This window comes from Mesorhizobium sp. WSM4823, from assembly GCF_055811195.1.
In genome coordinates this window covers 222,971-279,533 of record NZ_JBVVQL010000006.1, presented here as the reverse complement: position 1 = coordinate 279,533, position 56,563 = coordinate 222,971, and the positions used below count along the sequence as shown (strand labels likewise).

Genomic DNA, 56,563 nt, shown 5'->3' with positions numbered 1-56,563 from the left:
ATCTGCAAAAGTCGGCGCAACCCTTCGGTTTAGAACGCTTTATCGCGGCTACGCCTGGCTGGCCGTGGTCGGGCAGCGCAGCTAGTCAGGATGTGTTGAAATTCAGATCAGGCCGAGCCGGAGTCGAAGACGGGCAGCTTCGCGCGTCAGGAGCGGACATTGCCATCCACCTCGCCACGCTCTTCACGAGAACGAACTTTGAATCGGATTAGACTAGACCTGGCGAACGCCTCTTGTGTCTTCCGGGCGCGAGAGGCCAACGCAAACCCCTCTTGACTCGTCCGGGCTCCCGGTGCGGTCGCGCCATTTGCAAACATCGGCTCTCCAACAGCGCCGGGGATTCTTGGCGATTGCAATGCAACTCAACCAGATGTTGCGACTTGCCAGACGGAGCAGCTGGAAATTTCTCCTGCCCTCCTTCTACAAAACGCGAGAGCAAGCCATGATGGGCTGGTCGTATTCATCGCGAGACCGCTATCCCCAGGAGAAGCGAAGCGGCCAAATGCGTAACCGGGTGACAAAGTTCTGGCGCTCGCTTTCTGCCGGCGGCCTCGTCGTCGGCACGCTATTCTTCGTAGCTTCTCTTACGCCGACCCTTGTTCCTCGAACCTATCTGGCCCAGGGCCTGCTCTCCGGGGCATGTTTCGCGGCCGGATACGGCATCGGAGTCGCGTGGCGCTGGCTGTGGGCCTATATGGAGCTTCCGGAACCGCGTGAGCGGTTCCTGCTTGCTCTCAAGATCGCCGTCGCGGCCATTTGCGCAGCAATCGCCATCTTGTTTTTATGGTGGGCAGCGGAATGGCAAAATTCAATCCGTCAACTGATGCTCCTCGAACCCGTGACGAGCGCGCATCCGCTTGAAGTCTGCGTCATCGCGATCGTCACGTTCCTGATGCTCATCGCGCTGGCCCGGCTCTTCAAACGCATCTCCCGTTTGATTTCAGAAAGGTCGGGCCGCTTCGTCCCCGCAGGGTTTCGAACGTGATCGGTTTCACTGTCGCGATACTATTGTTCTGGGCGGTCGCAAATGGCGTGCTCGTCCGCTACGCGCTCTACGTCGCCGATTCGTCCTTCGCAACGTTTGATGCCCTCGTCGAACCGGATCGAGCGCAGCCAACACCTCCGCTCAAGACCGGCAGTGCCGCCTCCCTCGTCAGCTGGAAAGAACTTGGACGGGCAGGACGAGAGTTCATCGCGACGGGACCTACCGCTAGCGAGATAAGCACGTTCACGCAAAAGGATGCGCGCGAACCTCTCCGGGTCTATGTGGGGCTTCGGGCGGCCGACACTGCCGAAGAGAGGGCGCAACTTGCCCTTGAGGAATCAAAGCGCGTCGGGGCCTTCGAACGCTCCGTACTGGTCGTCATCACGCCTACCGGAAGTGGCTGGATCGATCCCGCCTCGATGGATACGGTTGAATACCTCCATAATGGCGACGTGGCGAGTGTTGCCCAGCAGTACTCCTATCTGTCGAGCCCGCTATCGTTGCTGGTCGAGCCGGAATACGGCTCGGAAGCAGCAAGGGCTTTGTTTGCCGCAGTTTATGAATACTGGACGACGCTTCCCCACGACAGGCGGCCCAAACTCTATCTGCATGGCCTGAGCCTCGGAGCGATGAACTCCGAGAGATCGGTGGAGCTTTTCGAGATCCTTGGTGACCCTGTCCAAGGCGCGCTGTGGAGCGGTCCGCCCTTTGAGAGCAGAATTTGGCGCCGCATGACGGAGCATCGCAATGCCGGTACGCCCGCTTGGTTGCCGCGGTTCCGGAACGGTTCGTTCGTCCGCTTCATGAACCAGAATGGCGAGACCGGTCTGGCGGACGCGCCTTGGGGTCCCATGCGCATTGTCTACCTCCAATATGCCAGCGATGCGATTACGTTTTTCGATTATCGCGACTTCTATCGTCGTCCCGAGTGGATGGACGCTCCACGCGGCCCAGACGTCTCGCCGGAACTGCGGTGGTATCCGGTGGTATCGATGCTACAGTTGGCCTTTGACATGGCCGTCGCGACCAATGCGCCGATGGGCTATGGTCATGTCTTTGCGCCCGAACACTACGTCGACGCGTGGCTCGCGGTGACCGATCCGCAGGGCTGGTCTGCCGACCAGATCGCGCGATTGAAGCAGTATCTTGCCGCTCGCGGCAGGATGTGATCGCTGCCTGCCACGACTGCGTTATGCGAGCGGGTTGCTTACGAAAGTCTACACATTGGCATTCGACTTTGGCTTTCCACACGACATAGGAGATCCTCATCATGTCGGACAAACCTAAAAAGGGCCTCGATCGCCGGGATGTAATTGTAGCATCTATTGCCTCTGTAGGCGCGGCGGCCGTCTTCGCGGCCAATGCTGGTTCTGCGAACGCCCAGGACTCATCTGCTTCATCTGTTAGCCCGATACCGGGTGCGTCATCAGCAACGGTCTATACCGGCGATGTGATCCAGGGGAAAAAAGTCGTCAGCGTGCTCGACGTCAAGGACCTGGAGCCCGGCAAGAAGCATTTTTTGTATTTTCAGGGCGCGCAGATGCCCACCGGACAGCACTGGCATGTGTCTGTGACGGTCGCTAGCGGGGCAAAGCCGGGCAAGCGCGCCGTCCTGGTCAGTGGTGTGCATGGTGACGAGATGAGTTCTGTGCATACGGTCCAGACCGTGATGAACCAACTTGATCCGGCGGAGATGTCGGGCACGGTGATGGCGGTCACGGACGTGTCCCGTCCAGCCATGGAAAGCATGCAGCGCAGATGGCCCAATTCTGGCAGGGGCATTGACCTGATCGACATGAACAGGGAATGGCCCGGCAACGAGAACGGTGCCAGTGCGGCCAGCCGCCACGCCGGTCTCCTGTTCAACCGGCTCCTCCGGCCGAACGCTGACGTGGCAATCGACTTCCATACCGGGACGACCGGATTCGATGCCTCCGCATTCAACATTGGCGACATGGATGTGCCCGAGATCAAGGCGATGCTGGAACTTTATCCAGTGGGCCAGATCTTCGACAATCCTGTGTACCCAAGTGTCCTTCATAACGCGTTTGTCGCCGCGGGTATCCCATCCTTTTGTCCGGAGGTTGGTGCTGCGCGTATCCTCGACCTTGAGATGATTCCCCTGTTCGTTGAAGGCACGATGAACGTCCTCAAGCATCATGGCATCCTTGCCGGGCCAATGGGGCGCACAGGCAAGGATGTGAATGTTTTCGTCGGCAACAGCGCGTTCCCGATCCTGGCAACCCAGGCCGGGTTCGTCGAGCATCTGGTCAAGCTGAACGACAAGGTCGGAGCCGGACAGAAAGTGGCCATTCAGCGTAACAGCTTCGGCGAGGTGGTTGCGGAGTACACCAGCAGCGTAGCTGGAGAGGTGGCGGGTCTGCGCAGCGATACGACGGCCGAGGCCGGCAATACCTTGGTATTTGTCCTTTTCCACAGGGCGGCCGAGGGCGTCGAGACTTATCCCGAGTAGTTCACACCCTGCCGAGGGGCTTAGGTGACCCTAATGCAGCGCCTTCACCAGCGCAGCCACCATGACCTGCGGCCGGTAGCCGAGCTTGGCTGGCGTCAGGCCGAGCCGCACCACCACCAACTGCTCGGAGGGGACGATGGCGACCGTCTGCCCGTCATGCCCTTCCATCCAATAGGTATCTCCAGGCAGACCCGCAGCAATGCCGGTGCCGGGGCTCTCCTCGTCGCCCGGCCCCTCGATCCACAACTGGCCCCTGCTGTAGACTTTTGAGGCCGGTGCTGCTTCCCGCATCCAGCCGACGAAACCGGCAGGCAGGATCTCCTGGCCTTTCCAGACACCATCCTGCAGCAGAAACTGGCCGAAACGCGCCCAGTCGCGAGCCGTGGCATAGAGATAGGACGAGCCGACGAACGTCCCGTTTTCGTCGACCTCGAACACCGCGCTCTGCATGCCGAGCGGCTCGAACAGTGCAACCCTTGGCCACGCCAGCGCCTTGTTATTGTCGCCGATTGCATCCTGCCACAGCCGCGACAACATCACCGCCGTGCCGCTCGAATAGGAGAACATTTTGCCGACCTCGCCGGTCAGCGGCTTGGCTGCGGCAAAGCGCGCCATATCAGGCTCGAGATAGAGCATCCGCGTCACGTCGGCGACGTCGCCATAGTCCTCGTTGAACTCCAGCCCGCTCGACATCGCCATCATGTCGGCGAGACTGATGGCGGTGCGGCCATCTGCTTTCCAGGGTCCGAACAGCCCCTGGTTCGTCATCGCCATCTTGCCGGCTTTCACCACGGTGCCGACGATCGCAGCGTTCACCGACTTGGTCATCGACCAGCCGAGCAAGGGTGTCTTTTCGGAAAAGCCGCTGCCATAACGCTCGGCGACGATGCGCCCGTTCTTGACCACCACCACCGCGCGCATGCCGGTGCCTGCCAGCGCCGGATCGTCGAGGATATCAGCGATTTCAGGATCCTGCGAGGCATCGACCCTGTCACCGTCCGGCCAGAGCGCGTCCAGCGGCGGTGCCGGCGTCCACGCCGGCCGGGCGACTGCTTCGGCCGCAGCGGTGTCGCCATCCGGAACCAAGGTGCAGCCGAGACCGTCGCGAGCGACCGCGACGCTCTTGCCGAACACGCCGAACAGCCCAGCCGAGACCGTGCCCTGCTCCTTCTCGACGGAGATCCTCATCAGCCGCAGCAGCGGATGGCCGGGCGCCTGCACGTCGACGGCGAGCACCTCATTGGCATCGCGTCCGGCGATAAAGACATTCGAGCAGACGATCTTGGCCGTGTAGCCCGAGCCGACGCGGATCAGTTCCGGCGGGGCCAAATACAGCCAGGCGGCCAGTGCTGTGACTGCCAGCACAGCCAGCCCGAGCAGCCATTTCACCAGCCTTAGAACAATCTGCATTTTTCCGACTCCCCCGGAAGCTCATCTATGTCATTGATTTGCCGCCATTGCTTCGGCAAAATCGCGGCTCCTGTCGTGCGCCGTGAACGGAATATCAACCATGATCGGCGATCACTGATGCTTGTCGCCCAAAAGTGCTCAGCGGTTTTGGGATAACGACATGCAGGAAACAAAGATTAAAAAGCGCGTCGAAGAGGCGCGCTTTAAAAATAGAAGCGGTCCTGTGGGGAGATCGCTTGGGGGTATGGTCGAGGGGGCCACCTGCAGCAACAACCCATCAGCGGCCGGCTGGAACCGGTTCAGGAGTAGCGATGCGCCGTTTCGCGGCTTTCATCATGCTGACGTTGCTGGGCGCCTGTTCGACCGTCGACGATCTTGCGCCGTCATTGCCGAGCGCCCCGACCGTTGCGGTGCGTGCACCCCGTTTTGATGACTCCGACCCGCATGAGTGGGAAAGCGGCGCGCCGTGGAGTTATGCCGTTCACGGCACCGACGTCTCCAAATACCAGACCTCGGTCAATTGGCCGATGGCCAAGGCCAGCGGCATTTCCTTCGTTTTCATCAAGGCGACGGAAGGCGGCGATCGCTTCGACGAGTATTTCGACGAGCATTGGAGCCGCACGAAAGCCGCTGAAATTCCGCGCGCAGCCTATCATTTCTACTATTTTTGCACGTCGGCCGCCACGCAGGCGCGCTGGTTCATCAAGAACGTGCCCAAAGATCGCTCGGCTATGCCGCCGGTTCTCGACATGGAATGGAACCCGCAATCACCGACCTGCAAGCTGCGGCCCGATGCCGCCACGGTGCGCAGTGAGATGAGCACGTTCCTCGAAATCGTCGAAAAACATTATGGCAAGAAGCCGATCATCTACACCTCGATCGATTTCTTCGACGACAACGGCCTGTCGGCTTTCCGCAGCTACCCCTATTGGCTGCGTTCGGTGGCAGGCCATCCGCGCGAGAGATACGGCAGCCACCCCTTCACTTTCTGGCAGTACACCGGAACCGGCGTTGTGCCGGGCATAAGGGGCAAGGCCGATATCAATGTCTTCAACGGCTCGGAAGCCGCCTGGAACAAGTGGCTACGGCAGAACACCCGTTGACAGCAGGCCTGCCGCCTGCTTTTCGACACAGCCAATGAGGGACGCCTGCAACCGCCGGTAATCTTCTCGGAAGGATGGCGATGCGATTGCGTTTGAAAATTCTCGCGGCGCTGCTTCTGGCTGCCACGGCGGCGCCAGCAGCGGCACAGCAATGCGGCGGCGATTTCGAGGCATGGAAGCAGGGCGTGACGGCGGAGGCCAAGGCCGCCGGCGTCGGCGCTGCCGGCCTTGAGGCACTGGAGAAGGCCACTGCCGATGACAAGGTGCTGGCGCGCGACCGCTCCCAGGGCGTGTTCACCCAGACGTTCGTCGAGTTCTCGAATCGCATGATCTCGCCTCATCGGCTTAAGCAAGGCGCGGCCAATCTGCAGAAATATGCCGATGTTTTTGCCCGCGCCGACCGGGAATTCGGCGTCCAGCCGGCGGTCATCGCCGCCTTCTGGGCACTTGAGACCGATTTCGGCGCAGTGCAGGGGGATTTCCACACACTGAACGCACTGGTGACGCTCTCGCATGACTGCCGCCGCCCGCAACTCTTTCGCCCGCAAATCGTGCCGCTGCTGACACTGATCGATCGTGGCGTCGTGCCGGCGGATGTCACCGGCGCCTGGGCCGGTGAAATCGGTCAGACGCAGATGCTGCCTTCCGACTATCTCAACCGGGGCGTCGACGGCGACGGCGACGAAGTCATCGACCTGCGCGGCAGCGCGCCTGACGTGATCATGACCACGGCCAACAAGATCATGTCGCGCGGCTGGAAACGCGACCAGCCCTGGATCGAGGAAGTCCGCGTACCCGACGACTTGCCATGGGACCAGACCGGCCGCACCAACAAGCTGCCGCTGACGCAGTGGGCTGAGTGGGGCGTCACCAACCCCGACGGCACGCCGCTTGCAGACAACAGCCTGAAGGCAGGCCTGGCGCTGCCCATGGGCCGCAAGGGACCGGCCTTCCTCGTCTATGACAATTTCGACGTCTATCTCGAATGGAACCAGTCCTTCACCTATGCGCTGACCGCGGCAAATCTCGCCGCGCGGCTGGCGGGCGCGCCGCAATTCGATCCGCGCAATCCCGAACCCGGCCTCAACGGCGACCAGATGAGGGCCTTGCAGACGAAGCTCGAGGCCAAAGGCTATGACGTGGGCACGGTCGACGGCATCCTCGGCACCAACACCCGCGAGGCGGTCCGCAAGGAACAGAAGCGGCTAGGCTTTCCGGTCGACGGCTGGCCGACACCGGAGCTTTTGGCGAAACTTTAAGTGGGTCATCGCCTGGCAAGCAGGAAATCGATGAAGACACGCAGCGCCGGCGGAACCTGCCGGGAGCTCGTATGATATAGGTAGAAGCCCGGAAATCTGGGCGACCAAGCTTCAAGAAAACGGATGAGCTTGCCGGCTTCTATCCACGGCCGAACCTGGTATTCCAGCATGTAAGCCACGCCGACCCCGTCCAGGGCCGCCTTGATCATCAGTTCCGTATCATTGACCGTCAGCATGCCATTCACGGTTATCTCCAGAGCGCGTTGGCCTCGCGCGAACTCCCACCGGTAAATGTTGCCGCCGCTGGGCCACTGGAAATTGATGCACTGGTGATGATGCAGGTCGGCAGGATGGCGCGGTACAGGATGATCCTCGAGATAGCCGGGCGCCGCCACCGCGGCCATCTCCAGCTCCTCGCTGAGTTTCACCGCCACCATGTCCTTATGCAGCCGCTCGCCAAGCCTGATACCGGCATCGAAGCGTCCCTCGACAATATCCGTCAGCATGTCGTCAACGATTATGGTGAGGGCAATATCCGGATAGGCGCGGCGAAAATCACCGAGTATGGGAGCGATGAAACGCATGGCGGCGATGCGTGGAACATTGATGCGCAGCAAGCCTGCCGGTCGATTGCGTGATGCACGCGCGTCGGCGACAGCCCCTTCGAGTTCGCTGAATGCAGGTGCGAGGCGGGCAAACAGCGTTTCGCCTGCTGCGGTCGGCGACACGCTGCGGGTCGTACGGTTGAGCAGCCGGACACCGACACGCTCTTCCAGCCCGCGTATAGTCTGGCTAAGCGCCGGCGGCGACATCCTGAGCCTGGCCGCGGCGCGGACGAAGCTGCCTTCCTCGACGATCGCTGCAAACGCGTTCAGCTCGGAGAACTCGGTCCCTCGCATTATGTACCCCAAACTTAACAAGCCTATTCGATAATAGGCTATTATCTGAGCAATAGCATGCCCCTAACTTCGACGTGGAACCGCCGCTCGATTTGGAGCGGCCGCAGCCACGCGAGAAAGGACAGCAGCTATGTATCATTCGCTTGAAGGCAAAACCGCGGTCGTAACGGGCAGTTCGCGCGGCATCGGACGCGCCATCGCCGAGGGCCTCGCGGCAAACGGTGCGGCCGTGGTCGTCAATTACGTCGGTAACGAGAAGGCCGCCCAGGAAGCCGTTGCTGCCATTCACGAGAATGGCGGAAAAGCCGTCGCCATTCGGGCCGATATCTCCAATATTTCCGACATAAGCCGGCTTTTCGATGAGACCGAAAGGCAGATGGGGACGATCGACATCGTCGTCGCCAATGTTGGCGTCGCCGTCATCAAGCCGTTGGTCGAGGCCACCGAAGCCGATTTCGACTATGTCTTCGGCGCCAACGCCAAAGGCACCTTCTTCACGCTTCAGGAGGCGGCGCGCCGCGTGCGCGACGGTGGCCGCATCATCGCCGTCTCCACCGGTGGAACCAAAATGTTCTTCACGCAGACGGCCCTTTATCTCGGCAGCAAAGGTGCCGTCGAACAGTTCGTCCGCGTCCTCTCGCGCGAGCTCGGACCGCGCGGCGTCACTGTGAATGCGCTTTCGCCAGGCTTTACCGACACCGACCTGCTGCCCGAGCGGGATCGCGCGATCGCCGCCGGCATGTCGCCTTTCGGCAGGATCGGAGCGCCGCGCGACGTTGCCGATGTCGCGGTTTTCCTCGCCTCCGACGAGGCCCGCTGGGTGACCGGCGAGAACATCCAGGCCGGCGGCGGCGTTGCTTAGTGAATAGTGAATAGTGAATAGTGAATGGTAAGGTTGTAGTGGCAGTGGAATTAGACAGTCACCGCTGACTACTGACTACTGATTACGCACTATTCACCATTCACTGTTCACCATTCACTAATCCGCCATCGTCTCCAGGCTCGCAAACCCCTGCGGCGCGTCGCCTTCGTCGAATGGCGTCGTCACCTCGACGAACGTGTCGGGATAAAAGCCGTTGAACCGGGTCCTGAGCGACAGCGAATAGGCGCCGATATGGCCGATCTCGATCCAGTCGCCGGTATCGACCGTTTCCGGCAGCCAGAACGGCCGCGACAGGATGTCGACGGAATCGCAGGTCGCGCCGCATACCTTGAACGGCACGATGGTCTTCTCCTCGCCATTGCGCGAGCGTATCGCCGGGTCTGGAATGAAGCGCGCCGGCAGCGTGATCTTGCCGGTCCACGAATCCGACAGCGACGCCCAGATGCCATCATTGATGTAGAGCCGCTTGCCCTTGCGCAGCAGCACCCGCACGATCAGCGACAGGCAGCGCGCCACGATCACCCTCCCCGGCTCCGCCACCAGCGGCATCTGGTCGAACTGGTATTCCTTCAGATCGCCCGACAGCCGCGACATGATCTGGCCGAGCGACGGCATCTCGATCTGCTTGCGGTTGGGATCGTGGCCGTACTCGGCCGGAAAACCGCCACCGACATCAAGCCCGGCAATGTCGAAGCTGACGCGGTTGCGCACCCAGTCGGCCGAGGCCAGCGCCCGCTCATAAGTGTCAGGATCCTCGATCTGGCTGCCGACATGAAAGCACAGCCCGACCTTGTAGCCCGTTCGGTTCAGCCGTTCGGCCAGCTCGACCGCATTGGCCGGCCCGGCGCCGAATTTCTTCGACAACTCGTAAGCGGCCGATCCTTTCGTCTGGATGCGCACGAACACCGTGATCGCACCCGGATCGATATCGAGCGCCCGAACCACGCGGGTCAGCTTGGTGATCTCGTCCTCATGGTCGAGCGAGATGACGCGGATGCCATATTTCTCCAGCGCCAGCTTGATATCAGACTGTGCCTTTACCGGATGCATGTAGAGCATCTCGGCGTCGGGCGAGACGGCGCGAACGGCGGCGAATTCGCCGGGCGAGGCCACGTCGAAAGCGCCGACGCCGGCATCGACCAGCGTCTTCAGCACGATCTGCTCGCCATTGGTCTTGACCGCATAGGCGGTCTTGCCGGGAAACATCCCCATGAACTGTCTGGCGTCCGCCTTCAGCACCTGCGGGCGAAAGCAATAAATCGGATCGTCCGGGCGAAGCGCCAACGCCGCTTCGCGCGCATTTTCGAATCGCTGCATGGACGAATCCCTCGACTTAGACTGCGAACAATTAATCCAACCTATGGGGGAATGAAAACAATTCTGTGTCTCGCACCCCTGACGCTGCGGCGCTACGCCAGATGATGGGAATGCTAGACCATCGATCTGGTTTCGGGTGGCACTTGCCATCGAACAGGATATGGCCTGAACAGACGCCTGATTGGTTTGGCATTCAGAGCTATCTGGGAGGACGATCCATGGCGATCACAACCACGACGGCAATGCGCGGCCCCATGGTCCTGAAAGACTGGGGGCAGCTTCTGCTGCTCGGTGCGATCTGGGGCGGCTCGTTCTTCTTTGCCCGCATTGCGGTTGCCGAGCTTCCGCCGCTGGTGCTGGTGCTGTTTCGCGTCGCCATCGCGGCGCTGGCGCTGCAGCTCTATCTCGGCCTGCGCGGTCCGTCCTTCCGCCTCGCCTTGCCGTATGCCGGCCTGTTTTTCCTGCTGGCGCTCGTCAACAACGTCATCCCGTTCTCGCTGATCTTCGCCGGCCAGACCGAGCTTGGCGCTGGCGTCGCCTCGGTGCTCAATTCGACGACGCCGTTCTGGACGTTGATCCTCGCCAACGCGCTGACATCAGACGAAAAACTCTCCTGGAACAAGCTTGCCGGGATCGCGCTCGGCATCGTCGGCACGGCGGTGATGATCGGCCCCGGCCTGCTTGCCGGGCTGGGCGGACCGGTCTGGGCGAAATTCGCGCTGATCGGCGCGTCGCTGTCCTATGCTGTCGCCCTGATGGTGGCCCGCCGCTTCAAGGGCGTGCCGTCACCAGTCATCGCCACCGGACAATTGACTGCCTCGACCATCATCATGATCCCGGTCGTGCTGCTCGGCTATGGTCCTGCCAATCTGTTTTCGGCCTCGCCGCCGGTCTGGGCGGCGGTGTTGGCGCTGGCGCTGCTGTCCACCGCCTTCGCCTATATTCTCTATTTCAATCTCGTCGCCTCGGCCGGCGCCACCAACGCCTCGCTGGTCACGCTGATCGTGCCGGCCAGCGCCATCCTGCTTGGCTTCCTGTTCCTGGGCGAGCGGCTCGAATTGTTCGAACTCGGCGGCATGGCGTTGATCGCGCTCGGCCTTGTCACCATCGACGGCCGCCTGTTCGGCCGACGGTAGCGTCATTCCTGCGACGTCGGCCTCGGGAACGACGTGTTGGCTAAGATGAAGCTGCGTTCCGATCGGTCGGTTCATGAGATCGGCGAGCGGCACAGCCTGGCCTTGAGCGAGCACGCCCCTCTGTTCCACGTGTATGATGTCATCGGGAAAAACGTCGTCGATCCGCAGCACCCGCGAGCCTTCGTAGAACCGGCTCATCAGTTGGGACTCGCGGAATTTTCTACGAGGATGGGCCCACAGATCGATGGGATTGGAATGGTTGCTGTCATGTTTCCAAACGCGCCCCTTCAGACCGGACGTTGGCAAAACGCTTCGTGTTACATTGCTTTACGCTGGGTCAAGGTAAAGCAAGCCGCGCATCGGGGCAGTCGTCATATGCCGACTGTCGGCAATCGTGATTTCAGAACCGAAGGTCCGCGCAAAAGACGAATCCGGCTTTTTGAGCCGACGCGGTAGCGCTGCCATCCTCGATATTTGCCCCGGCTTCGCCACAATTTATTCACAGGTCGGAAGCGGCTTTTTGCCGAAGAGTTTCAAGGCGTAAGGGCGAAGAGCAGGTCGTGAATTCCACATTGTCGTCGCAATGCAGCACATTTTCCGCTTGCCTGTGGCACAAATGACCCTAGACTCTCGCCATAGCTCTTTAAGAGGAGGCTATGACATGGGACTCACGAGGCCGATCAACGCATTGATGATTTGTGCTGCGTTTGCATTTATCGGAGCCCTGATTATGGGCTTTCTTCCTTAGACCCGCCAAAGCGACGGAAGATCAGCACAGACTAGTCCAAGTCATTGAAAAGGCCGGGTTTTACCCGGCCTTTTTGGTTTTCCAAAACGTCGATAGAGCTTACGCAGCGGCAGATCCGGCAGCTTCGGCCTCATGCGAGCGGATGCCGATCATGTGGCAGATGGCGAAGACCAGATCGGCGCGGTTCATAGTGTAGAAGTGGAAATCGCCGACGCCGCGCTCGACAAGGTCCAGCACCTGCTCGGCCGCTACCGCCGACGCTACCAGCGCGTGCGTCTGCGGGTCCTTCTGCAGCCCGTCGAAACGCTCGGCCAGCCATGCCGGCACCAGCGCGCCGGCGCGCGACGAGAAATTGGCGACCTGGGTGAAATTGTGGACCGGCAATATGCCCGGCACAATCGGTATGTAGATGCCGGCCCGCCGCGCCCGCTCGACATAGCGCTCGTAGAGATCATTGTCGAAGAAGAACTGGGTGATCGCCCGCGTCGCGCCATTGTCGACCTTGCGCTTCAGCATATCGATGTCGGTGGCGAAATCCGGGCTCTCCGGATGCTTTTCCGGATAGGCGGAGACCGAGATGTCGAAATCGCCGACATTTTTCAGCGCCCCCACCAGTTCGGCACCGTTCGCGTAGCCGTCCGGATGCGGACGGTAGGCGGCGCCGACGCCCTCGGCCGGATCGCCGCGCAAGGCGACGAAACGGGTGACACCCATCTCGGCGAATTCCTGAATGACCTCATCGACCTCGTGACGCGCCGCGTTGACGCAGGTCATGTGCGCGGCCGGCGTCAGCGCCGTTTCGTTGAGGATGCGCTTGACCGTGCGCGCCGTGCGCTCTCGCGTCGAGCCGCCGGCGCCATAGGTGACGGAGACGAATTTCGGCTTGAGCGGCTCCAGCCGGGTGACGGTGTCCCACAGCCTTGCTTCCATCTCGTCGCTCTTCGGTGGGAAGAACTCGAACGAAACCCGGATCTTGTCGCCAATGTCAGGGCGGCGGGAAAAGCGAAACTGGTTCATCAGGCGGTTTCCCCTATCGGATATGCGTTGGTCGGTTGCGCGTGGCTGGAAGGATCGGCGATCAGCATGCGTTGGTCACGGCCGAGCCACAGCTTTACGGTGAGCCTGGCCTCGTTGCCGCCGCGCGGCTCGAATTCCTGGCTGTCTTCGAGGTCGAGCCCGGCCTCGGAAAACCATTCGGTGATCTGCCGGTCGGAAAAGCCGAGCCGCACATGCGCGTGGACGTCGCGCAGGAATTCCAGCGTATGCGGCGCGAAATCGACGATCACCAGCCGGCCTGCCGGGCGCAGCAGCCTTGCCGCCTCGCGGATGGCGCGGGCGGGGTCATCGAGATAGTGCAGAACCTGGTGGATGGTGACGAGATCGAAGGCGTCGCGCTCGACCGGCGGCGCAAAAATGTCGCCCTGGCGCACCTGCGCATTCGAAATCCCTGCTTTGTCCAGGTTGGCCCGCGCCACCGTCAGCATCTCGCGCGACATGTCGATGCCGACGCCACGCCGGTAGAGCGGCGAAAAGATTTCGAGCAGCCGCCCGGTTCCGGTGCCGAGATCCAGCATCGACTGGAACGGGCGCTTGCCGACGAGCTTGAGCAGCGCTGCCTCGACGGCGCGGTCCGGCACGTGCAGCGAGCGGATATGGTCCCAACTCGCGGCATTCACGGAGAAATATTCGGCGGCGCGATCCTGCCGCTTGCGCTTGACCGCTGCCAGCCGCTCGAGGTCACGCTCGACCTGCGGGTCGGCACCCCGGATGCCGGAAACCAGCCTGAGCACGAAATCGCGCGCCGCATCCGAATCCGACAGCCGGAAGAAGGCCCACGAGCCCTCCTGATAACGGCCGATCAGCCCCGCCTCCAGCAAAAGTTTCAGGTGGCGCGAGACGCGCGGCTGCGACTGGCCGAGGATTTCTGTGAGATCGGAAACGGTCAGGTCGCCGCGCGACAGCAACGCCAGTATGCGCAGCCGGCTGGATTCGGCCGCCGCCTTCAATGTATCTACCATAGTGTCGAGAGCGACATGCATGCGAGCATTCTCTTTGAAAGAGATATAAACATATGTTTATGTCGATTTTGATAGCCTTGCAAGCGCTATGTCGCTTCCGGACAAGAAAATGACGCATGCGTGGCGGATCGCGCAAAGCTGGAAGCATGATCGAGGCGAAAACCATGTTCGAGACGCGCAGCGGCGAAAAGCTTTTGGCGACCGATCCGGCCGATATGCCACCGGACGGCCATGTCGTCTTCATCGGCCGCATCGCCTCTCCCTGGACCACGCGGGAAACGTGCCCGAAGAACATGGGAGCCGCGCGGGAGACGGGACAGCCGGCGGTTCTCACGATCGACCTGCCCTATCGTAACGGCCTGCTCGGCCTGGAGCGCGCCAGCCACATCGTCATCCTGTCCTGGCTGCACCACGCACCGCGGACCCTGATTGTCCAGAAACCCCGCCATGCGGCTGAGCCGAAAGGCGTTTTTTCGCTACGTTCCCCTGCCCGGCCGAACCCTGTCGGGCTGCATGTTGCAAAGCTGGTCGCCGTCGACATCGATACGGGCCGTATCGATGTCGACGCTATCGATGTGCTCGACGGCACGCCGGTCATCGACATCAAGCCTTATTTCGCTTCGACCGATGCCTTTGCCGAGGCGACCATCGCCGGACGGGACGAGCCTGGAAGGATCGAAAGATGAACGCGCCGACCGGCCGCCGCCGCGCCATCGCCAAGGCGCTGACTGCACTCTTGCCGCTGGCGCCCTATGCCGACATGGAAAAGATCCGCGCCGACGCCGGCGCGGTGCATATGAAGACCTTGCCGCCGACGATTGCCGTGTGGCTGGCGACGACGGCCCATATCCGCCATGTGCACACCGACTACGAAAAGCTGCTGGCCGAAGGCTACGACCGCGACTCGGCGCGCTTCTTCGTGATGGAACAGATCAACATTGTGCTGACCCGCTGGCGCGCCACGCGTCTGCTCGATGACAACGAGGAAGAATAACTGGTTCTCAATGGCCCAGTGGCAAGCCCACCCTGTGTCTTGTGCCACCCACCGTGCCGCTCTATTCCGTCATCTGGTCGGCGAAAAACGACCTGAGGGGGACGTGATGAGCAAGTCGATCGACCCGCAAGCCAACCGCCTGCCTGAGCTCTCCGCCCATCATCAAGACCCGCACGCCTATCCGGATGGCGTTGCCTTTCTGGACGGGCAATATCTGCCGATGTCGCAAGCCAAGATCTCGGTTCTGGATTGGGGCTTCCTGCATTCCGACGCCACCTACGACACGGTGCATGTCTGGGACGGTCGCTTCTTCCGCCTCGACCTGCATCTCGACCGTTTCTTCGGCGGGCTGGAGAAGCTGCGCATGACGATCCCGTTCGACTGCGAAGGCGTGGCCGAAATCCTCCACAATTGCGTCGCGCTGTCGGGTCATCGCGCCGCTTATGTCGAGATGCTGTGCACGCGCGGCGTCTCCCCGACCTTCAGCCGCGACCCGCGTGAGGCGGTCAACCGTTTCATGGCTTTCGCCGTTCCCTTCGGCTCGGTCGCCAATGCCGAGCAATTGCAGCGTGGGCTGCATGTGGCGATCAGCGACAAGGTGCGTATCCCACCGGTCTCGATCGATCCGGCGATCAAGAACTATCACTGGCTCGACTTGGTGCGAGGCCTCTACGACGCCTATGACCGCGGCGCGGAGACCGCGCTGGTCCTCGATTTCAACGGCAATGTCGCGGAAGGCCCCGGCTTCAACGTCTTTTGCGTGAATGACGGCAAACTGGCGACGCCGGCTGTCGGCGTGCTGCCCGGCATCACCCGCCGCACGGTGTTCGATCTCTGCACGGAGGCAGGGCTTGCCGTTGCAGCGGCCGATGTCAGCGTCGCTGCGCTGCGTCAGTCCGACGAGGTCTTCATAACCTCGACCGCCGGCGGCATCATGCCGGTGACGATGATCGACGGTGTTCCGGTCGCGGACGGCAAGGTCGGCGCGATTACCAGGCGTCTCATGGCGATCTATTGGCAAAAGCACGACGACCCGGCTTGGTCGAGCCCGGTGCACTATCCCTGATCCAAAGCCTGACCGGCTGTTGTGGCGCAGGCCCTCATCAACAAAACGTGCTCGACCTTGATAGGTCCGGAATGCTCCGTATATGCCGGAGCGGAGTAGCCTCCGTTTAGACCATGACCCAAAAGTGGAATCCGTTTTCGGAGAAGATCATGGTCAAACAAGAACCGAAAAATCAAAGCCCGTAAGGGCAAGAACTGGTGGATCATGACACACAAGGTTTGGTTTATTACCGGATCGTCGAAGGGTTTCGGCCGCGTCTGGGCGGAAGCTGCCCTCGCCCGTGGCGACCGCGTCGCGGCAACGGCCCGCGATGCCGGCACGCTTGCCGACCTCGTCGACAAATATGGCGACCGTATCGCCGCGATTAAGCTCGACGTCACCGACAAGACGGCCGTCGATGCCGCCATTGCCGAAGCGCATAGCCGCTTCGGCCGGCTCGACGTCGTCATCAACAATGCCGGCTATGGCCATTTCGGCGCTATCGAGGAAATCAGCGAACAGGAGGCCCGCGACCAGATCGAGACCAATGTGTTCGGCGCTCTCTGGGTGACCCAGGCTGCCCTGCCGATCATGCGGGCGCAGCGTTCCGGCCACATCATCCAGATCTCGTCGATCGGCGGCGTCAACGCCTTCGCCATGGTTGGTCTCTACCACGCCTCGAAGTGGGCGCTGGAAGCCTTCAGCCAGTCTCTCAGCCTGGAGGTCGCGGAGTTCGGCATCCACGTGACGCTTGTCGAGCCGGGCGGTTTCTCCACCGATTGGGCCGGCCCGTCCGCCAAGGTCTCGAAGCCGATCGCGGCCTATGAGCCGGCCCGCGCCGCGATGGCGGAGCGGCGCAAGCGCTCGGTGGCTGGTGACCCTGTCGCCACGGGACCGGCAATGCTTGAAATCGTCGATGCGGCCGAACCACCGCTCAGGGTGTTCTTCGGCGATGGCGGCCTGCCGATGATCAAGCAGGAATACGCCAACCGCATCGCGCTGTGGGAAAAGTGGGATCACGTGTCCGTCACGGCGCAGGGCGCGAATAAGAACCGCAAGGCCGCCTGAGGCACTCTGGATTCTCGCTACGCCGCCGCCACGGCGGCGTAGCCCACGCTCATTTGGCTTAGGCCCGGTAAATCCACTGCTCCGGCACGCGCACCGAAATCTCCTCGCCTGTGGTGATGCGGCCAGGCTTTTCGACCCAGGCGACGAGGCCGCGCAACCGCTTTGCCGCCTTCGGGAACAGCAGCGCGCCAGCCTCGTGGTCGGCCATTCCGGCATTTTCTGCGACCGATCGCCCGGCGATGCGGCAAGGTCCGTTCTGCGCGTCGACCTTGATGGTGACGCCGCCTTTGAAGAACAGCAGCGTGCCGGACGGCAGCATGGAGAGATGCGGCAAGCCTTCGATCAAGAGGTTAGCACCGATCCACTCCGGCTTGATCACGGCGATGCCCATCCGCCCTGCCACGATCGCCAGCTCGTCCGCCGCCACGATGGACAATTGCCGCTCGTTGCGCATCTCGGTGCCGCGTGGATACCAGGGTTCGCGCCCGCCGGAGCGACGTGTCATGCCGGCATGGAAATCGCCGTCGATGCCGTCGAAGCCAAGCCGCAGTTCATTCGCCGCGCGGGTCTCGAAATGATCCGATGGCGCGACGTAAAGTGCTGCCACCTGCGCGGCAAGCTTCCGTGCCGGGATGATTTCGACCGGACTTTCGGCCTCGGGAAAGAGATCCAGCATAGGCTTCGCTCCTTGCGTGATGCCGCGCAATTAGCCGCAGTCAGCTCATCAGGTCCAGTCTAAAGCGCTGATGCTCCAATCAAGGAGTCTGATGCGATTTATTAGGCGCCATCCAACGCTGGCGCCGTTCGCGCCAAAATAGATCAAAGCATCCGCAACAGCGCGCCGCCAATCGAATAGCCGGCGCCGAAGGCGCAGAGCAGGCCGTAGTCGCCGGCCTTCATGTCGGCATGGTTCTCCGACAGGGCGACGATCGCGCCGGCGCCGGCGGTGTTGCCGAGGCGCTCCAGCACCATCGGTGCGCGGTCATGATCGACCTCGTGACCGAACGACAGCTTCAGGATCATGGCGTTCATCCGGGCGTTGGCCTGATGCAGCCAGAAGCGCCGGATCGCCTGCGGCGTCAGACCGTGCTCGGCCAGGAACTCGACGATGAACTTGTGGCCGGCGACGGTGACTTCCTTGAACACCTTGTTGCCGACCTGCTTGATCAAATTGCCTTCCAGATTGATCATATATGGATCGTCCTGGGCGGTGCGCGTGTGGTAGCCGAGATTGGTGCGGATGTTGTTGGACATCTGCGTCCAGGTGCGCGTGTCGAGCACCTCGAAACGTCCAGGCCGCTTGTCGCCCTGGGCCAGCCCCTCCACAACCATCGAGACAGAAGCGTCGCCGAAGATGAAATGCGTCTGCCGGTCGCGGAAGTTGAGATGGCCGGTGATGATCTCAGGCGTCGTCACCAGCACGCGCCTGTGCGCGCCGGCCCGCACCAGGTTGACCGCGATGTGCAGTGCCGCCGCCGCCGACGAGCAGCCAAGGCCCATGTCGAAGCCGGCCCCTTTCGTGCCCATCGCCTGCTGCATCTCGATCGCGATTGCCGGATAGGGCCGCTGGTGGTGCGAGGCCGAGCAGATCACCAGATCGATATCAGATGGCTCCAGGCCGGCATGGTCGAGCGCTTTCCTGGCCGACGCGATGCCGAACTCGGCTTCCAGCGACAGCGCGTCATCGGGCCGCGCCGGAATGCGCGGCGCCATGCGGGTCGGGTCGAGGATACCTTCCCGCTCGATCACATGACGGGTCTGTACGCCCGAAGCATGGACGATGAAGGCACTGTCCGATTTCTGCAGCAGCGTCTCGCCCGAAGCCTGGCGGCGGACATTCTCCATCTCGACCCAGGCATTGAAGCTGTCGACCAATTCTTCATTGGTGATCGAAGGCTCGGGGATTTCAACGCCAAGGCCGCTGATGATGACGCGATGCATTTCCAGTTCGTCCCCATGCGCAGGCGTTGCGGCTTGATGTGGGCGCCGCGAGAGCTCGGCGCAACATCTTTCGCACCAAGCTGGTTTATGCCGGCTTAAATCAAGTGTCTGAGCTAAGCTGAGCGCCGCGCGACGATGAACAGGCGCGGGAAACGCAGCAGCACCTTGCCATTTGCCGTCTTCGGATAGGCTTGCGTGATCCCTGCAGTGTAGCGCTTGAGGAAAAACTCCCGCTCGCCCTCGTCGAGCGGGTCGAGGAACGGCTTCAGCCCGGTCGACTTCAGCCACTCGACGATTGCCCCGGCATCGGCCAGCGGGTGATTGTAGGCGGTGTGCCAGATGTCGAGCCGGTCGGAGAACGGCGACAAAAGATCGTAATAGAACGACACCGACGGCAACGACCCGCGCGCAGCACCATCGAGCTCTTCGGCAAACGGCATTTCGGCCGCCGTCTCCCGCATTAGCCGGTGCGAGGGTTCGCTCATATTGTCGGGCATCTGCACGGCAAGCGCGCCGCCGGGCGTCAAACATCCCATCAGCCGCTGCAAGATCGCCGGATGCTCGGGCAGCCACTGGAACACTGCGTTGGCGAAGATCACGTCGACCGGCTTTTCGGGCTGCCACGCCGCCACATCGGCTAACTCGAAGGTTACATCAGGCAAACGTGCCCTCGCCTTCTCGATCATGTCAGGCGAGCTGTCGAACCCGCTGACCTGCGCACTCGGCCAGCGTTCGACCAGCAATTCGGTCGAATTGCCAGGTCCGCAGCCGATATCGACCACCCGCTGCGGTGCTTCCACCGGCACCTGCGCGACGAGATCGCGCGACGGCCGCGTGCGCTCGTCCTCGAATTTCAGATATTGGGCGGCGGACCAATCAGCCATCTCAGCTCCTCAGATCAATAGAGAATTCGCCGCCCCTAAACCTTATCTGGTCAGCCGCTTATATGTCATGCGGTGCGGATTGACGGCGTCAGGGCCGAGCCGGCGGATCTTGTCCTGCTCGTAGTCCTCGAAATTGCCCTCGAACCATTCGACATGGCTGTCGCCCTCGAAGGCGAGGATGTGCGTGGCCAGACGGTCGAGGAACATGCGATCGTGCGAGATGATGACGGCGCAGCCGGCGAAGCTTTCCAGCGCGTCTTCGAGTGCCGCCAGCGTTTCCGTATCGAGATCGTTGGTCGGTTCGTCGAGCAGCAGCACATTGCCGCCGGTCTTCAGCATCTTGGCCAGATGCACGCGGTTGCGCTGGCCGCCGGACAGATTGCCAACCTTCTGCTGCTGATCGCCGCCACGGAAATTGAACGACGCGCAATAGGCGCGGGTGTTGGCCTCAAACTTGCCGAGCTTGACCACTTCGGCGCCGCCCGAGATTTCTTCCCACACGGTCTTGGTTGGGTCCAGTGCGTCGCGGCTCTGATCGACGTAGCCGAGCTTGACCGTCTCGCCGACGCGGATCGTGCCGGCATCCGGCTTCTCCTGGCCGGTGATCATGCGGAACAGTGTCGTCTTGCCGGCGCCGTTCGGGCCGATGACGCCGACGATGCCGCCGGGCGGCAGCTTGAATTCGAGATCGTCGATCAGCAGCGTGTCGCCGAAGCCCTTCGACAGGCCGTCGACCTCGATCACCACATTGCCGAGCCGCTCGCCATGCGGAATGACGATCTGCGTGTCGCTCGGACGCCGCTTGTCGGCTGCATCCAGCAGATCCTGGAACGCCTGGATGCGCGCTTTCGACTTGGTCTGCCGGGCCTTCGGGCTGGACTGGATCCACTCGCGTTCGCGGCCGATCGCCCGCTGGCGCGCATCGTCCTCGCGGCCCTCCTGCTTGAGCCGCTTGGCCTTGGCTTCGAGATATTTGGTGTAGTTGCCCTCATAGGGAATGCCGCGGCCGCGGTCGAGTTCAAGAATCCAGCCCGTGACATTGTCGAGGAAGTAGCGATCGTGGGTGATGATCATCACCGCGCCCGGATAGGCGCGCAAATGCTTTTCCAGCCATGCCGTCGTCTCGGCGTCGAGATGGTTGGTCGGCTCGTCGAGCAGCAGAAGGTCGGGCTGGCGCAGCAGGAGCTGGCAAAGCGCGACGCGGCGGCGCTCGCCGCCCGACAGCTTGGTGACATCGGCTTCCTTGGGCGGACAGCCCAGCGCTTCCATAGCCATCTCGACCTGCTGTTCGAGATCCCACAGGTTGAGGCGGTCCATCTCGTCCTGGAGCTTGGCCGACTCGTCGGCCGTCTCGTCGGAATAGTTCATCATCAATTCGTTGTAGCGCTCGATGATGGCGGTCTTGGCGGCAACGCCTTCCATGACGTTCTCGAACACCGTCTTGTCCGCATCGAGTGCCGGCTCCTGCGCCAGGTAGCCGACGGTAGCACCCTCGGCCAGCCACGCCTCGCCGTTCCACTCCTTGTCGATGCCGGCCATGATCTTGAGGATGGTCGACTTGCCGGCGCCGTTCGGGCCGAGGATGCCGATCTTGGCGTCGGGGTAGAAGGAGAGGTGAATGTTCTCGAGCACCTTCTTGGTGCCATAGGCCTTGTTGAGGCCGGCCATGTGATAGATGAACTGGCGTGCCACGCGCGCTTTCCCTGAAAAGTCGACTGGAATGTCGGATTGAATGGAAGTTGCGCGCTATGTAGGCGATGCCGCGTCGAACGGCAAACTGTTTTGGCATTTCGGGCCTGACTTCGGGCCGGACAGGCTCATCGAACGATCCCCGCTTTCCGTTCGCTGCATTTGCCCAACGAAAGCTGCGGTTAATCATTCCGCGTCAAAGGTGTTGGATGGGGAATCGCCGGCAAGCAGCGATTTCTGCTAAGAGATCGGGTCGTGCTGAACAGTTTCCTGCTCCTTGCCGAAGCGATCATCTACTTCGGCGTCATGGTCGCGCTTTTCCGATTCAGGCACCGTATCGGCCTCGGCGTTTTTGTCTGCGCCCTCGGGGTCATGCATTTCCTGGAAACATACCTCGCCAGCGTCTTTTACGTCGCGCTGCCATTCGGCATGGTCTCGCCGGGTTCCGCCGTGCTGTTCTCCGGCAAGCTGGTGATGCTCCTGCTTCTCTACATCAAGGAGGACGCGGCAACCGTCCGGCAGCCCATCTACGGTCTGTTGCTCGGCAATGCCTTGATGATCGCGCTTGTGCTGGTCCTGCGCCTGCATGAGATCGCACCGCTTCCCAATGGCAAACTTCCCGACATCGGTTTCATCGACCAGATGGGCTGGCTGATGGTGTGGGGCACGATGCTGCTGTTCGTCGACGCCATCCTGATCATCCTGCTTTACGAAAAGCTCGGGCGTTATCTCCGCAAGGCGCTGTTCTCTCGCATTTTGATCTCCGTCGCCTGCGTGCTCACTTTCGATCAGGCGGGATTTTTCGCGGCGTTGCACTTCGTCACCGGCGCACCGGTCGCGGTTTTCTTCGGCGGCTGGTTCGCCAAGATGGGCGCGGCGCTTGCCTACAGCACTATGCTTGTCGCTTATATCAGATGGTTCGAGGCGCGGCAGGTGCCGGCGCCGCGCGGGCTGTCCGACATCTTCGACACGTTGACCTACCGCGAGCGCTATGAGGCGCTGGTCGAGCATGTCGGCCGCGACGGGCTCACCGGCCTGCTGCACAGGGGCCGCTTCGACAGCGACGGTGAAACCGCAGTTGCCGCCAGCCTGCGGACGGCCAAGCCGCTCAGCCTGCTGATCATCGACGTCGACCATTTCAAATCGATCAACGACCGCTTCGGCCACGCCGAGGGCGACAAGGTGCTGAAAGCCGTCGCCGCACTGCTTGGCGAGGTTGTCGGTCCCGAGGATCAGGTGTTCACGATCGGCGGCGAGGAATTCGCCATCCTCTGCTCACGTCCGCATTCGGCCGCCAGATTGCTTGGCGAAAACATCCGGCACGCGGTCAAGACATCCGCAAGCACCAGCCGGTTCGACATCACAGTCAGTGCCGGCATCTCCACGGTCAGCGAGACGACCCGCTGCCTTGCCGATGTCTTTGCGCTGGCCGACCAGCGCCTCTACAAAGCCAAGTCGACCGGACGCGACCGCGTCGTCGGCGAACCGGGCGGCCACGAGGCCGACAGCCTCGCCGCATGGACCAGGCCAGGACGCGGCATCGGCGTATAGCATCCAGCCCGGCTCGGCGGGTTACTGGAACTCTATCGGATCGACGGTGCCTTTCGGACAACCCGCATTGCTCGTCGGCGCAGACGCCATCAACAGCTCACCGAGCGAAGAGTTTGGCCCGATCGGGCCGGTCAGGCCGAGCGTCAGTTCGCCGATCAGCCGCCTGCCGTTCGAATGGTCGTTCAAACAGGAGACGCGAACCCGCTCGCCGGCGCCGGGTCCGAAGGCCCTGTCAAAGGCGCTACGGATCTGGTCCGATGTCAAATCCCGACCGGTATTCTCAGTGAAAAGATCGCGGACAGGCGAAGCATTCACCGCGCGCATCAGGTTCAGCGCATCGGAAAAATACGCTTGCTGGCTCTTGCCGTAGCAGGTGCCATGCTTGATCCACTCATGCCTTTCGAGAGCGGATGCCGTGCCCGGCATGACCCGATCGAGCTCCGAACGCGTGTTCGGGTCGAGCTCGACCGGCGGCAGGTCCTGCCAGTGCGCCGGATTGTCGTTCGCCTTGTCGGCGGCTGCCACCTGGCAATAGAAATTCCCGTTCGGCTGCGGCCACAGCCCGTGCAAGGTGAAATGTGTCGCATCGAATCCACCAGCGGTCTGCGCCTTGCATTCGGTCTTGCCGGGCCTGGTTTCGCAAAAGGCAGGCTGCCAGCTCAGCGCGAGGACGTATTCGGGCTTTCCCGAAGCCGGCGCAGCAGACTTCTTCCCTTCGGCCAGCACAGGTGCGGCTGGCGCAGGTGCTGCCGATTCCCCGGATGCGCTGCCGCCCGAAACATGGCCGCAATCGACCTTCACCCAGCGACGCTCCGGATCGGCCCCCGGCACGCGAATCAGATAGTGCGTAGGAGCATCCTTGTTGCCGGCCAGCAGATCGTAGCTCTGTCCCGCAGCGGTCGAGATATTGCCGGGATTCTTGCCGCTTTTGATGGCCTGGGGCGCCGGACAGGCGGCGTCGGCCACGAAAGAGCCGCTCATTTTGACTTCGGCACGCGCAGCGTAGGTTAGCGATGCGGCGACAAGCGCCAATCCGAAAGCAAGACCTATCCGTATGCGCATAAAAGTACCCCCGGCTGAAAAATGCCGCGGCAACAGGCTGCCGCCCTCACTCGGTATCAAATTCTCCATGTCAGAATTGCGATACAGTGTGTAGCGCGGCAAGAACAGCGCTGCGGAAAACACCGATTGACGCAAAACCGGCCTCGGCGCACACAAGCGCTCGCAGCCGCGAAAGACGCGTTGGAGACGAAGCTACAATGTCATTCAGCCAGCAGCGCGTGCTTCGATCGCCGACCGGCGCCGCGCTCAACCTCTATGTGAAACGCGCCGAGGGCCGTCCGCGCGCCGCTATTCAGATCAATCACGGGCTGGCCGAGCACGCCGCACGCTATGTGCGTTTCGCTACCTTTCTGGGCGAGCGCGGTTACCACGTCTACGCCCATGACCATCGTGGCCACGGTGCAACCAAGGCGCCGGACGCGCCACTCGGCCAGTTCGCTCAATCAGATGGCGGCGCCAAGGTCATCACCGATGTCGCCGCCGTCCACGATTTGATCGCCAGCGAACATCCCGGCCTGCCCGTTATCGCCTTCGGCCATTCCATGGGCGGCCTCATCGCGTTGAATTTCATGTTTGCCCACGCGAACCGGCTGCATGCCGCCGCCATCTGGAACGCCAATTTTTCCGCTGGGCTCGCTGGCCGTGCCGCGCAAGCCATCCTGGCCTGGGAAAAATTCCGGCTCGGCTCCGACATGCCGTCGCGCATGCTGCCGAGACTGACCTTCCAGGCCTGGGGCAAGGCCATCCCCGATCACCGAACGCCATTCGACTGGCTGTCGCGCGACACAGCCGAAGTCGACAAGTACATCGCCGATCCGCTCTGCGGCTGGGATGCCTCCGTGTCGATGTGGCGCGACCTGTTCGGCTTCGTCTTCGACGGTGCCGACGACATTAATTTTTCCGGCGCCCGCAAGACCCTTCCGATCTGCCTGGTCGGCGGCGAAAAGGACCCCGCCACCGGCGGCGGCAAGGCGATCGGCCACCTCGCTGGGCGTCTGCACAGGATGGGCTTTTCGAATCTCGTTTCAAAGGTTTATGCCGAGACCCGCCACGAAAGCCTGAACGAGGTGAATCGGGATGTTGTCATGGATGATTTCGCCGCATGGGCCGACGGCGTACTGAAACAAGCCTGATCGGCGTTAACCCGATCGAGGTTGGCCCATTGCAAGGGCCGTGACAGCCGCACCCGGTGTTGATAGAGGCTCTGCTTTCGACCCATAATGGTGATCCATGGCCGAACCTCCGCTGAAAGGCGTCCGCGTTATCGAACTCGCCCGCATCCTGGCCGGACCGTGGGCCGGGCAGCTGCTTGCCGATCTCGGCGCCGACGTGATCAAGGTCGAAAGCCCGGATGGTGGCGACGATACCCGCAAATGGGGTCCGCCCTTCGTCATGAGCCATGACGGCGAAAATCTTTCCGCCGCCTATTACCATTCCTGCAATCGCGGCAAACGCTCCATATCAGTCGATTTCTCGACGCCCGAAGGCGCCGAGACCGTGCGCCGGCTGGTCGGGACCTCAGACGTTTTGATCGAGAACTTCAAGCTCGGCGGCCTGAAGAAATACGGCCTCGACTATGACAGCCTGCGCAAGATCAACCCGCGGCTGATCTATTGCTCGATCACCGGCTTCGGCCAGGACGGACCCTACGCACCACGCGCCGGTTATGACTTCATCATCCAGGCCATGGCCGGCATGATGTCGATCACCGGCGAGGCCGGTCGTGAGCCGCAAAAGGCCGGGGTTGCGATATCAGACATTTTCACCGGCCTCTATTCGGTGGTCGCTATCCAGGCAGCACTTCGCCACGCCGAGAAGACCGGCGAAGGCCAGCATATCGACATGGCGCTCTACGACACCCAGATCTCGACGCTCGGCAACCAGAACCTCAACTATCTGGTCTCAGGCAAATCGCCGGTGCAGATGGGCAATGCGCATATGAATATCGCGCCCTACGAAGTGGTGCCGGTGAAGGACGGTCATATCATCCTGGCCGTCGGCAATGACGGCCAGTTCGCCAAATTCTGCGCGGCCGTCGGATTGGACGAGCTGTCGTCGAACCCCGATTTCGCCACCAATCCCGCGCGGGTCGCCAACCGGGCGAAGCTGCGCGAGCTTATGATCGAGGCGCTAAAAACCTTCGATCGCGACCCGCTGCTGGCCAAACTGGAGGCGGCAAATGTGCCTGCCAGCCCGATCAACACGATCGGCCAGATGTTTGCCGACCCGCAGACCATCGCGCGCGGCATGCGGCTCGACCTCGACGACGGCCACGGCAATCTCTTGCCCACGGTACGCGCGCCGATGGTCATGTCAGGCACGCCGCTCGCCTATGAGCGCCCCTCGCCGCGTCTCGGCGAACACACCGAAGAAATCCTTGCCGAACTGGAGAGGTCAGGAAAATGAAGACCGGCGGACAATTGATCGTCGATGCGCTGGAAGCCAACGGCGCCGACCGCATCTATTGCGTGCCCGGAGAGTCCTATCTTGCGGTGCTCGACGCGCTGCACGATTCGACGATCCGCACCATCGTCTGCCGCCAGGAAGGCGGTGCTGCGATGATGGCCGACTGCCATGGCCGCCTGACCGGCAAACCCGGCATCTGCTTCGTCACCCGCGGCCCCGGCGCCACCAATGCCTCGGCCGGCATCCACATCGCCATGCAGGATTCGGTCCCCGTCATCCTGTTCATCGGCCAGGTCGCCAGCCACGCCAAGGGGCGCGAGGCGTTCCAGGAGGTCGACTATTCCAGGTTTTTCGGTGACATCGCCAAATGGGTGGTCGAGATCGACGATGCCTCGCGCATCCCCGAATTCGTCACCCGGGCCTTCACTGTGGCGACGTCCGGCCGCCCCGGCCCGGTGGTCATCTCGCTGCCGGAAGACATGCTGACCAGCCTTGCCGAGGCACCGGAGGCCCAGCATTACACGCGCGTCGAAACCTCTCCCGGTGAAGCCGAACTCGACCGGCTTGAAGCGCTGCTCAACGCCGCGAAACGGCCTGTGGCTATTCTGGGCGGCACACGTTGGGATGCCAATGCCGTTCAGGAAATGCAGCGTATCGCCGAAGCCTGGTCGCTGCCGGTCGGCTGTTCCTTCCGCCGCCAGATGCTGTTCGATCATCTGCATCCGAACTATGCCGGCGATGTCGGCATCGGCATCAACCCCAAGCTGGCGACCGCGATCAAGCAGGCCGATCTCGTGTTGCTGATCGGCGGCCGCATGGGCGAAATGCCGTCCTCCGACTACACGCTGCTGAAGAGCCCCTACCCAGACCAGACACTGGTCCACGTCCACGCCGATGCCGGGGAGCTCGGCCGCGTCTACCGGCCGACGCTGGCGATCAACGCCTCGCCTTCCGCCTTCGTGAGGGCCTTCGCCAGGAGGAAGGGGCCGGCGGCGCCGAACTGGGCCGACGAAACCCAACGCCTGCATGCCGCCTATCTCGACTGGTCGACGCCGCCGGAAACCGGACCTGGTCCGGTGCAGATGGGACCGATCATGAACTATCTCGAAACGGTGCTGCCCGACGATGCGATCCTCACCAATGGCGCCGGCAATTATGCCACCTGGGTGCACCGCTTCCACCGTTTCGGCCGCTTTGCCACGCAGGCGGCCCCCACCTCCGGCTCGATGGGCTACGGCACGCCGGCAGCTGTTGCCGCCAAGGAACTCTTCCCCGAGCGCGACGTGATTGCATTTGCCGGCGACGGCTGCTTCCTGATGAACGGGCAGGAATTCGCCACCGCCGTGCAGTACGATTTGCCGATCATCGTCATCGTCGTCAACAACGGCATCTATGGCACCATCCGCATGCATCAGGAGCGGGAATATCCGGGTCGCGTCGTCGCCACCGACCTAAGGAATCCCGATTTCGCAGCTCTCGCCCGCGCCTATGGCGGCCATGGCGAGACGGTCGAGAAGACAGCCGACTTCGCGCCGGCCTTCGAACACGCCCGTGCCAGCGGCAAACCGTCGATCGTCGAGATCAGGCTCGACCCCGAGGCCATCACGCCGACCCGGACGATGACCCAGATCCGCGAAAAGGACTGATCCGGCGGGAGGACGCCTTTCCGTCGGCAGAAGACTTCGTCGGCAGAAGACCTGGCTACATCGCCGCCGCCTTCTCGATCTGCCCGCGGATCTCGCCGTCCTTATGGGCCGCCGTATGGATGTTGATGTAATATTTGCCGGCCATCAGGTCGGCAGCCTGAGCGTCGGTCAGGATCGCCGCCCCCTTGAACGGACTTTTTGGAGCGCCCTTGAATGGGACGGCGACGCCGGCATTTTCACCCTTTGCCGCCGGACCGTGAATATGTCCGGCCGTAGCCGGGCCGCTGAGGCCCGAATACGTCACGTTCCAGGTGAGCTGTTTCGTGGCGGTGTCAAAGACGAGAGCGGCGGTACCCTTGCCCTCCGTGGTGATGGGCGGATTCTGCTGAGCTCCGTCGAGCGTCGCCTTCATCTTCATCATGTCGGCCAGGGCCGGTGAAGCGCACAGGAAAGAAGCCGAAACGGCCAACGCCGAAAGCATCGGCGAGAAGGATTGTATGCGCATGGAAATCTCCGTTGTGGCGATGACATCCGCTGAAATTGGATGCACCGGCACAACGTTGTGGCGAGCGGATGTTTCCACCGGTAACGGCTATTTTACGCCCCGACAAAAAGGGGCGGTCGCCCGCCCCCTTTTTTCGAATTGCAGACCCCAGAATCCCGGTTGATCGGCTCTACCTGATCGTCTTATTTGATCGCTTTGTCCGTGATGGCAGTCGTGTAGGCGCCGCTCGGCTCTTTGGTGATGATCTTCTGATCGAGCAGCGCCTTGGCGGTGCGCGCGTAGGTCGCCGGGTCGAGCTTGCCGTCGGCATTGTCGATCAGCTTGGCGACTTCGCCCATCATGCGCTTCTGGTGGTTCTCGTCCTGGCCGCCATTGTCCATGACGATGCCGGCCGCCTCGTCGGAATTGTCGACGGCGTATTTCCAGCCTTTCATCGAGGCCCGCACGAAACGCACCATCTTGTCCTCGAAGGCCGGATCCTTGAGCTTGTCCTCGGACGCATAGAGCCCGTCCTCGAGCAGGTCGTTGCCCATCGCCGAGTAGTTGAACACGATCAGCTCTTCCGGCTTATAGCCGGCGTCGATGAGCTGCCAATATTCGTTGTAGGTCATGACCGAGATGCAATCCGCCTGTTTCTGGATCAGCGGCTGTACGTCGAAACTTTGCTTGAGCACGGTGACGCCGTCCGGACCGCCGTCGGTCTTCAGGCCAAGCTTGTTCATCCAGGCGTAGAACGGATATTCATTGCCGAAGAACCAGACGCCGAGCGTATGGCCCTTGAAGTCGGCTTCGGTCTTGATCGGGCCATCCTTAGGGCAGACCAGCTGCATGCCGGCCTTCTTGAACGGCTGGGCGATATTGACCAGCGGCACGCCCTTTTCGCGTGCGGCGAGCGCGCCGCCCATCCAGTCGACGATGACGTCCGCGCCGCCACCGGCGATCACCTGCTCCGGCGCAATGTCAGGACCGCCCGGCTTGATCTCGACGTCAAGCCCCTCGGCCTCGTAGAACCCCTTGTCCTTGGCGACGTAGTAGCCGGCAAACTGGGCCTGCGTGACCCATTTCAGCTGTAGCGTCACCTTGTCCGCGGCCATCGCCTGGAACGCGGCAAGCGACATCGCGCCGGCCAGCATCGAAATAACAAGTCTTTTCATGTTTTTACCCTCTGAAGTTAAGTGTTCACCCTTTAGGAACAGGACCTTCAATGCGCTCCTGATTCCAACCCGCCACCGCCCTATCCTCCACGGACGGAGGGATGCCAAAACGTGACTGCTCTCTCGAAAAGAGCGACCACGCCATAAAAGACCGAACCCGCAAGTGCTGCAACTGCGATTTCGGCCCAGACCATGTCGATGTTCATCCGTCCGACCTCGGTCGAAATTCGGAATCCCATGCCGACCACCGGCGTGCCGAAGAATTCCGCGACGATCGCGCCGATCAGCGCCAGCGTCGAATTGATCTTCAGCGCGTTGAAGATGAAGGGCGCCGCCGCCGGCAGCCGCAGCTTGAACAGCGTCTGCCAATAGCTCGACGCATAGGTGCGCATCAGGTCGCGTTCCATATGGCCGGAGGCGGCAAGGCCGGCGACCGTATTCACCAGCATCGGAAAGAAAGTCATGATGATGACGACGGCGGCCTTCGACTGCCAGTCGAAGCCGAACCACATGACCATGATCGGCGCCACGCCGATGATCGGCAGCGCCGACACCATGTTGCCGATCGGCAAAAGCCCGCGGCGCAGGAACGGTACTCGATCGGCCGCGATGGCGGCGAGGAAGCCGGCGCCGCTGCCAACCACATAGCCAAAGAGCACCGCCTTGAAGATGGTCTGCCGCACGTCGGCGGCGAGCACCGGCAGCGAATTGGCGATGCGCACGCCGATGGCGCTTGGCGGCGGCAGCAATATGAAAGGAATGCCCGCGCCGCGCGTCACCGCCTCCCAGATGATCAGGATCCAGGCGCCGAAGATCGCCGGGATGATCAGCCTCAAAGCGGTCGCCGCCCAGCGCGAGGTCGGGCGAAGCGCGGACAGGACTGTCACGCAGCGCCAGGCCAGAAGCCATGCGGCAGCAAGCAGCAAATAAAAGGATGCGCGAGCGGTGCCTTCATTGCCGGTTATGCCGGCGAGCAGCAGCCACGCCGCGCCGTGCGCTCCAAGGAAAAGCAATACCACCCCAATCACCGATGGAAAGTTGTCGGCAGCAATTGCAAGGAGCAGCAAGAAGAAGATCAAAGCCGCGGTCGCCGTGCCGTAACCGGGCGTGGCATCGGTAAGCGGCCAAAGAAGGAACGCGCCGGCAAGGAGGGCAAGTGCTGCAAACCCTTGCCAGGAGCGAGGCGTGATTGACGAGAGGGCCAGAGGAGAGCTCACGCCGGCCTCCCGCCCATGGCGCGGTCGACGATGCGACCGGCGATGCCGACGACCATCACCAGCAGCGCCGCCACGACCGAGCCGGCCACTAACGCCGACCAGATGTCGATGGTCTGGCTATAATAGGCGCCGGCGAGCAGCTTGGCGCCGATGCCGGCGACGGCACCGGTCGGCAGTTCACCGACGATGGCGCCGACCAGGCTGGCGGCGACCGCCACCTTCATCGAGGTGAACAGGAACGGCACCGACGCCGGCACCCGCAATTTCCAGAAGGTCTGCGAGGGGCTGGCATTGTAGGTGTGCATCAGATCGAGATGGGTGAGTTCGGGCGAACGCAGCCCCTTGACCATGCCGACGGCCACCGGGAAGAACGACAGATACGTCGAGATCAGCGCCTTCGGGATCAGGCCAGTGACGCCGATCGCCGCCAGCACGACGATGATCATCGGCGCCACCGCCAGTATCGGAATGGTCTGCGAGGCGATGATCCACGGCATCAGGCTGCGGTCGAGCGTCGCCACATGCACGATGCCGACGGCGATGACGATGCCGAGCGCAGTGCCAAAGGCGAAGCCGAGCAGCGTCGAAGACAGCGTCACCCAGGCATTGTAGACAAGGCTGCGGTTACTGGTGACCTTGCGCAGAAAAGTGTTCTCGAAGAAATTCACCGCCACCTGATGCGGCGCCGGCAGCGTCGGCTTCGGCTGCGACATCGTCTTGCCGATGAATTCCACAACGTCAGGCGTCTCGCCGGCACGGCGGTCGAGATCGCGCTGGAACGGCGCGTTGAGGATGACGGCAAAGACGTACCAGACGACCACCACGCCCAAGAGGATCGAGGTCACCGGGATGAGCTTGTCGCGAAAGGAGTCCATCTAGCGCTGCCCTCCTCTCCCTAATGGGAGAGAGCAACGATACCTATTCTTCGTCGTCCTAGGGTGGGCAAGCCGCAAAGCGGCGTGCGTAGAGGGAGAGGCCAACCACGTCTTCGTCATCCTAGGGCGGAGCAAGGAGCGAAGCGACGCAGCGCAGACCCTAGGATCCATGCCGTTACCTTCCCGCTCCGCTGCGATGCTGAAAATGGCTCCCTCCGCGCCGCTCTGTTTGGCGCTTATTCTCGACCGTTTGCGCCCTTCGGCCAATGTCACGGCATGGATCCTAGGGTCTGCGCACGCCGCTTCGCGGCTGCTTCGCCCTAGGATGACGAAGGCAGGGTCAGCCGCTCGCCGGTGAGGGAGCTCAATCCTCATAGCTGTGTCCTGCCCTGAGCCCGTCACGTACGCGCGCTGCGATCGCCAGAAATTCCGGCGTCTCGCGGATGTCGAGCGGCCGCTTCTTCGGCAGCGTCGATTCGATGACGTCGCTGACGCGACCCGGACGCGGCGACATGACGACGATGCGTGTCGACAGATACACCGCCTCGGGAATGGAATGGGTGACGAAGCAGATGGTCTTGTTGGTCCGCTCCCAAAGCTCCAGCAGCTGTTCATTGAGGTGGTCGCGCACGATCTCGTCCAGCGCGCCGAACGGCTCGTCCATCAACAGAAGATCGGCGTCGAAGGCCAGCGCCCGCGCGATCGAGGCGCGCTGCTGCATGCCGCCGGAAAGCTGCCAAGGGTATTTCTGCTCGAAGCCGGGCAGATTGACCAGATCGAGCGTGCGCTTGATACGCGCTGTCTGCTCTGCCTTGGATAGGCCCATGATCTCCAGCGGCAGCGCCACATTGCGCGAGATCGTGCGCCACGGATAAAGTGCGGCCGCCTGAAAGACATAGCCATAGGCGCGGCTCTGACGCGCCTGCTCGGGCGTCATGCCGTTGACTGAGATGGTTCCGGACGTCGGTTTCTCAAGATCGGCGATGACCCGCAGCAAGGTCGTCTTGCCGCAGCCGGATGGCCCTATGAAGGAGACGAACTCGCCTTTGCCGATGGTCAGATCGACATTGGACAACGCTTGCACCGGACCGTCGCTGGTCTGGAAGGTCAGGCCGAGCTTGCTTGCCGAAACGACGGCTGGCGATGCTCCCGTCATCGGCCGCAGCCTGCCTTTTCGCACCGTTGCCGCGCCTGCTGCAATCCAGTTGATCTTTCCCCGATGTTGCTTTCCACTCGCCCTGTCCTATCCGGCTGAGAGTTCCCACTCGATCGAGAGTCGCCCCGATGTCGTCCAAACCCACTTGTCATCTTATCCGCCCTGAAAGCTCTTATGAAGGCAAGCAGGGACTGAGTTATTTCACCGGCATCGCCGCCGAGACAGTCGGCTCTACCGGCATCTGCATGCATATTCTCACCATGCCGCCCGGCGCCCGCGCCAAGGCGCACCTGCATGAAAGCCATGAGACGGCGATCTATGTGCTCTCCGGCGAGGTCCATACCTGGTATGGCGACCGGCTCGAACAGCACATTGTCGTCAAGGCCGGCGACCTCTTCTACATCCCGGCCGGCGTCCCGCACCTGCCCGCCAATCTGAGCCACAGCCCCTCTTCGGCGGTCATCGCCCGCACCGATCCCAACGAGCAGGAAAGCGTCGCTCTGCTGCCGGAACTGGATGCGCTGGTCGCCTGAGGCGAAAACCAAGCAGCTCACACCCCGGTCGCCGGAATGCCTGTGCGTTCCACCTTGCGCGGCGCGGAAATCTCCTTCCACGTCGACAGCGCCCGGTTGACCGCTGCATTCGGCTCACGAGCGACAAACTCGCCATGGCCGGGCTTCGCCTTGACCTCAGCCTCCTGGATCGACAGTTCGCCGCGCGAAAAGACGAAGCGCGGCAGGCCGGTTACCTCAAAACCTTCGAAGACGTTGTAGTCGATCACCGACTGCTGTTTCTTAGCCGTGATCTTCTTCTTGCGCTTCGGGTCCCAGACCACGATATCGGCGTCCGCACCCTCAACGATGGCGCCCTTCTTCGGATACATGTTGAGGATCTTCGCGATGTTGGTCGAGGTCACCGCGACGAATTCGTTCATCGTCAGCCGGCCGGTGTTGACGCCCGTCGACCATAGCACCGGCAAGCGGTCCTCGAGCCCGCCGGTGCCGTTCGGGATCTTGGTGAAATCGCCGACGCCGTTGCGCTTTTGGCTGGTGGTGAAGGCGCAATGGTCGGTCGCCACCACTTGCAGCGATCCGGCCTGCAGGCCGGCCCACAGCGAATCCTGGTGCAGTTTGTTGCGGAAGGGCGGGCTCATCACGCGCCGCGCCGCATGGTCCCAGTCCTTGTTGAAATATTCGCTCTCGTCGAGCGTCAGATGCTGGATCAAGGGCTCGCCGAACACCCGCATGCCCTTCTGGCGCGCCCGGCGAATGGCTTCATGGGCCTGCTCGCAGGAGACATGCACGACATAGAGCGGCACGCCGGCCATGTCGGCAATCATGATGGCGCGGTTGGTCGCCTCGCCTTCGACCTCCGGCGGGCGCGAATAGGCATGCCCCTCCGGGCCGTTATTGCCGGCGGCCAGAAGCTTCTGCGAAAGCGCCGCCACCACGTCGCCATTCTCGGCATGAACCAGTGGCAGCGCGCCGAGATCGGCGCAGCGCTGGAACGACGAATACATCTCGTCGTCGTCGACCATCAGCGCGCCCTTATAGGCCATGAAGTGCTTGAACGAGGTTATGCCCTTGTCGACGACATCAGCCATCTCGTCGAACACCTGCTTGCCCCACCAGGTGATCGCCATGTGGAAGGAATAGTCGCAGGCTGCTTTCGAGGTCTTGTTGTCCCACATCTGCAAGGCCTCAAGCAGCGACTGCTGCGGCGAAGGCAGGCAGAAATCGACCACCATTGTCGTGCCGCCAGACAAGGCCGCGCGAGTGCCGGATTCGAAATCGTCGGCCGAATACGTGCCCATGAACGGCATTTCGAGATGGGTGTGCGGATCGATGCCACCCGGCATGACATAGCAGCCGGTGGCGTCGAACTCGTGGTCGCCATGCAGATCCGGGCCGATGGCGATGATCTTGCCGTGCTTGAACAACACGTCGGCCTTCCAGGTGCGGTCGGCCGTGACGATGGTACCATTCTTGATGACTTTGCTCATCCGCGGCTCTCCTACAGCCTAATACATTGCACATGCGTACGCGAAGCCACGCTTATACTCAGTCCAATTGTTGTTTACGGGATCAAAAATAGCGTAGACCGGATATGGTGCGACTATCGTCATTATAACGGACTTGCCGTCTGTATATATATTCATCGGATTGAGGGTTGATACGGTAGACGGAACGGGGAACATCTGAAAACTCCTGGAGTCAGTCATATCGATTTTGAAGAAAACCGACATTGAAACCGGGTATTTTGATGTCGACAGGTCGAATGAAACCGTATTGCTTGTAGAGCTATCTATCTGAATTGTGTTTGAGCAGGAAAAACTTAGACTACTGACTGCGCCGGCATTTGTATTGATCACTGGCTCCTTTGGCAGGAGTTGCAGCGCCAGAGGCATTACGGCTGCGATCAAGGCAGCGATCGCTGTAAGCAAGGCCGCAATCGTCGTCGGCCTTAACCAGCTTCTATCCGGCTCCGTCTGCTGCTGCCTCGCCCGCGCCATCTCGATACTCAGTCGAATGAAGCAGGAGGTAGAAAAGCGGTGCTGGATTTGGCCCTGATATGTCGACCCCGTCGGGCGGTCAACCACTTCAGAGTTGTTTCAAGCCGCTTCACCCTACGATCTCCGCCGTCTCCACCACCGCATGGAACAGCACATCCGCGCCCGCCGCCGCCCATTCCTTGGTGATCTCCTCGGCCTCGTTGTGGCTGAGCCCGTCGACGCAAGGGCACATCACCATTGCGGTGGGCGCAACGCGGTTGATCCAGCAGGCATCATGGCCGGCGCCGGAGACGATGTTGCGATGCGTGTAGCCCAGGCGCTCCGCCGCATCCCGCACAGCCTTGACGCAGCCCGGGTCGAAAGTGACCGGATCGAAATGGCCGACCTGATCGATCTTGTATTTGATGTCGAGCGCCTCGCAGATCGTGTCGATGCCTTCGCGGATGCGCCCATCCATCGCGTCCAGCACTTCCTTTTCCGGCGAGCGGATGTCGATGGTGAACACGGTGCGGCCGGCGATGATGTTACGCGAGTTGGGATAGACCTCCATATGGCCGACCGCGCCGACGGCGTCCGGCTGGTAATCCATGGCGATCTCGTGCACCAGCTCGATCACCCGCGCCATGCCGAGCCCGGCATTGCGGCGTTTTGGCATCGGCGTCGAGCCGGTGTGCGCCTCCTTGCCAGTCAGCGTCACCTGCAGCCATTTCAATCCCTGGCCATGGGTGACGACACCGATGTCGATGCCTTCGTCTTCGAGGATCGGTCCTTGCTCTATATGCAGTTCGAAGAAGGCGTGGATCTTGCGATCACCGACTTTCTCGGTGCCCTTCCAGCCGATGCGTTCGAGCTCCTCGCCGAATTTCTTGCCGTCCTTGTCGACATGCGAATAGACATCGGCCTGGTCGAGGACGCCGGCGAAGACACCGGATGCCATCATCGCCGGCGCAAAGCGCGCGCCTTCCTCGTTCGTCCAGTTGGTGACGACAATCGGATGCTTGGTCATGATGCCGAGCTCGTTGAGCGAGCGCACGATCTCCAACCCGCCAAGCACGCCGAGCACGCCGTCATATTTGCCGCCGGTCGGCTGGGTGTCGAGATGGCTGCCGACAAAGACCGGCGGCAGATCAGGGTCGGTGCCTTCGCGGCGGGCAAACATCGTGCCCATCTCGTCGAGGCCCATTTCGAGGCCGGCCGCCTCGCACCAGCGCTTGAACAGATGCCGCCCCTGGCCGTCCGCGTCGGTCAACGTCTGGCGATTGTTGCCGCCGGCAATGCCGGGACCGATCTTCGCCATCTCCATTATCGAATCCCACAAACGGTCTGAATTGATTCGCAGATTCTCGCCGGGTGCGGCCATTCAAAACCTCATCTATTGCGCGGCGTCCCCCTCCCCCTCGAGGGGAGGGTGGCCGCGAAGCGGTCGGGTGGGGTCGCCGAACATGAGTGCGACCTGCTCCTTGACCACCTGCGCCACATGCCAAGCACTGTCTATGACATCGGGCTCATCGACGCGAAAGATATCGAACCCGATCGATCGCAAATAGGCGTCACGGACAGCGTCATGCCGTTTGCCCCTCTCCTGTTCGTGCAAGTCGCCATCCACTTCCACCACCAGCTTTACCGCAAGACAAGCGAAGTCGACGATATAGGGTCCGATCGGGCACTGGCGGCGGAACTTGAACCCGCCCGATTTCAATTCGCGCAGTTCATACCACAGCAGGGATTCGCCCTTGGTCGCATGAACTCGAAGCGCCCGCGCCTTTTGGCGCATTTCGAAACTCACGCGGGTACCGGGCATCAGAAGCGAACTCGCAGCAAAAGATCAGGTCGGCGCGCGCCGCCACCGACCCCACCCGACCGCTTCGCGGCCACCCTCCCCTCAAGGGGGAGGGAAAGCTGCGCCCAGTTTCTCAATCCACTGCCCTCAGCACTTCACGCACATGGTCGATCAATTCATTGATCTGGCCCTTGGTGATGATCAGCGGCGGCGACAGCGCGATGATGTCGCCGGTGGTGCGGATCAGGGTGCCGCGCTCGAACGCTTTGACGAAAGCCGAGAAGGCGCGCTTGGTCGGGCTGCCGGGAATGGGCGCCAGCTCGATCGCGCCGATCAGGCCGATGTTTCGGATATCGATGACGTTCGGCTCGCCCTTGAGCGAGTGCAGCGCGTCTTCCCAATACGGGGCCAGTTCCTCGCCACGGGTGAGCAAGCCCTCTTCCTTGTAGGTGTCGAGCGTGCCGAGTGCGGCCGCGCAGGCGATTGGATTGCCCGAATAGGTATAGCCGTGGAAGAACTCGATCATGTGCTCGGGGCCGGTCATGAAGGCGTCGTGGATTTCCTTCTTGACGAACACCGCGCCCATCGGGATGACGCCGTTGGAGACGCCCTTGGCGGTCGTCATGATGTCGGGCGTGACGCCGAAATAGTCGGCGGCGAACGGCGTGCCGAGCCGGCCGAAACCGGTGATGACCTCGTCGAAGATCAGAAGGATGCCATGCTTGGTGCAGATCTCGCGCAGCTTCTCGAGATAACCTTTCGGCGGCAGGATGACGCCTGTGGAACCGGCCACCGGCTCGACGATGACGGCCGCGATGGTCGAGGCGTCGTGCAGCGCGACGATGCGCTCCAGCTCGTTGGCCAATTCCGCGCCATGTTCGGGCACGCCCTTGGTGAACGAATTCTTCTCCGGCAGATGCGTGTGCGGCATGTGGTCGACGCCGCCGAGCAGTGTGCCGAACATCTTGCGATTGGTGACGATGCCGCCGACCGAGATGCCGCCGAAATTGACGCCGTGATAGCCGCGCTCGCGGCCGATCAGGCGGGTGCGCGAGCCCTCGCCTTTGGCGCGGTGATAGGCGATCGCCATCTTCAGCGCGGTCTCGACCGATTCCGATCCGGAATTGGTAAAGAACACATGGTCCATGCCCTTCGGCGCGATGTCGACCAGGCGGTTCGCCAGCTCGAAGACGATCGGATGGCCCATCTGGAAGGCCGGCGCATAGTCGAGTTCGGCGGCCTGTTGCTGGATCGCCTCGGTGATCTTCGGCCGGCAGTGGCCGGCATTGACGCACCACAGGCCGGCGGTGCCGTCGAGAACCTTGCGTCCGTCGCTCGTCGTGTAATGCATGTCCTTGGCGGACACCATCATGCGAGGCGCCTGTTTGAACTGCCGGTTTGCCGTGAATGGCATCCAGAATGCGCTGAGATCGTTCGGCGTGACTTTCAGCCGGTTGGACATGACCAAGACTTCCCCTTGTAACCTGTTTCGGTGCGGCTAACGCTTGGTCTTCCCGACACTTGGTCTCTGCTGCGTTTTCATGCTACGCAAATTTTGACCGATTGGACAAACGTTAGCACCGCCCTGTCGGCGGTCAAGGGATTACTAGCGGAAATGCGGCATCTGAAGCGCGCTCCACAGGCCGGAGAAAAACTGGTCCAGAGAATTGGTCCAGATGGCCCTCGCGGCCCAGATGACCTTCGCGGCAATGTCCTGCGGGGATGACGGCCGACATGGACACCCCTGCCCCTCGCCGCACCCGCATCCAGCAGGAAAAGCGCGAACTCATCCTGGAGGCGGCGCTCGAAGTCTTCTCGACCAACGGCTTTCGCGGTTCGACCATCGACCAGATCGCCGAAGCCGCAGGGATGTCGAAGCCGAACCTGCTCTACTATTTCCGCCGCAAGGAAGACATTCACGAGACGCTGATGCAGCGACTTCTGGACACCTGGCTGGCGCCGCTGCGCGAACTCGACGATATCGGAGACCCCCTGACCGAATTGCGCAGCTACATCAGGCGCAAGCTCGAAATGGCGCGCGATTTCCCAAGGGAAAGCCGCCTGTTCGCCAACGAAATCCTGCAGGGCGCGCCCCGCATCATGCCGCTGCTGGAAGGCGAGTTGAAGACGCTGGTCGACGAGAAGGCTGCCGTTATCAAGAGCTGGATGCGCGCGGGCAAGATCGCCCGCACCGACCCCTGGCACCTGATCTTTTCGATCTGGGCGACGACGCAGCATTATGCCGATTTCGACGTTCAGGTCCGCGCCGTGCTCGGTCCCAACCGCGGCGGTGACGGCCGCTTCGAGGATGCGGCACGATTTCTGGAACAGCTGTTCATCGACGGGCTGAAGCCGAAGGGCTGACGCCTCGTAAAAATAGGCCAAAGGAAAGTAATTTACCGGTCGTCTGGTTCTTGCTGACCGTGGAGATTGGCCGAGGCCCCCATCACTTCGTCATCCACGGGCGAAGCAAGGAGCGTAGCGACGCGGCGCAGACCCGAGGATCCATGCCGCGACTTCAAAGCTCCGCTACGGTCCAGAATTCTGCATCGCTGCACTCCACGACCAAGGTAACGGCATGGATCCTCGGGTCTCCGCGTCCGCTTCGCTCCCGCTCCGCCCGTGGATGACGAAGCTGAGGGGCTGCAGCCACCAATGTTATGCGCGGCGACGCTCCACCGGCATCGCGTCCAACAATTTCTGCAACTTCGCGATCGAGTTCTGCTCGGCGAGTGGCGTGTAGACGATCAGCTTCATATCCGAGCCGTCGTCGATCGAAAAGCTCATATGCTCGAACGCCATGCTGCCGGCCGTCGGATGTCTGACATGCTTCACACCCGATAGTTCACGAGCCACATCGCGCAACGGCCACCAGGTGCGGAACTCCGGACTTGAACGCGTCATCAGCGCGATCAGCCGCTCGAAATCCGGATCGCCGACATACTTCGCGCTCTCCGCCCGGAACGAAGCGATAACGGCGCGCGCCAGCTCCTCCCAGTCGACCAGCAGGCGCCGGTGATGCGGGCTGGTGAAAACCATGTGGACGATGTTGCGGGCGTCGCCCTCCAGCAGGCCATAGTCGCCGAATACGGCAGCCGCCGCAGGATTCCAGGCCAGCACGTCCCAGCGCCGCCCGACGACATAGGCCGGCTGCAGCACAAGGCTTTGCAGCATGTGCAGCAAGGGGCCGTCGACTTTTTCTGGCGCTTCAACGCGACGCTCCGGCTGCTGGCGGCCGGCGAGAATGAACAGATGCCGTTTTTCGGCCGCGTCGAGGCGCAACGCCTGGCTGAGCGCACTCAGCACCTCAACCGAGGGCCTGACCTCACGCCCCTGCTCCAGCCAGGTGTACCAGGTCGTCCCGACGCCGGCGATCATCGCCACCTCCTCGCGCCGCAGCCCTGGCGTGCGCCGCCTGAGGCCCGTTTGGATACCGGTATCCGACGGCGTCAGCCTTTCGCGCCGCGACCGCAGGAAGGCGCCAAGCTCACGGCGGCGGCTGTCTTCGGCTGAATGCGTCGGGGAATCCATCGGCGCCATTATAGCAGTATCGATACCAGGATAAAGTTTGAACTGTTTGAGGCGTGTCGGATGCCCCATTTTCCACCCAGAGCAACAATGTGGAGGCTCAAGCATGGACCTGAACGACAAGACAATCCTCATTACCGGATCGACCGACGGCGTCGGCCGCATGGTTGGGCAACGGCTCGGCGCCGGCGGCGCGCGTGTCCTGGTGCATGGCCGCGATGCGACACGAGGCAAGGCGACGGTCGCCCAGATCGAAGCTGTTGGCGGCAAGGCCGAGCTTCTCGTCGCCGACTTCTCGTCGCTCGCCGAAGTCCTCCGTCTCGCCGAGGCTGTTCGCGCCCGCACGGACCGGCTCGATATCCTCATCAACAACGCCGGCATCGGCACCGCAGGCACCAAACGACAAGTCAGCGCCGATGGCTACGAACTGCGCTTTGCCGTCAACTATCTCGCCGGCTTCCTGCTCACGTCGGAGCTTCTGCCGCTGCTCAAGGCGAGCGCGCCGGCGCGCATCGTCAACGTCGCCTCGGCCGGCCAGCAGGCGATCGATTTCGACGATGTCATGCTGACCCGCTCCTATGACGGCGTCCGTGCCTACTGCCAGAGCAAGCTGGCGCAGATCATGTTCATCATCGATCTGGCGCAGGAGTTGAAGAACACCGGCGTCACCGTCAACAGCCTGCACCCGGCAAGCTACATGAACACGACCATGGTCCGGCAGGCAGGCGTCACGCCGTGGAGTTCGGTCGAGACCGGCGCTGACGCCATCCTCAACCTCGCTGTATCGCCTGACCTGGAAGAGCGGAGCGGCCTGTATTTTGACGGCCAGACAGAATCTCGCGCCAACGCGCAAGCCTATGACGCGAAGGCGAGACAGCAATTGCGGACCTTGAGCCTCGACTTGGTCGAGCGCTCGATATCGAAGGAACAGCATTCATGACTGACAAGACCCGACATGCCGTGATCATCGGCGGTTCCTCCGGTATCGGCCTTGCCACGGCGCGCAAACTGCTTGGCCCGGGTATGAAAGTGACCATCACCGGCCGCAACCCGGAAAAGCTCAAAGGCGCATGGCACAGCCTTGGCGGTACCGTCGAAAAGGCGGCCTTCGATGCAACGAAACCGGAAGAGATCAGTCGTTTCTTCGACGATCTCGGTCCCTTCGATCACCTGGTGCTCGCCGCCAGCGGCGGCAGGGTATAGGCCCGTTCGAAACGCTTGATTTGGCGGACATCGGCGGTGGCGTCGACGAGAAAGTCCGGCCACAATTGTCTTGCCTGCAAGCCGCCTTGCTGACTCTGAACAAGAGCGGCTCGGTCACCTTCATCTCCGCGGTATCTGCGCAATTGTCAGCACCGGGCGTCGCCGGCATTGCCGCCGTCAATGGCATGCTTTTGACAGTGGTGCCGATCCTGGCGAGGGAGTTGAAGCCTTTGCGCGTCAATGTCGTGGCGCCCGGCGTCATCGACACGCCTTGGTGGGACTTTTTGCCCTCCGAGCAGCGCCAGACGATCTTCGCCGACTATGCCGGCAAGACCCCGGTCGGCCGCATCGGCCGCGCCGAAGACGTCGCCGACGCAATCGCCTTCCTCATCTCCAACAGCTTCATGACGGGCCAGGTGCTGACCTGTGACGGAGGTCTGCGATTTGCCGCATGAGCGGTGGGCGCCCGCACCCGCTATACCGGCTGCGCCACCAGCGCCAGGAACCCTCCAGTCAACGCCACATTGCCGACAAAGCCGTTGATGCGGGACGCGCGCTCGGGTCCTTGATGATCCCAAAAATTGTGGAACATCGGGGTGGCGACGATCAGGAACAGCACCAGGCACAAAGCGGCGGCAGCGGTCCAGATACCTGATATCACCAGCGCTCCGGAGACGACCTGCAGGACGATACCAAGCCACAGCATCAGCCGCGCCTGCGGTACGCCGCGTGCCGCTGTCATCTGGGTCAGGAAGGTTGCGTTCTGGATGTTGCGCAGGCCGGCAAAGACAAAGGCGCCGCCAAGCAGCAGGCGGGCGGCAAACAGAATCTCATTCTCAAAATTTGCCATCATGTTCTTGATCCCCAAACAAAAATGGCACGCGACGCCCAGGCCGCGCGCCGGTTCGCTCGCTCAAGCAGCTTTCGCCGCCGGCATCGGATGAATCGCCTGGAACGGGATGCAAAGCCGGTTCCAGGTGTTGATCATACCAAGCGCGACAGACAGCTTGACCAGTTCCTCTTCCGAGAAATGCTCGAGCGTCCGCGCGTAGAGTTCGTCCGAGACCCCGTTGTCGGCGATCTTCGTCACCGCTTCGGTCCAGGCGAAGGCAGCGCGTTCGCGTTCGGAAAACAGCGGCGATTCCTTCCAGGCCGAGACGAGATAGAGCCGCTGCTCGGTCTCGCCGTCGCGGCGCGCCTCGCGGCTGTGCATCTCGACACAATAGGAGCAGCCATTGATCTGCGATGCTCTGAGCTTGATCAGATGCAGCAGACCCACCTCCAGCCCGCATTCGTCGACCGCCTTGTTGAGCGCCGACACCGCTTTCATGATTTCCGGCGCCTTGGCGAAAAACTGCATTCTCTGTTTCATCGTCTTTCCTTTCACATGCTCATGCTTACTTGGTTGAACTGGATTTCTGCAGCCGCTGATGGCGCTCGACAAAGGCGCAGCTAGCTGCAACCGAACGCGGATCGGCACCGCTCATGAAATCGGACACGATGTCGGACAGCTTTGCCTCGGCGAGTGCCGCGCGATAGGCGCGCTCCGCCTTGAGCATCGCGACGTTGATGCCGCAGGGTTTGACATAGGCGGACGCGTCGAGCTTGGCCGGACCGCGCTGGCGGATCTCGCCGCAGCGGAATGCCGGTTCTTTGCCTTCGACCGCGAGCACGATGTCGAGCAGCGTTATGCGACCGGCCGGCCGCGCCAGCCGGTAGCCGCCGGCCGGTCCAGGGACGGATTCCAGGACGCGCGCCGCCGTCAGCATGTTGAGATGCTTCAAGAGATAGCTTGGCGACAGGCCAAAGGCTTCCGCCATGGCGGCGCCCGACAGGGTCGCTTCGCCTTCGACGCCGGCGAGCATTGCGGCGCAATGGATTGCTGCTTCCACGCCTTCACCCAGCTTCATTGGCGTGCCTCCTAATCCTGGATATATATTATCGTGGATACATCTTATCTTCAATAGAAAAGTGGAGTATCTCCACATGTTCGCGATGGCGACACGAGTGAGGTTTCTGAGGCGCAAAGGTTCGGCACACAGCGGTGCGCAGGACTTGGGCTCCTCGCCCCGCAGGGCGGGGAGAGGAACCCAATTCTGCGAAGGCAGCCTACTCTGCCGCCACCTTGGCCATCGGGTTGTTGGGATGCGTCGTCCAGTTGGCGTAGACCGGCGACACCGGTCGACCGGTGCGCTGGTCCATCACGCCGGCCGCCAGCGGCTCCATGGTGATGCAGTTCTCGACGGGGCAGACATTGACGCAGAGATTGCAGCCGACGCATTCGGCCTCGATCACCTCGAAATGCCTGACGCCGTCCACCATGCTGGTGATCGCCTGGTGCGAGGTGTCCTCGCAGGCGATGTGGCAGCGGCCGCATTTGATGCAGGCCTCCTGGTCGATATGCGCCTTGGCGATGTAATTGAGGTTGAGATACTGCCAGTCGGTGACGTTGGGCGTGGCGCGGCCGATAATGTCGTCCAGCGAGGCGTGTCCCTTCTCGTCCATCCAGTTTTCCAGGCCGGCGATCATCTCCTGCACGATCTTGAAGCCATAGGTCATCGCCGCTGTGCACACCTGCACATTGCCGGCGCCTAGCGCCATGAATTCGGCAGCGTCGCGCCATGTCGTGATGCCGCCGATACCGGAGATCGGCAGCCCATGCGTTTCCGGATCGCGGGCGATCTCGGCGACCATGTTCATGGCGATCGGCTTCACCGCCGGGCCGCAATAGCCGCCATGCGAACCCTTGCCGTCAATTGTCGGTTCCGGTGCGAAACTATCGAGATTGACGCCGGTGATCGAATTGATGGTGTTGATCAGCGATACCGCATCCGTGCCGCCGGCAAGTGCGGCGCGCGCCGGCTTGCGCACATCGGTGATGTTGGGCGTCAGCTTGGTGATAACAGGCATGCGGGTGTTGGCTTTGCACCAGCGCACCACCATTTCGATATATTCCGGCACCTGGCCGACGGCGGCACCCATGCCGCGCTCCGACATGCCGTGCGGGCAGCCGAAATTGAGCTCGATGCCGTCGGCGCCGGTCTCCTCGACCACCGGCAGGATCGCCTTCCACGCGTGCTCCTCGCACGGCACCATCAGCGAGACGACGATGGCGCGGTCGGGCCAATCCTTCTTGACCTGCTTGATCTCGCGCAAATTGACCTGCAGGTCGCGGTCGGTGATCAGTTCGATGTTGTTCAAGCCGAGCAGGCGCCGATCAGCGCCCCAGATCGCGCCGTAGCGCGGACCGTTGACGTTGACCACCGGCGGCCCCTCTTCGCCAAGCGTCTTCCACACCACGCCGCCCCAGCCCGCTTTAAAGGCGCGGATGACGTTGTAGGCCTTGTCGGTCGGCGGCGCCGAGGCCAGCCAGAACGGATTGGGCGATTTGATGCCGACGAAATTGTTTCTGATGTCTGCCATGCTCATGCCCTCCCGTTCGAGGTCAGTGCCCGGTGGATCGATTCGGCCGCGTCCCGGCCCTGTGCGACGGCGGAGACGGTGAGGTCGTCGCCGCCATAGATACAGTCGCCGCCCGCCCAGACATTGGCCAGCGAGGTGCGGCCTTCGGGATCGACCTTGATGCGGCCGGCCTCCAACGCAAGCAAGGCCCCGCTGCCGTTGAGCGCCGAGGGAATAAAGCTCTGGCCGATCGCCTTGAACACCTGGTCAGCGGTAAGCGTCAGGCGCTCGCCGGTGTCAACGAGCTTGTCGCCATCCATCGCCGTGTATTCGAGCTCGATGCCCGACACCTTGCCGCCTTCGGCAATGACCCGCTTCGGCTGCAGCCAGTGACGGATGGTAACGCCGTTGGCGGCGGCCAGATCCTGCTCGAATTCGGAGGCGTTCATGTGCTCCTGGCCGCGCCGGTAGCAGATCGTCACCTCTTCGGCGCCGAGCAGTTTGGATTGCACCGCCGCGTCGATAGCCGTCATGCCGCCGCCGATGACGACGACACGCCGGCCGACTGGCAGGGTGGCAAGGTCGCTCGCCTGGCGAAGCTCCGCAATGAACTCCACGGCATTGGTGACGCCTTGCGCCTCCTCGCCATCGGCACGCAGCGCATTGACGCCGCCAAGCCCCATGCCGAGAAACACCGCGTCGTAATTCCTGGTCAGGTCCGACAGCTGATAGTCACGACCTAGCGCCTTGCCGTTCTGGATGTCGATGCCGCCGATCGACGTGACATAATCGACCTCGGCCTGGGCGAAATTATCGATGCTCTTATAGGCGGCGATGCCGTATTCATTGAGGCCGCCGGCCTTCGGGCGGGCTTCAAGGATGGTCACCTCATGACCATGACGGGCGAGCCGATGGGCGGCGGCAAGGCCGGCCGGACCGGCGCCGACCACGGCGACCGTCTTGCCGGTCGGGGCCGCGCGCGCATAGAATTGCTTGTCCTGCGCCATCGCGACATCGGTGGCATAACGTTGCAGGCGGCCGATCTGCACCGGCTTGCCTTCGGCCACTTCGCGCACGCAGACTTCTTCGCACAGCGTCTCGGTCGGGCAGACGCGGGCGCACATGCCGCCCAGAATGTTCTGGTCGAAAATCGTCTTGGCCGAGCCGATCGGATTGCCAGTCGAGATCTGGCGGATGAACAGCGGGATGTCGATCGAGGTCGGGCATGCGTTCATGCATGGCGCGTCATAGCAGAAATAGCAGCGGTCAGACTCGACCAGCGCCTCGTGATGATCGAGCGGCGGATGCAGGTCGGAAAAATTATCCGCATATTGTTCAGGCGAAAGCCGTCCGCCGGCAATGCCCTGCTTGAAATGACCAGTCGCCATTCCGGTTCCCCATTCTTGTGGTTTTGAGGAAGGCTAACACGTTTTGTTTTTTTATCAATTGGTCAATTTTCGATGCAAGCCGCTGAAAAGGCTGGATAAAAACATGATAGATATAATCATGTTTTCTGGTTGGCGATTTGGTCGATCTCGTCAATGAACGCGATCCGCAGAATTGGCTCCCAAGTGGCGACAAGCTGTTCTAAGCGTTCACTGGGTGATAGGCGCTCTAACATCGTGCGCAACGTTGGAGAAGGCGGTGAATATTGTTCAGGAGGCGGTTCGAAGGTGGGAGCCTGTGGAAGATCTACCGCTGGCTGCCTGTCAGGTGTGGCGTCTGCAATCCGACAGTTACTTTGAACTGGCCGTCGAAGGTGACTTCTTCGTCGGAGCGTCCGAACGAACCCTCAGGATCAACTTCCATAGAGTGCTAGCCCTTTCGGCTCATGACGACATGCTGGGACTGGCTCATATTAGCGCCAGCAGCTCGATCCCGTTGATTGGCTCTGGCAGCCAAGCGTCTTATAGATGGCCCCTCCTCCAAGTGGAGAACTCGCACTGGTTGCGATCAATACCCGGACCGACAGCCGACTGTTCGCATTTCCTATTGCTCAGTCTTGAATGCACGGTTGAGGTGATTGCTCGTGAAGCCATAGCTGCTTGGATCTGACCACTACGCTACTGGTGAACATATCGGTGATTTTGCCCGTCGATGTCACGTAGGATCTGTCCCGACGTGAACGTCGTGGCTCAGGGTCCGGATAGAAGGCCGACATCAAGGACACGGCCATGGATCGACCTGATCTCGTTCGCGACCAGCTCCTGCAGCCGCCACAGATTGCGGTCACGAATGCCGAACGCTTCGAGGTGACTGACGGTGTTGTAGAGATATTCCGCGCCCGACCCGACATGCCCGCACGCCCTGGCCAGCACCTGAGCTACCCGTTCCAGCGGCTGGTTGAGCGAGGTGCCTCTGCCGGTCACGCCAACCCAGAAGCCTAACGCCCGCAGTGATCCTTGAGCAGTGCGCACCGGAAGCCATCTGACCGAGGCAACACTCTCGTGATCGTCGATTTCGCGCCGCAGCAGCCTTTCGATCTGGGCCGGTTTTTCGCCGTCGGGCAAGCGGTAGATTACCCCGTTGCACCGCCCGCCCCGCTCCAGCGCCATCATCAAGCCCGGCTGCTCGGCACTGCCGCGCCAACGGACCATGTCGAGGCAGAAGGATCGATGCCAGCCGAAAGCGGTGGCGCGTTGTTGTTCGACCGACTCGAAAGCCGGCTTCCAGATCAGCGAGCCATAGGCGAACACCCACAACGGGCCCGCATCGGCTTCGTCCGACAGCCGCAAGGCAAGGTCCTGGAAATCCTCGTCGGTCAGTTGCGTCCAGCTGCCATCGGGACCGGGATCGGCCTCCTCCCGATGGCATAACGCGACGAGCTCCGGCGTAAGCGACATCAGGCGCATGGATCGACACCCCTCGTTGACTGAAGGAAAGGCGAAAAACGCGAAGTACGCAAGACTTGAACGGCGGTGCCTTGCCGCGGGCGATTCTTGGCCCAGATGTCGGATTTCCGTCGCCAAGATCGTCCTAGGATGGATCAAACCACAATCCAAAACTGGAAACCGCCCACGACTGGAAACATAAGGAGCACGACAATGCCAAAGTCTCCGATGCCCTTCTTCTGGTACGAGTTGATGACCACCGATCTCGACGCCGCCGAGGCCTTCTATACCGACGTAGTCGGCTGGACGGCCCAGCCCTTCGACGCCGGGCCGGGCATGCCGCGTTATATCGTCATGAATGTCGGCGAGCGCGGCGTCGCCGGTCTGATGACGCTGCCGGAGGACGCCGCCAAGATGGGCATGCCGCCGGCCTGGCTCGGTTATATCCACACCAGAGATGTCGACGCCTCGACGCAATCGTTGAAGAATGCCGGCGGCACGGTTCACCGCGAACCCGACGACATTCCGAGCGTCGGCCGCTTCGCCGTCGTCGCCGATCCGCAAGGCGCGACCTTCATGTTGATGCAGCCGACCGGCCCCGATCAGCCGACGGTGCCGGCCACCACACCGGGCCATATCGGCTGGCACGAACTCTACACGTCGGACTGGAACGCAGCGTTCGAGTTCTATTCCGAGCAGTTCGGCTGGGAGAAGGGCGATGCGATGGATATGGGGCCGATGGGCATCTACCAGACCTTTTCCGCCGGCCCAGAATCCGGCGGCGGCATGATGAACAAGCCGGAGCAGATGCCAGTGCCGGTCTGGATGTTCTACTTCAACGTCCCGGCCATCGATGCCGCGGCCAAGCGCATCACCGACAATGGCGGCAAGATCCTGATGGGTCCCATGGAGGTGCCGACCGGCCAATGGATTGTGCAGGGCCAGGACCCGCAAGGCGCGCATTTCGCACTGCTTGCGCCCGTACGGTAGGCGTCCTGAACAACCGAGTGCTGCCGCTGGATCATTCCGGCGTCAGCACCGCAACTTTGAGACCGGCCTTTTTGGCGCCGCTGAGTTGGACCGTCGCGGCACCCGCCGCAAGCTTGAAGCGCACGCTTTTGCGAATGCCCGGACAGGTTTTCACGCCGCTGAAAGCCGCCAACTTCACGGCTTTTCCGTCCTGAATGACATCAATCCAGGCCTCATCGGACAGGCTGATCTGGAGCTCTCCCTCCGGAGGCACGGCCACGCTTGCCGTCGCGCCGAACGTACCGGCTGCCGGCGCGCGTTCCGGCGGAACGGTGAAGCTGATCGTGTCGACCGGCGCCAACGCCACATCTGCAGCCTCGCCAACCGAAAGGTCAGTGCCGGACTGCGCGGCGGGCGCCGCCGCAAACAGGGCCTCCTCGCGCGTCACCGGCCATTTGAAAGCAGCACAGCCGGCGTCGTCAGCCATAGCGACGCTGGTGCCTGCAAGGATAGCGAATAGGCTAACAACGACTTTTCTCATGGCAAACGGAACCCACATGGTTGGAGTGACTTGATACCAATACAACTATAGCGATTTTTACACAACCCTGGCGAGAAAAATATTAAGGGAAGAGGAACATTTCCAATCACCGATTGTTGACGGCAGACCATGAGAAATGAATCGTCCATTGCCGGGCGATAATTTATGGCCGGGTAGAGTGCAAAAATGGAGTTTTTGATGAAGTTTTTTGACGGTCTCGCCAAGTATCAGCGGCAGGCCCTGGCGGTGCTTCGCATCATGACGGCACTTCAGTTCATGGAGCACGGCACACAAAAGCTGTTTAATTTTCCCGTCAGCGATCAAGCCGGTGCCCTGAGCGGGCTGTCGCTGACCGCGGGCATCCTGGAATTCGCCGGCGGCATCCTGCTGGTACTGGGGCTGTTCACCAGGCCAGTCGCATTCCTTCTCAGCGGTCAGATGGCGATCGCCTATTTCATGGCGCACATGCCAAGCGGCTTTTTTCCGGTCAACAATGGCGGCGATGCGGCGATCTCCTTCTGTTTCATCTTCCTCTATCTGGTGTTCGCCGGCCCCGGCGCTTTTGCGCTGGACAATCGCCGCAGCGCTTGAGGCGTCAACAGCGGCGCCTTCACCCCCGCATCCGCTCGAGATTCGCGTCGAACAGCGGCGACGGCTGCACGCGCGCGGCATAGCGCCTGCCCAAGAGCTCAATCTCGAAGCCGTCGACTTCGTCGGCGATCTCCTTCGGCACATAGCCCATGGCCACGGATGTCTTCGAATGATGCGCGTAGCCGCCTGACGTGACCCAGCCGCGTACGGCGCCGTCGAACCAGATCGGCTCGTCGCCGATGACGTCGGCGTCTGCCGCATCGACGACAAAGGCGCGCAGCCTGAGCTTGCCGCCTCGTTTGCGCTCGGCGAGCGCTGCCTCTTTGCCGATGAAGTCGGCCTCCTTGCCATAGGCGACGAAACGGTCGAGCCCGGCCTCCAGCGGCCCGTAGATCGGCCGGTATTCGCGCGCCCACGAGCCGTAATTTTTCTCCAGCCGAAGCGCGTTGAGCGCGCGCGAGCCGAACAGGCCGATGCCGAATTCTTCGCCCGCCGCCATCAGGGTCTGGTACGCAGCACGCTGGTATTCCGGCGCCACCCAGATCTCGTAACCGACATCGCCGGTGTAGCTGACGCGGCCGACAAGGCACGGCGCCATGCCGATATCCATCTTGCGGATGGCCATGAACGGAAACGCCGCATTCGACACATCCGCCTGCGTAACCCTAGCCAGCACGTCCCGCGCCTTGGGTCCAGCGATCGACAGGCCCGTCAGCTTCGCCGCCAGCGCCTCGACACGAACCGAACCGTCCTTCGGCAGATGCCCCTCAAACCAACGCATGTGATACTGCTCGGCAATGCCGGAGCCGGCGAGAAACCAGCCGTCCCCGCTGGAATTGGGACTGCCGAGATTGGCCAGCGAGAAATCGCCGATCAGCCTGCCGTCTTGCTTCAGCATCGGCGCCAGCGTCATGCGGCCGGGCTTTGGCAGCTTGCAGGCAAGCAGGCGGTCGAGCCAAACCGCCGCCCCCTCGCCGGTCACCCTGTATTTGGCGAAGCTCGAAATCTCCGACAGGCCGACGCGTGTCCGCACCGTCTTCACCTCTTTTGCGACATGCTCGAAATCGCTTGAGCGCCGCCACGAGAACTCGTCCCTGACGCCCTCCGGCGCATACCACAGCGGCACTTCCAGCCCATAGGCCACGCCCCATTGCGCCCCCCTGGCCGACAAAAGGTCATAGACCGGCGTAGTCTTGAGCGGCCGCCCGGCAGGCAGTTCCTCGTTGGGAAAGCGGATGGAAAAACGCCGCGAATAATTCTCGCGCACCTTGGCGTTGGTGTAGGCCATCGTCGCCCAGTCGCCGTAGCGCGAGACATCCATCGCCCAGATGTCGGCGCCGGGATCGCCCTCGATCATCCAGTTCGACAGTGCGAGGCCGACGCCGCCGCCCTGCGAAAAGCCGGCCATGACGCCGCAGGCGACCCAGAAGCCCGGCAGGCCGCGCACCGGCCCGACCAGCGGGTTGCCGTCCGGCGCGAAGGTGAAAGGACCGTTGATGATCTGCTTGATGCCGGTGTTCTGGAAGGCCGGGAAATGCCTGAAACCGACTTCCAACGATGGCGCGATGCGGTCGATGTCGGGCTCCAGCAGTTCGTGGCCGAAATTCCACGGCGTGGAAAATTCGGACCATGGCTTGTTGGCCTTCTCATAGGTGCCCATAAGCATGCCGCCGCGCTCCTGGCGCAGATACAGCTCGCCGTCGAAATCGACCGCGTGGATGATCTCCGTGCCGGTCTTCTGGTTCCAGGCGGCAACCTCCGGCATGTCCTCGGTGATCAGGTACATGTGCTCCATGGCCAGCACCGGCAGTTCCAGCCCGACCATGCGGCCGACCTCGCGCGCCCACAACCCGCCGGCGTTGACGACATGCTCTGCCACCACCTCGCCCTTGTTGGTGATGACGCGCCACAGCCCGTCGGCTCGGCGCACGATGTCCTCGACCTTGGTGAAGCGCTCGACCTCGGCGCCAAGCTTCCTCGCCGCCTTGGCATAGGCGTGGGTGACCCCCGATGGATCGAGATGGCCGTCCTCCTTGTTGCGGACGGCACCGACGAACTGCTTCGGGTCGAGCAGCGGCATCAGCTCGGCCGCCTCGTCAGGCGAAATCTCCTCGAGGTCGATGCCGAGATAGCGGCCCTTGGCAACGACGCCGCGCAGCCAGTCGAGCCGCGCCTCGGTCGCCGCCAAAAGCACGCCACCGGTCAGGTGGACGCCGGTCGCCTGGCCGGACAGTTCCTCGATCTCCTTGTAGAGCGAGATCGTGTATTTCTGCAGCTTGGCGACGTTGGGATCGCCATTGATCGTGTGCATGCCGCCGGCCGCATGCCAGGTCGAACCGGAAGTCAGCTCGTCGCGCTCCAGAAGGACGATGTCGGTCCAGCCATGACGGGCCAGATGGAACAGCACGGAACAGCCGACGACGCCTCCGCCAATGACCACGACCTTTGCATGCGACTTCATGGGTTTTCTCGTTATTTCAGGGAGTTGGAGGGGTAAAATGAATCGGGATGGGAGGAAAACGGATCGCTGACCGTCACGGCTCGCCCGCCCCGATCGCTTCCTTGCGCTTTGCCACATAGGCTTCCAGCGCCTCGCGCACGGCAATATCCATCGCCGGCTCGACATAATCTTCCAGTGCTTTCTTCCACAGTCGCGTCGCTCGCGCCGTGGCATCGAGCCCGCCACCCTCCTGCCACGCCTCGTAGTTCTGCCAATTGGACAGCATCGGCTGGTAGAAGGCGGTGGCATAGCGCTCCAGCGTGTGCGGCTCGCCGAAGAAATGGCCGCCGGTCGGCACCGCACCCAGCGCCTCGACGGCGAGCTCGGCCTCGTTGACTTCGATCGGGCGCAAAAACTCCATCATGTGCTGGATCATCTCGACGTCGATGATGAACTTCTCGAACGATGCGGTCAGCCCGCCTTCCTGCCAGCCGGCAGCGTGGTAGACGAGATTGCCATGGCCGAGCACCGCGCCCCACAGTGCCATCAGGGTCTCATAGGCGCCTTGCGCGTCGGCGGCGTTGGAGGCCGAACCCGGCGTCGTCCGGTAGGGCAGTCCATAGCGCCGCGCCAGCTGCCCGGAGGCGATGTTGGCCTTGGTGTTCTCCGGCGTGCCGAAGGCCGGCGCACCGGACTTCATGTCGACATTGGAGGTGAAAGCGCCATACATGACCGGAGCGCCAGGGCGGACAAGCTGCGTCAAGACCACGCCGAACAGCGCCTCGGAGTTCTGTTGGGCGAGCGCGCCGGCAAGCGTCACCGGGCTCATCGCCCCCATCAGCGTGAACGGCGTCACCGCGACCGACTGGCCGAACTCGGCCATGGTCATCAGGCCTTCGGCCATCATCTCGTCAAAACGGCGCGGCGAGTTGACCGAGATGATGGTGGTGATGCCGGGATCGTCGCGCATCTCATCAAGCGTCAGTCCGCGCGCGATTGCCATCATCTCGATACCATCGAGCGCCCTGCCCCGGCCGATCGCCGAGACGTGAAAACTTTTGTCGGTCAGCGTCAGATTGGCGAAATAGGTGTCGAGATGGCGGGAATTCGCCGGCAGTTCGACCGGTGCGCAGACCTGGTTGCCGAGCATGTGGATGCAGTTGAAATGCTGCGCCAGCCGCGTGAGATCACGGTAGTCGCGCAGGTTTCCGGCGCGGCGGCCGCGCTCCATGTCGTGCACATTGGGCGGCCCGGCGACCAGGGTGAAATTGATGGTGTTGCCGCCGAGATGGACAACATGGGCTGGATTGCGCGGGGTCAGCGTATAGTTCGATCGCGTCGTCTTCAGCGCTTCCTCGACCATGCCGCGGTCGATGCGAACATTCGCCGACGCATGATCGACCGCAGCACCCGCCTTGTCGAACAGCGACAGCGCCCGCGGGCTCATCACCTCGATGCCAAAATTCTCCAGAATGTGCATCGACGCCTGGTGGATCGCCTCTATCTGGTCTGCCGAGAGCATCGCCATCGGCGGATAGGGGTTGGTCACACGGCGCAGCGGCAGTTGCGGAATGGCGGCCGGTCCCCTGTTGCTGGTTCGCTCGGCGCCGCGCTTGCGTCTCGGTTCGGTCATGCGGCGCATCAAAGCGCCGGCACGATGATCGGGCTGTCAGAAATCCGCCACCTGCGGGCGTGATTTTAGCCAAGGCGGCACGCTGGCATTTTCTATCAGACAAAAGCGACAGGAAAGGTCGGAATATTGATCACCGCTCGCGCCGCCGTCGAGCTACTGCGCCACGAGATGCGCCGCATCATGGCTGTCAAGGCAAGCCACGGCCGGCGCACCTCTCGCTTGAGGCTTAGGGTGGCTTTCCGGACTGTGTGGAACTATCCGTAGGCCACGTGGAAAGCGCTTGCTCAGTAACAGCCTGTAGCATTTCGCGGCTAAAGCCGGCTTTGGCCTGTACCGCCATGCCGTGAGAGACCGCCATCACGAATGCCGCCAGGGCATCAGGTTTGGCCGTCTCCGGCAAGTCGCCCTCGGCCCTGGCCCGTTCGAAGCGTTCACGAAGCTGCGCCTCACCAGCCGCGCGGGCATCTATCAACACTTGTCGTACAGGTTCCGCTTCATCCGATCCCGCCAGCACCCCGTTGATACCGAGACACCCCGTATGGCTGGGGTAACGTGTATGGAGGTCGGCGGCACTGTACAGGATATGCGCAGCAACTTGCCGCGATGTCGGTAGCTGAAGCGCCTCAGGGATGAAGTCCATGTATCGCTCGTAGTAGCGATCCAGGGCTCGGCGGAAGAGCGCTTCCTTGTTGCCAAAGGCAGAATAGAGGGCTGGCCTCTCTACGCCGGCGGCCTCGGTCAGGTCAGCGTAGGAGGCACCCTCGTAGCCCTTTCGCCAGAAGACGCATAGCGCCGCGTCGAGCGCTTTCTCCACGTCAAATTCGCGATGGCGCCCCATCAGCCCAATTCGGTCTTTTTCATAATGGTCATTATTAAACCACTTGACAGCCCTTGTCTATATTTCATACCAATCGTTATCGTAATGTTCATTACGTAATCATGGCATTGTCGCTCGCCAAGGTAAGGCGGCGCTCCAATGGCGTACAGAAAGGATTCTCATGTCGAACATATTGCAGGGCAAGGTCGCCCTCGTGACCGGCGGCTCGCGCGGGCTTGGCGCCGCTACGGCCGAGGCACTTGCCGACCAGGGCGCGGACGTTGCGATCACCTACGTCGCGTCGGCCAAAAAGGCCGAAGCCGTGGTCGAGAAGCTGAAGGCGAAGGGCGTCAGGGCCCTCGCGTTCCAGAGCGATCAGGCCGACCTTTCAACCGCCAAGCCTCTGATCGAGTCGGTGATTGCCGAATTCGGCAAGCTCGACATCCTCGTAAACAATGCCGGTATCGCGATCCAGGGTCAGCTCGTAGACGATCCCAAGCTCGATGGAGACAAGTACAATCGCCAGTGGCAGGTCAACGTTATGGGCACGATCGCCATCACGCGCGCGGCGGCGCCCAAACTGATCGACGGTGGTCGGATCATTTTCATCGGCTCTCTCCTCGGCTCATACGTGCCGTTCCCGGGTGTCGCCGACTATGCCGGAACAAAGTGGGCGCTCGCCGGATACGCAAAGGGCATCGCGCGCGACCTTGGCCCCCGCAATATTACCGTGAACGTCGTACAGCCGGGGATCATGCCCACGGACATGGCCTCGGACGTTGCCGGTGAGCTTCCGGACCGTGAAGCCATCCTGGACATGCATCCGATCCGTCGCATTGCGACCCTCGAAGAAGTGGCGGAAACCGTCTGCTTTCTCGCCGGACCTTCTGCG

51 protein-coding genes and 2 pseudogenes (2 of these 53 cut by a window edge) are annotated in these 56,563 nt (G+C 62.0%); 23 read left to right on the top strand and 30 right to left on the bottom strand.

Annotated features, from left to right (window positions below):
* From AC0L26_RS18270 to AC0L26_RS18260, 3 genes and pseudogenes are all read left to right on the top strand, one after another.
* A protein-coding gene (locus AC0L26_RS18270; RefSeq protein ID WP_473633804.1) for a class I SAM-dependent methyltransferase crosses the window boundary here: on the top strand, positions 1-85 show its end. The gene continues 623 nt to the left of window position 1, outside the view; 85 of the gene's 708 nt are visible here — the last part of the coding sequence; its start codon lies beyond the left edge, outside the window; it ends in the stop codon at positions 83-85.
* Positions 86-502: 417 nt separating this feature from the next.
* Positions 503-2,154: pseudogene (locus tag AC0L26_RS18265) on the top strand (alpha/beta hydrolase).
* A gap of 101 nt (positions 2,155-2,255) precedes the next feature.
* Positions 2,256-3,458: a M14 family metallopeptidase gene (locus AC0L26_RS18260; protein ID WP_473633803.1), complete on the top strand. Its 1,203-nt coding sequence runs from the start codon at positions 2,256-2,258 to the stop codon at positions 3,456-3,458.
* A 30-nt stretch (positions 3,459-3,488) separates the two neighbouring features.
* On the opposite strand, the gene AC0L26_RS18255 is transcribed toward AC0L26_RS18260, so the two are convergent.
* A complete protein-coding gene (locus AC0L26_RS18255; RefSeq protein WP_473633802.1) occupies positions 3,489-4,868 on the bottom strand; it encodes a serine hydrolase domain-containing protein in 1,380 nt (459 codons plus the stop codon).
* Positions 4,869-5,179: 311 nt separating this feature from the next.
* Between AC0L26_RS18255 and AC0L26_RS18250 the strand changes: the two genes are divergently transcribed.
* Both AC0L26_RS18250 and AC0L26_RS18245 read left to right on the top strand, forming a co-directional pair.
* Positions 5,180-5,971, top strand: a complete 792-nt coding sequence (locus AC0L26_RS18250; RefSeq protein ID WP_473633801.1) for a glycoside hydrolase family 25 protein — start codon at positions 5,180-5,182, stop codon at positions 5,969-5,971.
* A gap of 80 nt (positions 5,972-6,051) precedes the next feature.
* The gene (locus AC0L26_RS18245; protein ID WP_473633800.1) at positions 6,052-7,230 is read left to right on the top strand and encodes a lytic murein transglycosylase; all 1,179 of its coding nucleotides are present in this window, start codon (positions 6,052-6,054) and stop codon (positions 7,228-7,230) included.
* A 5-nt stretch (positions 7,231-7,235) separates the two neighbouring features.
* Here AC0L26_RS18245 and AC0L26_RS18240 read toward each other — a convergent pair whose 3' ends face one another.
* Positions 7,236-8,129: a LysR family transcriptional regulator gene (locus tag AC0L26_RS18240; protein WP_473633799.1), complete on the bottom strand. Its 894-nt coding sequence runs from the start codon at positions 8,127-8,129 to the stop codon at positions 7,236-7,238.
* 130 nt (positions 8,130-8,259) lie between these two features.
* On the opposite strand from AC0L26_RS18240, the gene AC0L26_RS18235 reads away from it, so the two are divergent.
* The gene (locus AC0L26_RS18235) at positions 8,260-8,991 is read left to right on the top strand and encodes an SDR family oxidoreductase (RefSeq protein ID WP_473633798.1); all 732 of its coding nucleotides are present in this window, start codon (positions 8,260-8,262) and stop codon (positions 8,989-8,991) included.
* A gap of 117 nt (positions 8,992-9,108) precedes the next feature.
* On the opposite strand, the gene AC0L26_RS18230 is transcribed toward AC0L26_RS18235, so the two are convergent.
* Positions 9,109-10,329, bottom strand: coding sequence for an alanine racemase (locus tag AC0L26_RS18230; protein ID WP_473633797.1), 1,221 nt, complete (start codon positions 10,327-10,329; stop codon positions 9,109-9,111).
* A gap of 218 nt (positions 10,330-10,547) precedes the next feature.
* On the opposite strand from AC0L26_RS18230, the gene AC0L26_RS18225 reads away from it, so the two are divergent.
* Together AC0L26_RS18225 and AC0L26_RS18220 are read left to right on the top strand one after the other, a co-directional pair.
* Positions 10,548-11,465 (top strand): DMT family transporter, encoded by a 918-nt coding sequence (locus AC0L26_RS18225; RefSeq protein ID WP_473633796.1) that lies wholly within the window; start codon positions 10,548-10,550, stop codon positions 11,463-11,465.
* A gap of 36 nt (positions 11,466-11,501) precedes the next feature.
* Positions 11,502-11,921: a hypothetical protein gene (locus tag AC0L26_RS18220; RefSeq protein WP_473633795.1), complete on the top strand. Its 420-nt coding sequence runs from the start codon at positions 11,502-11,504 to the stop codon at positions 11,919-11,921.
* Positions 11,922-12,312: 391 nt separating this feature from the next.
* Here AC0L26_RS18220 and metF read toward each other — a convergent pair whose 3' ends face one another.
* Positions 12,313-13,230, bottom strand: coding sequence for a methylenetetrahydrofolate reductase [NAD(P)H] (metF, locus tag AC0L26_RS18215; protein ID WP_473633794.1), 918 nt, complete (start codon positions 13,228-13,230; stop codon positions 12,313-12,315).
* Positions 13,230-14,252 (bottom strand): ArsR/SmtB family transcription factor, encoded by a 1,023-nt coding sequence (locus AC0L26_RS18210; protein WP_473633793.1) that lies wholly within the window; start codon positions 14,250-14,252, stop codon positions 13,230-13,232. The genes metF and AC0L26_RS18210 overlap by 1 nt, the downstream gene beginning before the upstream one ends.
* A gap of 143 nt (positions 14,253-14,395) precedes the next feature.
* Here AC0L26_RS18210 and tsaA point away from each other — a divergent pair, with 143 nt between their 5' ends.
* The 4 genes from tsaA to AC0L26_RS18190 all read left to right on the top strand — a co-directional run bounded on the left by tsaA (position 14,396) and on the right by AC0L26_RS18190 (position 17,338).
* Positions 14,396-14,917 (top strand): tRNA (N6-threonylcarbamoyladenosine(37)-N6)-methyltransferase TrmO, encoded by a 522-nt coding sequence (gene tsaA, locus AC0L26_RS18205; protein WP_473633860.1) that lies wholly within the window; start codon positions 14,396-14,398, stop codon positions 14,915-14,917.
* Positions 14,914-15,225, top strand: coding sequence for a DUF2293 domain-containing protein (locus tag AC0L26_RS18200; RefSeq protein WP_352936849.1), 312 nt, complete (start codon positions 14,914-14,916; stop codon positions 15,223-15,225). The genes tsaA and AC0L26_RS18200 overlap by 4 nt, the downstream gene beginning before the upstream one ends.
* Positions 15,226-15,331: 106 nt before the next feature.
* Positions 15,332-16,291, top strand: coding sequence for an aminotransferase class IV (locus tag AC0L26_RS18195; protein WP_473633792.1), 960 nt, complete (start codon positions 15,332-15,334; stop codon positions 16,289-16,291).
* A gap of 204 nt (positions 16,292-16,495) precedes the next feature.
* Entirely contained in the window at positions 16,496-17,338 is an 843-nt protein-coding gene (locus AC0L26_RS18190) for an SDR family oxidoreductase (RefSeq protein ID WP_352936851.1), read from the top strand.
* 58 nt (positions 17,339-17,396) lie between these two features.
* On the opposite strand, the gene AC0L26_RS18185 is transcribed toward AC0L26_RS18190, so the two are convergent.
* The 4 genes from AC0L26_RS18185 to ettA form a co-directional block, all read right to left on the bottom strand.
* A complete protein-coding gene (locus AC0L26_RS18185; protein ID WP_473633791.1) occupies positions 17,397-18,014 on the bottom strand; it encodes an MOSC domain-containing protein in 618 nt (205 codons plus the stop codon).
* Between the two features lie 143 nt (positions 18,015-18,157).
* Positions 18,158-19,279, bottom strand: a complete 1,122-nt coding sequence (locus AC0L26_RS18180; RefSeq protein WP_473633790.1) for a beta-ketoacyl-ACP synthase III — start codon at positions 19,277-19,279, stop codon at positions 18,158-18,160.
* Between the two features lie 113 nt (positions 19,280-19,392).
* Positions 19,393-20,163 (bottom strand): trans-aconitate 2-methyltransferase, encoded by a 771-nt coding sequence (tam, locus tag AC0L26_RS18175; protein ID WP_473633789.1) that lies wholly within the window; start codon positions 20,161-20,163, stop codon positions 19,393-19,395.
* A gap of 42 nt (positions 20,164-20,205) precedes the next feature.
* Positions 20,206-21,855: an energy-dependent translational throttle protein EttA gene (gene ettA, locus AC0L26_RS18170; protein ID WP_473633788.1), complete on the bottom strand. Its 1,650-nt coding sequence runs from the start codon at positions 21,853-21,855 to the stop codon at positions 20,206-20,208.
* 252 nt (positions 21,856-22,107) lie between these two features.
* On the opposite strand from ettA, the gene AC0L26_RS18165 reads away from it, so the two are divergent.
* Positions 22,108-23,403, top strand: a complete 1,296-nt coding sequence (locus AC0L26_RS18165) for a GGDEF domain-containing protein (protein ID WP_473633787.1) — start codon at positions 22,108-22,110, stop codon at positions 23,401-23,403.
* A gap of 21 nt (positions 23,404-23,424) precedes the next feature.
* Here the strand turns inward: AC0L26_RS18165 and AC0L26_RS18160 are convergent, their stop codons facing one another.
* The gene (locus AC0L26_RS18160; RefSeq protein ID WP_473633786.1) at positions 23,425-24,384 is read right to left on the bottom strand and encodes a ribonuclease T2 family protein; all 960 of its coding nucleotides are present in this window, start codon (positions 24,382-24,384) and stop codon (positions 23,425-23,427) included.
* Between the two features lie 278 nt (positions 24,385-24,662).
* Here AC0L26_RS18160 and AC0L26_RS18155 point away from each other — a divergent pair, with 278 nt between their 5' ends.
* The 3 genes from AC0L26_RS18155 to AC0L26_RS18145 all read left to right on the top strand — a co-directional run bounded on the left by AC0L26_RS18155 (position 24,663) and on the right by AC0L26_RS18145 (position 28,517).
* On the top strand, positions 24,663-25,598 hold the full coding sequence (locus AC0L26_RS18155) for an alpha/beta fold hydrolase (protein ID WP_473633785.1): 936 nt from the start codon (positions 24,663-24,665) through the stop codon (positions 25,596-25,598).
* Positions 25,599-25,695: 97 nt separating this feature from the next.
* Positions 25,696-26,871, top strand: coding sequence for a CaiB/BaiF CoA transferase family protein (locus AC0L26_RS18150; protein ID WP_473633784.1), 1,176 nt, complete (start codon positions 25,696-25,698; stop codon positions 26,869-26,871).
* Complete coding sequence (locus tag AC0L26_RS18145; RefSeq protein ID WP_473633783.1) at positions 26,868-28,517, top strand: thiamine pyrophosphate-binding protein; 1,650 nt, start codon at positions 26,868-26,870, stop codon at positions 28,515-28,517. Before AC0L26_RS18150 ends, AC0L26_RS18145 begins: the two co-directional genes overlap by 4 nt.
* A 55-nt stretch (positions 28,518-28,572) precedes the next feature.
* On the opposite strand, the gene AC0L26_RS18140 is transcribed toward AC0L26_RS18145, so the two are convergent.
* From AC0L26_RS18140 to AC0L26_RS18120, 5 genes are all read right to left on the bottom strand, one after another.
* Complete coding sequence (locus AC0L26_RS18140; protein ID WP_473633782.1) at positions 28,573-29,022, bottom strand: CHRD domain-containing protein; 450 nt, start codon at positions 29,020-29,022, stop codon at positions 28,573-28,575.
* Positions 29,023-29,204: 182 nt separating this feature from the next.
* Entirely contained in the window at positions 29,205-30,176 is a 972-nt protein-coding gene (locus AC0L26_RS18135) for an ABC transporter substrate-binding protein (RefSeq protein ID WP_352936861.1), read from the bottom strand.
* An 80-nt stretch (positions 30,177-30,256) separates the two neighbouring features.
* A complete protein-coding gene (locus AC0L26_RS18130; RefSeq protein WP_473633781.1) occupies positions 30,257-31,393 on the bottom strand; it encodes an ABC transporter permease in 1,137 nt (378 codons plus the stop codon).
* Positions 31,390-32,268, bottom strand: a complete 879-nt coding sequence (locus AC0L26_RS18125; RefSeq protein WP_473633780.1) for an ABC transporter permease — start codon at positions 32,266-32,268, stop codon at positions 31,390-31,392. The genes AC0L26_RS18130 and AC0L26_RS18125 overlap by 4 nt, the downstream gene beginning before the upstream one ends.
* Positions 32,269-32,632: 364 nt before the next feature.
* Positions 32,633-33,424: an ABC transporter ATP-binding protein gene (locus AC0L26_RS18120; protein ID WP_473633779.1), complete on the bottom strand. Its 792-nt coding sequence runs from the start codon at positions 33,422-33,424 to the stop codon at positions 32,633-32,635.
* A 128-nt stretch (positions 33,425-33,552) separates the two neighbouring features.
* On the opposite strand from AC0L26_RS18120, the gene AC0L26_RS18115 reads away from it, so the two are divergent.
* The gene (locus AC0L26_RS18115) at positions 33,553-33,957 is read left to right on the top strand and encodes a cupin domain-containing protein (protein WP_473633778.1); all 405 of its coding nucleotides are present in this window, start codon (positions 33,553-33,555) and stop codon (positions 33,955-33,957) included.
* 17 nt (positions 33,958-33,974) lie between these two features.
* Here AC0L26_RS18115 and hydA read toward each other — a convergent pair whose 3' ends face one another.
* The 4 genes from hydA to aptA form a co-directional block, all read right to left on the bottom strand.
* Positions 33,975-35,426, bottom strand: coding sequence for a dihydropyrimidinase (hydA, locus tag AC0L26_RS18110; protein WP_473633777.1), 1,452 nt, complete (start codon positions 35,424-35,426; stop codon positions 33,975-33,977).
* Positions 35,427-36,045: 619 nt separating this feature from the next.
* Positions 36,046-37,296: a Zn-dependent hydrolase gene (locus AC0L26_RS18105; protein ID WP_473633776.1), complete on the bottom strand. Its 1,251-nt coding sequence runs from the start codon at positions 37,294-37,296 to the stop codon at positions 36,046-36,048.
* Positions 37,297-37,308: 12 nt separating this feature from the next.
* Positions 37,309-37,737 (bottom strand): endonuclease domain-containing protein, encoded by a 429-nt coding sequence (locus AC0L26_RS18100; protein ID WP_473633775.1) that lies wholly within the window; start codon positions 37,735-37,737, stop codon positions 37,309-37,311.
* Between the two features lie 112 nt (positions 37,738-37,849).
* The gene (gene aptA, locus AC0L26_RS18095; RefSeq protein WP_473633774.1) at positions 37,850-39,178 is read right to left on the bottom strand and encodes an omega-aminotransferase AptA; all 1,329 of its coding nucleotides are present in this window, start codon (positions 39,176-39,178) and stop codon (positions 37,850-37,852) included.
* Between the two features lie 272 nt (positions 39,179-39,450).
* On the opposite strand from aptA, the gene AC0L26_RS18090 reads away from it, so the two are divergent.
* Positions 39,451-40,080 carry a TetR family transcriptional regulator C-terminal domain-containing protein gene (locus tag AC0L26_RS18090; RefSeq protein WP_473633773.1) on the top strand — a complete coding sequence of 210 codons (630 nt, stop codon included), beginning with the start codon at positions 39,451-39,453 and terminating at the stop codon, positions 40,078-40,080.
* A 294-nt stretch (positions 40,081-40,374) separates the two neighbouring features.
* On the opposite strand, the gene AC0L26_RS18085 is transcribed toward AC0L26_RS18090, so the two are convergent.
* Positions 40,375-41,247 carry a helix-turn-helix transcriptional regulator gene (locus AC0L26_RS18085; protein WP_473633772.1) on the bottom strand — a complete coding sequence of 291 codons (873 nt, stop codon included), beginning with the start codon at positions 41,245-41,247 and terminating at the stop codon, positions 40,375-40,377.
* Positions 41,248-41,350: 103 nt separating this feature from the next.
* Between AC0L26_RS18085 and AC0L26_RS18080 the strand changes: the two genes are divergently transcribed.
* Positions 41,351-42,184: an SDR family NAD(P)-dependent oxidoreductase gene (locus tag AC0L26_RS18080; RefSeq protein WP_473633771.1), complete on the top strand. Its 834-nt coding sequence runs from the start codon at positions 41,351-41,353 to the stop codon at positions 42,182-42,184.
* Positions 42,181-42,902: pseudogene (locus AC0L26_RS18075) on the top strand (SDR family oxidoreductase). Before AC0L26_RS18080 ends, AC0L26_RS18075 begins: the two are co-directional and overlap by 4 nt.
* A gap of 20 nt (positions 42,903-42,922) precedes the next feature.
* Here the strand turns inward: AC0L26_RS18075 and AC0L26_RS18070 are convergent.
* The 6 genes from AC0L26_RS18070 to AC0L26_RS18045 all read right to left on the bottom strand — a co-directional run bounded on the left by AC0L26_RS18070 (position 42,923) and on the right by AC0L26_RS18045 (position 48,701).
* Positions 42,923-43,300, bottom strand: coding sequence for a DoxX family protein (locus tag AC0L26_RS18070; protein ID WP_473633770.1), 378 nt, complete (start codon positions 43,298-43,300; stop codon positions 42,923-42,925).
* A gap of 60 nt (positions 43,301-43,360) precedes the next feature.
* A complete protein-coding gene (locus AC0L26_RS18065) occupies positions 43,361-43,819 on the bottom strand; it encodes a carboxymuconolactone decarboxylase family protein (protein ID WP_473633769.1) in 459 nt (152 codons plus the stop codon).
* A 25-nt stretch (positions 43,820-43,844) separates the two neighbouring features.
* On the bottom strand, positions 43,845-44,357 hold the full coding sequence (locus tag AC0L26_RS18060) for an RrF2 family transcriptional regulator (protein WP_473633768.1): 513 nt from the start codon (positions 44,355-44,357) through the stop codon (positions 43,845-43,847).
* A gap of 199 nt (positions 44,358-44,556) precedes the next feature.
* Positions 44,557-45,870: an NAD-dependent dihydropyrimidine dehydrogenase subunit PreA gene (gene preA / locus AC0L26_RS18055; RefSeq protein ID WP_473633767.1), complete on the bottom strand. Its 1,314-nt coding sequence runs from the start codon at positions 45,868-45,870 to the stop codon at positions 44,557-44,559.
* A 2-nt stretch (positions 45,871-45,872) separates the two neighbouring features.
* Positions 45,873-47,237, bottom strand: coding sequence for an NAD(P)-dependent oxidoreductase (locus AC0L26_RS18050; RefSeq protein ID WP_473633766.1), 1,365 nt, complete (start codon positions 47,235-47,237; stop codon positions 45,873-45,875).
* Between the two features lie 747 nt (positions 47,238-47,984).
* Positions 47,985-48,701, bottom strand: coding sequence for a gamma-glutamylcyclotransferase (locus tag AC0L26_RS18045; protein ID WP_473633765.1), 717 nt, complete (start codon positions 48,699-48,701; stop codon positions 47,985-47,987).
* 192 nt (positions 48,702-48,893) lie between these two features.
* On the opposite strand from AC0L26_RS18045, the gene AC0L26_RS18040 reads away from it, so the two are divergent.
* Positions 48,894-49,670, top strand: a complete 777-nt coding sequence (locus tag AC0L26_RS18040) for a VOC family protein (protein WP_473633764.1) — start codon at positions 48,894-48,896, stop codon at positions 49,668-49,670.
* A gap of 31 nt (positions 49,671-49,701) precedes the next feature.
* On the opposite strand, the gene AC0L26_RS18035 is transcribed toward AC0L26_RS18040, so the two are convergent.
* On the bottom strand, positions 49,702-50,208 hold the full coding sequence (locus AC0L26_RS18035) for a hypothetical protein (RefSeq protein ID WP_473633763.1): 507 nt from the start codon (positions 50,206-50,208) through the stop codon (positions 49,702-49,704).
* Between the two features lie 180 nt (positions 50,209-50,388).
* Here AC0L26_RS18035 and AC0L26_RS18030 point away from each other — a divergent pair, with 180 nt between their 5' ends.
* Positions 50,389-50,781 carry a DoxX family protein gene (locus AC0L26_RS18030; RefSeq protein WP_352936880.1) on the top strand — a complete coding sequence of 131 codons (393 nt, stop codon included), beginning with the start codon at positions 50,389-50,391 and terminating at the stop codon, positions 50,779-50,781.
* A gap of 19 nt (positions 50,782-50,800) precedes the next feature.
* Here the strand turns inward: AC0L26_RS18030 and AC0L26_RS18025 are convergent, their stop codons facing one another.
* The 3 genes from AC0L26_RS18025 to AC0L26_RS18015 form a co-directional block, all read right to left on the bottom strand.
* Positions 50,801-53,242: a GcvT family protein gene (locus AC0L26_RS18025; protein ID WP_473633762.1), complete on the bottom strand. Its 2,442-nt coding sequence runs from the start codon at positions 53,240-53,242 to the stop codon at positions 50,801-50,803.
* A 73-nt stretch (positions 53,243-53,315) separates the two neighbouring features.
* The gene (locus AC0L26_RS18020; RefSeq protein ID WP_473633761.1) at positions 53,316-54,854 is read right to left on the bottom strand and encodes a trimethylamine methyltransferase family protein; all 1,539 of its coding nucleotides are present in this window, start codon (positions 54,852-54,854) and stop codon (positions 53,316-53,318) included.
* A 226-nt stretch (positions 54,855-55,080) separates the two neighbouring features.
* Positions 55,081-55,692 (bottom strand): TetR/AcrR family transcriptional regulator, encoded by a 612-nt coding sequence (locus AC0L26_RS18015; protein ID WP_473633760.1) that lies wholly within the window; start codon positions 55,690-55,692, stop codon positions 55,081-55,083.
* 160 nt (positions 55,693-55,852) lie between these two features.
* Here AC0L26_RS18015 and AC0L26_RS18010 point away from each other — a divergent pair, with 160 nt between their 5' ends.
* Positions 55,853-56,563, top strand: partial view of an SDR family NAD(P)-dependent oxidoreductase gene (locus tag AC0L26_RS18010; protein WP_473633759.1) — the 5' portion only. 51 nt of this gene lie beyond the right edge of the window; only the first 711 of its 762 coding nucleotides appear in the window; the start codon lies at positions 55,853-55,855; the stop codon falls past the right edge of the window.

Bases quoted from the DNA above. Each gene is read 5' to 3' on its own strand.
- AC0L26_RS18260 (WP_473633803.1), top strand. From the start codon at position 2,256: ATGTCGGACAAACCTAAAAAGGGCCTCGATCGCCGGGATGTAATTGTA.
- AC0L26_RS18255 (WP_473633802.1), bottom strand. From the start codon at position 4,868: ATGCAGATTGTTCTAAGGCTGGTGAAATGGCTGCTCGGGCTGGCTGTG.
- AC0L26_RS18250 (WP_473633801.1), top strand. From the start codon at position 5,180: ATGCGCCGTTTCGCGGCTTTCATCATGCTGACGTTGCTGGGCGCCTGT.
- AC0L26_RS18245 (WP_473633800.1), top strand. From the start codon at position 6,052: ATGCGATTGCGTTTGAAAATTCTCGCGGCGCTGCTTCTGGCTGCCACG.
- AC0L26_RS18240 (WP_473633799.1), bottom strand. From the start codon at position 8,129: ATGCGAGGGACCGAGTTCTCCGAGCTGAACGCGTTTGCAGCGATCGTC.
- AC0L26_RS18235 (WP_473633798.1), top strand. From the start codon at position 8,260: ATGTATCATTCGCTTGAAGGCAAAACCGCGGTCGTAACGGGCAGTTCG.
- AC0L26_RS18230 (WP_473633797.1), bottom strand. From the start codon at position 10,329: ATGCAGCGATTCGAAAATGCGCGCGAAGCGGCGTTGGCGCTTCGCCCG.
- AC0L26_RS18225 (WP_473633796.1), top strand. From the start codon at position 10,548: ATGGCGATCACAACCACGACGGCAATGCGCGGCCCCATGGTCCTGAAA.
- metF (WP_473633794.1), bottom strand. From the start codon at position 13,230: ATGAACCAGTTTCGCTTTTCCCGCCGCCCTGACATTGGCGACAAGATC.
- AC0L26_RS18210 (WP_473633793.1), bottom strand. From the start codon at position 14,252: ATGCATGTCGCTCTCGACACTATGGTAGATACATTGAAGGCGGCGGCC.
- tsaA (WP_473633860.1), top strand. From the start codon at position 14,396: ATGTTCGAGACGCGCAGCGGCGAAAAGCTTTTGGCGACCGATCCGGCC.
- AC0L26_RS18200 (WP_352936849.1), top strand. From the start codon at position 14,914: ATGAACGCGCCGACCGGCCGCCGCCGCGCCATCGCCAAGGCGCTGACT.
- AC0L26_RS18195 (WP_473633792.1), top strand. From the start codon at position 15,332: ATGAGCAAGTCGATCGACCCGCAAGCCAACCGCCTGCCTGAGCTCTCC.
- AC0L26_RS18190 (WP_352936851.1), top strand. From the start codon at position 16,496: ATGACACACAAGGTTTGGTTTATTACCGGATCGTCGAAGGGTTTCGGC.
- AC0L26_RS18185 (WP_473633791.1), bottom strand. From the start codon at position 18,014: ATGCTGGATCTCTTTCCCGAGGCCGAAAGTCCGGTCGAAATCATCCCG.
- AC0L26_RS18180 (WP_473633790.1), bottom strand. From the start codon at position 19,279: ATGCATCGCGTCATCATCAGCGGCCTTGGCGTTGAAATCCCCGAGCCT.
- tam (WP_473633789.1), bottom strand. From the start codon at position 20,163: ATGGCTGATTGGTCCGCCGCCCAATATCTGAAATTCGAGGACGAGCGC.
- AC0L26_RS18160 (WP_473633786.1), bottom strand. From the start codon at position 24,384: ATGAGCGGCTCTTTCGTGGCCGACGCCGCCTGTCCGGCGCCCCAGGCC.
- AC0L26_RS18155 (WP_473633785.1), top strand. From the start codon at position 24,663: ATGTCATTCAGCCAGCAGCGCGTGCTTCGATCGCCGACCGGCGCCGCG.
- AC0L26_RS18150 (WP_473633784.1), top strand. From the start codon at position 25,696: ATGGCCGAACCTCCGCTGAAAGGCGTCCGCGTTATCGAACTCGCCCGC.
- AC0L26_RS18145 (WP_473633783.1), top strand. From the start codon at position 26,868: ATGAAGACCGGCGGACAATTGATCGTCGATGCGCTGGAAGCCAACGGC.
- AC0L26_RS18140 (WP_473633782.1), bottom strand. From the start codon at position 29,022: ATGCGCATACAATCCTTCTCGCCGATGCTTTCGGCGTTGGCCGTTTCG.
- AC0L26_RS18135 (WP_352936861.1), bottom strand. From the start codon at position 30,176: ATGAAAAGACTTGTTATTTCGATGCTGGCCGGCGCGATGTCGCTTGCC.
- AC0L26_RS18125 (WP_473633780.1), bottom strand. From the start codon at position 32,268: ATGGACTCCTTTCGCGACAAGCTCATCCCGGTGACCTCGATCCTCTTG.
- AC0L26_RS18120 (WP_473633779.1), bottom strand. From the start codon at position 33,424: ATGACGGGAGCATCGCCAGCCGTCGTTTCGGCAAGCAAGCTCGGCCTG.
- AC0L26_RS18115 (WP_473633778.1), top strand. From the start codon at position 33,553: ATGTCGTCCAAACCCACTTGTCATCTTATCCGCCCTGAAAGCTCTTAT.
- hydA (WP_473633777.1), bottom strand. From the start codon at position 35,426: ATGAGCAAAGTCATCAAGAATGGTACCATCGTCACGGCCGACCGCACC.
- AC0L26_RS18105 (WP_473633776.1), bottom strand. From the start codon at position 37,296: ATGGCCGCACCCGGCGAGAATCTGCGAATCAATTCAGACCGTTTGTGG.
- AC0L26_RS18100 (WP_473633775.1), bottom strand. From the start codon at position 37,737: ATGCCCGGTACCCGCGTGAGTTTCGAAATGCGCCAAAAGGCGCGGGCG.
- aptA (WP_473633774.1), bottom strand. From the start codon at position 39,178: ATGTCCAACCGGCTGAAAGTCACGCCGAACGATCTCAGCGCATTCTGG.
- AC0L26_RS18090 (WP_473633773.1), top strand. From the start codon at position 39,451: ATGGACACCCCTGCCCCTCGCCGCACCCGCATCCAGCAGGAAAAGCGC.
- AC0L26_RS18085 (WP_473633772.1), bottom strand. From the start codon at position 41,247: ATGGATTCCCCGACGCATTCAGCCGAAGACAGCCGCCGCCGTGAGCTT.
- AC0L26_RS18080 (WP_473633771.1), top strand. From the start codon at position 41,351: ATGGACCTGAACGACAAGACAATCCTCATTACCGGATCGACCGACGGC.
- AC0L26_RS18070 (WP_473633770.1), bottom strand. From the start codon at position 43,300: ATGATGGCAAATTTTGAGAATGAGATTCTGTTTGCCGCCCGCCTGCTG.
- AC0L26_RS18065 (WP_473633769.1), bottom strand. From the start codon at position 43,819: ATGAAACAGAGAATGCAGTTTTTCGCCAAGGCGCCGGAAATCATGAAA.
- AC0L26_RS18060 (WP_473633768.1), bottom strand. From the start codon at position 44,357: ATGAAGCTGGGTGAAGGCGTGGAAGCAGCAATCCATTGCGCCGCAATG.
- preA (WP_473633767.1), bottom strand. From the start codon at position 45,870: ATGGCAGACATCAGAAACAATTTCGTCGGCATCAAATCGCCCAATCCG.
- AC0L26_RS18050 (WP_473633766.1), bottom strand. From the start codon at position 47,237: ATGGCGACTGGTCATTTCAAGCAGGGCATTGCCGGCGGACGGCTTTCG.
- AC0L26_RS18045 (WP_473633765.1), bottom strand. From the start codon at position 48,701: ATGCGCCTGATGTCGCTTACGCCGGAGCTCGTCGCGTTATGCCATCGG.
- AC0L26_RS18040 (WP_473633764.1), top strand. From the start codon at position 48,894: ATGCCAAAGTCTCCGATGCCCTTCTTCTGGTACGAGTTGATGACCACC.
- AC0L26_RS18035 (WP_473633763.1), bottom strand. From the start codon at position 50,208: ATGTGGGTTCCGTTTGCCATGAGAAAAGTCGTTGTTAGCCTATTCGCT.
- AC0L26_RS18030 (WP_352936880.1), top strand. From the start codon at position 50,389: ATGAAGTTTTTTGACGGTCTCGCCAAGTATCAGCGGCAGGCCCTGGCG.
- AC0L26_RS18025 (WP_473633762.1), bottom strand. From the start codon at position 53,242: ATGAAGTCGCATGCAAAGGTCGTGGTCATTGGCGGAGGCGTCGTCGGC.
- AC0L26_RS18020 (WP_473633761.1), bottom strand. From the start codon at position 54,854: ATGACCGAACCGAGACGCAAGCGCGGCGCCGAGCGAACCAGCAACAGG.
- AC0L26_RS18015 (WP_473633760.1), bottom strand. From the start codon at position 55,692: ATGGGGCGCCATCGCGAATTTGACGTGGAGAAAGCGCTCGACGCGGCG.